Here is a 56087-nt window from a genome sequence, read left to right as displayed (position 1 = left end):
CGCGTTCGCACCTGGGCCGCTCACTACGGCTGCCCCGACGCCGATTACGTCGAGGCCCTCGCAGCCATGGCCGAAGAACGCGGCAAGGGGTGGTGGGAGGACTACCGTGGCGAACTTTCCGCCGGCGCACTCGACCTATCCGAGCTTGAACACCACGCAACCGCACTACGGGCCGTGCAGATCATGCACATGCCCGGCCTGCTCCAGACCGAGGATTACGCCCGCGCCGTGTTCACCGAGGCGGTGCCGCCTTTGAGTGACATAGATCTGCGCCGTCGACTCTCCCACCGGTTGAAGCGTCGCGACGTCCTCGACCGGCCGAACGCCCCAACGTGCACGTTCTTGATCCACGAGGCCGCTCTGCGCATGGAATTTGGCGGTCGGAAGATCGCCCGTGCACAGCTCGACTACCTCTTGAAGGAGTCCGACCGGGACAACGTGACCGTGCGCGTCGTCCCGTTCGCCGTCGGCGGTTTCCCCAACGCCGGAAGTTCGACACTCTACGTATACGGGCCGGTTCCGCAGCTCGACACGGTCCAGACGGATACCCCACATGGCCCCGCGTTCCTTGACGCAGAGACGCGCCTCGCCAACTACCGGGCCGTTCTGGACCGAACCGAAGAGAGGTCGCTCGACGCCGTGCAGTCGCGCGAGTTTATTTACGAAATAGCACAACAAGTCTGAAGGCGTGGGAATAGTGGAAATTCAGTGGCAAAAGTCCTCGTTCTCGACGGACTCGGAGGGCAACTGCCTTGAGCTCGCAACCCAAGCTGGCGAGATTCTCGTACGCGAGAGTGACAGCCCCGATGTGATCGTCAAAACAACACAAGCAAAGCTCGCGGCGTTCCTGGCCGGCGCCAAGGCGGGAGAGTTCGACCACCTCATCTAGATCGCCCACGCTACAGAGTGACCCCTCGCCGCAGGCGGGGGGTCACTTGCGTTCGCGTATCAATGATTGACATATGCCGTATCACCTCTTATACGTCAAACCGTTGATACGGATCCGTATCTCGCGCTACCTTCCCCATGTGTCGCCGCACTGGGCCGATGCACGGCAAGACGGTGCCCAGGACGGCGGCAACTCTCCCTGTCTCTGCGCTTGTTGGGGAGAGCCCCCGAGGGGTGCCCCCTCCCGGCTTGAACGCCTTCACCGGGAGGGGAGCACCGGTGACACCGCGGCAGGAGGGCACAAATGCGCGCGCCATCCGACTCGGTCGAGCAGCACGAGGCGGAAACGCCACACGTGCCTGCCCCCACAATCCTGGTCAGACGCGCGTTCTGGTGCGAGCACAGGGTGTCCGAAGCAGACCTCAAGATCAAAGGCCACCCCGAGCGCGAGAGCGTCAGCACACCGGGCGAGGCCATTCGCAAGATCCGGATGAGCGTCCGCAGACTGGCGCCCACCCTCCCGTCATTCGAGCAAGAGCGCGCCCTCAACTGGACCGACAGTGGCGGGTGTTTGCAGGCAACCGGCGCTCTCCACCGTGGCGAACCCTGCGGATCCTCGATCAGCAGCCACGGCACTTGGTACGAGTGGACGGTTCGGCCTTTCGATCAATTCCTCGTGCCCGCCGAGCTGTTGCTGCCACTCGTTCCGGTCCACTCGGCGCCGCGCCCCCGCTACGCCTCGCACTGAGTTGCTGGAGACCGGATGCCTGACTTGATCGTCACCCCCTTCCTGGACGACTACTTGATACTCCGACCGGGAAGCGCCGCCGGGTTGAAGATCCCGGCGCACAGGTACCTCGAACTGCGCACCGCGGCATCGGACATGACGATGCCCTCGTGGCTGGCCAGCCGCGTTCAGCGCACATGGGGACTCGACATCAGCCATCGCCGGCCCGACGAGGCTCTGCTGATTCGTGACCCGTCCCCGTACGGCCACGGTCGTGCGTCGTACGAGGTCAACAACGGGTGCAACTGGAACTGTGACCACTGCGTTTACGGCGACAAGGTGCACGAGGGTCTCGCATGGGAACCCCGCGAGCGTCTCCTGCACATCCTGCGCGACGCCGGAGTCGTGTGGCTCGAACTCGGCGGCGGCGAGTGCACAATCGACCGGCATTTCCCGGAGACGTACGCACTCGCGTACAACCTCGGAATGATGGTCGAGATCCTGACGAACGGGTCCACCCTGCACCGCCCGAGCATGCTCGAACTGCTCACCACGCGCCGCCCGTACCGGGTAACGCTCAGCGTGTACGGCGCCACAGCAGAGACGTTCGACGGATTCACGCAACGTCGCGGCGCGTTCGACCACTTCCTGCGTGGCCTCGCCGCCGCCAGCGAGGCCGGACTGCCTCTGTCCTTAAGCGTGATCATCACGCGTAAGAATGTCCACGAGATCAATGCCATGCGGACGCTCGCCCACCGCTACGCCTCACGGGTCCGTGAGTACGGCAACATGTCGCCCACTTTCGACGGCGGCGCCGACCCCCTCGACGAGCAGGCCCCCGACTACATCCGCAACGAAACCCCCTTCACCGGATGCGACGCCGGCCACACGTCCTTGAACGTGAATCCCTTCGGCCTGGCGACCGTCTGCAAAGTCTCCCGTGACCACCCGATACCACTGCTCACAGCGGGTGTCGCGGGATTGGCGCGGCTCGGTGGCATCGCCGACCGTGTACTTCAGCGTCAGGGCGCATGCACCGGTTGCGCGCTTCAGAAGAAGTGCACCAAGTGCATGCCGCTCGTGAAGATGTACCGCCGCGCCGACGCACCTCTGAACCGCTACTGCCAGCACGCTTGAGAGAGGAAGTACGCGCATGACCGCAACCGCTGTAGAGATCACCGTACGGCCGGACGTCGAGGTCGAGGTCGAGGTCGTCGACCTCGACGCCGTCGCCGGCGGCGACGTCATGAGGGGCTGCGGAGACGACAACCCGTACAACTGATCCCCTCCACCACGAGGCCGCCCGCCCCGCGCGGGCGGCCTCGTCCGCCCTGACCGAGCCCCTACACTCCCCGCCGTGGTGACCATGAGACTGCAATGGGAAGACCTACCCACCGCCACCCGTGAGGCCGTCGAGACCCGCACCGGCCCTATCTACGCAGCAGTGACCGCCGACAAGGGATTGAACAGCGAGATCGCCACCACCCTCGACACGCGCGCCGGCCGCATCTTCGTCAAGGGGATGAACACCGACCACCCTCGCGTATGGACGCAGAACCGCGAGGCCACGATCAACCCGCACGTGGCCCCTCTCGCACCCCGCCTACTCTGGCGGATCAACGACGGAACCTGGGACCTGCTCGGGTTCGAGTACCTCAACGGTCGCTCCGCGGACTACCGCCCGCACTCCGACGACCTGCCGCTCGTCGCCGAGGCGATCATCACGCTTTCTGGTGTCCGGGCCCCGGGCGACCTGGAACTCAAGCACATCGAGCAGCGTCTGGCCGACTACATCGACAAGCCCGACGACGCCGAGCTGCTGCGCGGCGAGACCCTGCTGCACACCGATTGGCACCCAGACAACGTCCTGATCGTCGACAACGCCGCCCGCGTCGTCGACTGGGCATGGCCGACGCGCGGCGCGGCATGGATCGACGCCGCTTGCTGGGTCGTCTGGCTCACCTCCGCCGGCCACACCCCGGCAGAGGCCGAGCAGTGGGCCGCCAAGACCCCCGCCTGGTCAACCGCCCCCCGGCGTGCCCTCGACATCTTCGCGACCGCCCAAAAGCGACTCTGGGCCGGTATCGCCACCGACGCCCCCGCCGTCGCATGGATTCAAGACCTCGCCGCCGCAGCCGCCCAATGGGCCGCCTACCGCCGAGCTTGACGAGGGGCACCCATGACGGACCCGCTCATTCACACACACGAGACACTCACCGCCCGCGACGGAGCGCCGGTCGAGATCGACACGGAGATGGTTCCGGTCGTCCGTGAACTCTGGCGCCTCAACTACACAACGCTCGCTTGCTGCCAAGACGTGGGCGAGGCGACGGCCGGCGTTCGAGAGCAGGCAGCGAAGCCTCTCGGCTACGGGGCCGACGGGTTCATCGCGTATCACCGAGGTTGGGCCCTGCTCAAGCTCCCGTTCCTCGACGCCATGCGCCTTGTCGCCGTGCTCTCCCGAGAACCAGCCTTCGCCGATCGAGTCCGGCACCGATGGCGCCCCGGCTCATGGCGTATGAACGTCCCGCTCGTTCCGGAAGGACTCGACGAGGCGGCCCTGCTGCACTTCCCCCGCGAACAGCTCCTCGAACTTGTCGAGGTTCTCGAACAGCAATAGCGCGACAGCTCAGGTACCCGCTCGCTTCCTCGGATAGGGCGGGGCACACCGCAGATGCCGCAAGTGCGGCTATATAAAATGCGGTATGAAACTTGGACGTTTGCGTGCCGATTGAACACTTATTTGCACCTCAGCGAGAGGGTCCTCTACCGTTCATCTCATAACTCCATAGCTAACACCCAACGGGCATCCTTCCCCTGCGCCGTCTCCGGCTATGAGGCCGGGGGCAAACCCCAAAAGTCCAGCTCAGCTGGCACCGGAAGGATGGACGATGGGTATGGATTGCAATCGTTGTGAGTGCCCGCGATGCCAAAGGCGACGACGCCTAGGACGGGCAGCCGCAGCCGTACGGCTGGCTCTTTTGATTGCACAGGTCGTGTGGTGGCTCCTCAGCCTCTGACGACAAACCTGGCGTTCGCCTGTTAGCGGCAAACGTTTTTTCATTTTTTTGTTGACTATTTTGTCATGAACCTGCCATTATCCGCCCGAGCCAACCAGGCCGGCTGGCCAGCCGTCCAGTGGGGCAGCGGCAGCCTCGTACGGCTCATGGTCCGCCCCGCCCGCCGCCATAATGGCGACATGGCAGACCGTGCCCACTCCCCCGCCTTCAGGGCCGATCCTGCGGGAGCGTACGCAGAAGACCTTTCGCTGTACCGGCAGAAGTTCCAGCAGCGCCTGCCTGCATCTTTGGACGAGTTGCAGGGCCCGGTACAGGGAGTCGTGGAGCTTCCGCTGCATGTGGCGTGGTCCGGGTTGACCGCCTACGACCTGGACCAGCCCCGTCAGCGCATGGGGCTGTACCGGACCGTGCTGCACGAAGGCCTGCGCGAGGACCTGACCTCCCTTCTGAATCACGATGTTCTGCTGGAGCTGTGGCCCACGCTGCGTCGTCTGGTCGGCCGTACGGTGCGCACCGTGTGGGAAGAAGCCTTCCCTCAGCTGGCCGCCCGCGGCCGGGCGGCTGCGTGAGCCAGGACATGCCGGAGCTGCACGCGCGGCTTCTGGCAGACGTGATCACCCTGGGCTCTCCCTACCCGCTCGTGTTGACCGGCGGCTACGCGGTGCGCGCACACCGCCTGGTCAGCCGTCCCAGTCAGGACCTCGACGTCGCCACCGAGAATCCCGCTCCCATGGCGGACATCGCTGCCGCCCTCCGCAGCGGCCTTCAGGAGCGCGGCTGGCAGGTGCAGTCCCTGGAAACAGCCCCGCTGTCCGCTCGCTTCACCGTGCGCGACCCGGATACCGACCAGGAGGTGGAGGTCGACATCCTCAAGGAGATCTTCTGGCGTCCCGTCGTCGACAGCCCGTACGGGCCCGTACTCGCAGAAGAAGACGTGATCGGCACGAAGGTGCGCGCTCTGGGGGACAGGGGCGCGCCCCGGGACCTGATCGACGTGTTCGCGGCCTCCCGGCGCTGGAGCACAGCCGACCTCGAGGAATTCGGGCGGCGCCACGCCCGGGGGCGTTTCGAACGAGAAGATCTCCAGGCCAACCTCGCAGGCGCCGAGTGGACCGATGACGAGGCCTTCGCCGCCTACGGCCTCGACGCATCCGCTATCACCGCCCTGCGCGCCTGGGCGGTGCAATGGGCCGACGACCTCGCCGGTCGGCTTTTCGAAGAAGACCAGTCCCACCACGACCAGGAATGACTGAACGGCCGCCTGATCCTTTCGAGTAGGTGGGTTGTGGCGTAGGTGCAGGTGGTGCTAGCGGCCGTCGCTGTCGGGGGTGAGGCCCGGCCGGGACGACGCGCTGCGGCCCCGGCCTGGCCGAGCCCGGCTGCGCAACCTGACTGCGCACCATCGCGCAGACTCGATGCGCAACGCGGGCTGCGCACCCGTGAAGGGTGCGCAACGGCGCGGCCGTGTCGTTGCGCAGCGCCGGACGGCCTCGTTGGAAGGGCCGCGTGCGCAAGACCGCGCAGCCTGGTGCGCATGCCTCTGTCGAACCTCCGACTGCGGACACCGACGTCGGTGCCGTTTCGCGCTTGCGCAGCGTTCGTTGCGCAAGCGTGCAACCGTGACCGCTCATGCGTCGCGCAGCCGCCCGTGGTCGGGGTGACCAGCGGGTGACCAAGCCGTTTGTGTCCTCATCGTGACCGTGGTCGGCCTGACCTGGTCGATGGTCTGGTCAGGGCCGGTGGCAGGGCGCATAGCGGCGATGCAGTGCCTGGTGTGCTTGGCGCGCCTCGCACGGCCGGGTGAGTGCTGCGCAGGGCTGCGACCACGGGCCTTCGGTGAAGCCGCGTTCCCTAGGGGTTCAGGGGATTGAGTGGGGTGACGCCAGTGCCGGCGTACAGGTCGGAATCCAGGGACAGCAGTGTCGTGTCGTCGCCGCTTTGCTGGGCCACGAGCACGGCGGCGGCTGGGTGCAGGATCCGCCAGTCCGCCTGCCGCCATGTCCCGGCCACCAAGGCGTGGGCGTGGGTGAAGTCGGCCACGGTGGTGAAGCGGCGGCTGAGGATGTGCTGGCCTGCGCCGGGCTTCTCGCGCTCGGCGACCGTGGCGGACAGGGCCGGGATGACGATCTCGGCGTAGCCGTAACTGGCCTCGACGTACAGGCCGTTGAGGAATTCGTCGCCCTCCGCCAAGGCCCTGATGCAGGTGTGGTCGAGCAGGACCCGGATCACGCGGCGCGGTGCTCCCGTCCGAGGCGCTGCAGGAAGGCGCGAGCCCGGGTCCGTGCCTCGTCGGAGACGATGACGCCCGTTGTCTGCCGGATCTCCTCAAGCGCCTGTTGCGCGCGCTGTTCCTTTTCTTCCTCGGTGAGCTCTCGCTTGACGAGCGTCTCCAGGAGATCGTTCATGGTGGTACCGCGCTCATCGGCCAGCGTCCGCAGGCGGTCGCGTACGGCCTTTGTGGTTTTGATGCTGGTGTCCTGATCACCCATGACGGCATTCTACTCTTGGTAGAACGCGGCGCCCTCCTCGGTGGCGTGACCGGCGGGACCGTCTGACACACCGAGCTGGGCGAAGGCGCCGTCCATCCGACGGCCCGTTCGTCATGCGCCAGGGCCAAGCTGATGGGGCTCATTGAGCTTCTTCCTACACGTCGACGGCAGGCCCCTTGGCAAAGGCGAGGCCCTGGCTCGGAGGTGGTGGTTGCTCCGGGCCAGGGCTCTCGTCGGCGGAGGGTCCGCCGGGTGTGCAGGTGGGTCAGGAGACTCGCTCGGGCTTCTTGTGCTGCGGCTGTGGGGTCTTCTGGAGGCGTGTGCCTTCTACGTCGAGGTCGGGCAGGGTGCGGTCGAGCCAGGTGGGGAGCCACCAGGCGTGGCGGTCGGCGAGGGCGAGGACTGCGGGGACGAGGGTCAGGCGGACGGCGAAGGCGTCGATGACGACGCCGACCGCGAGGGCGAAGGCGATGGGCTTGATCAGGGCGTCGTCGAGGGGGAAGAACCCGGCGAAGACGGTGAACATGATCAGGGCGGCAGCGGTGACGACTCGGACGCTGTGCCGTGCGCCGTCGGTCACCGACCTGCGGGCCATGCCGGTGTGGACCCACTCCTCGCGCATTCCGGAGACGAGGAACACCTCGTAGTCCATGGCGAGTCCGAAGAGTACGCCGATCAGGATGATCGGCAGGAAGCTGACGACGGGGCCGGTGTGGGCGAGGCCGAGGGTGTCCGCCAGCCAGCCCCACTGGAACAGGGCGACGACCATGCCGAGCGAGGCTGCCACCGAGAGGAGGAATCCGACGGCTGCTTTGAGCGGGACGATCAGTGAGCGGAAGACCATGGTCAGCAGGATCAGGCTCAGGCCGACGACGATGGCGATGAACGGCAGCAGGGAGTCGCTGAGGCGGTTGGAGACGTCGATGTTGACGGCGGTGGTGCCGGTGACGGCGATCGTCGCTCCGGTTGTCTCGTGGATGTCCGGGGCGGCGGCGCGGATGTCGCGGACGAGTTGGCCGGTGCGGGTGCTGTCGGGGCCGGTCTTCGGGATGACCTGGATGACGGTCTGGGTGGGGTCGTGGGTGGGGGTGGGGGGCAGGACTGTCTTGATCCCCTTGAGGTTTCGGAGCTTCTGCGCGGCTTGAGCTGCTGCGCGCGTGCCCGAGCCCTTGTCGGTTTCGGTCAGGACGAGGAGTGGGCCGTTGAAGCCGGGGCCGAACTTGTCGTTGACGGTGTCGTACGCCTTGCGTTCGGTGGAGGTGACCGGGGCCGAGCCGTTGTCCGGCAGGGCGAGGCGCAGGTCCGTCGCGGGGAGCGCCAGGGCGACGAGGATGCCGGCGACGGCCAGGACGGTGAGCAGGGGCTTGGCGACGACGGTCCTGATCCAGCGGGCGCCCAGGGTCGCCCGGCCGGCGGATCCGTCGGGGTCGGTGGCCCGCTCGGCCTCCTTGCTGCCGGGCTTCGGGGTCAGCCGGGTGCCGGCGAATCCGGCGAGGGCCGGGAGCAGGGTGATCGCGGCCAAGACCGCGACGAGGACGGCTCCGGCGGCGCCGAGGCCCATTACCGTCAGGAACGGGATGCCGATGACGGTGAGTGCGGCCAGGGCGATGATCACGGTGCTGCCGGCGAAGACGACCGCGCTGCCGGCGGTGCCGTTGGCCAGGGCGATGGACTCCTGAGGGTCGGTTCCGCAGGCGAGTTGCTGGCGGTGGCGGGTCAGGATGAACAGGCTGTAGTCGATGCCCACGGCCAGCCCCAGCATCAGCGCGAGTGTGATGGCGGTGGAGGAAATGCTGAACGCCGGGGTGAGGGCGAGCAGTCCGGCGAGTCCCACGGCCACGCCGAGCAGGGCGGGCAGCAGTGACATGCCTGCGGCGAGCAGGGAGCCGAAGGTGACGACGAGGACGAGTACGGCTACGGCGACGCCGATGATCTCGGACGGGCCTATGTGCACGCCGTTGCTGCCGTAGGCACTGCCGCCGACCGCAGTCTTGAGCCCGCTCTTCTCGGCTCCCTCGGCCGCCTTCTCGATCGCGTCCAGGGATGAGGGGTGTACTTCGGCTCGCTGGACTGAGTACTGCACCTGCACGATCGCCGTGCTCCGGTCGGCGGAGACAGCTCCGGACTGGCTCGGGCCCATGACGGCTTTGACCTGGGGTGCTTTCGCGGCTGCCTTCTCGGTTCCGGCGATGGCCGCGGTGTAGGGGGCCTCGGTGATGTGGTGGCCCTCGGGTGCGGTGAAGACGATCTGGGCGCCCGCTCCGGAGGCTTCGGGCAGCGTCTTGCCGAGTGTGTCCAGGGCGCGCTGCGACTCGGTACCGGGCACGGTGAAGCGGTCGTCGAGCTTGCCGCCGAAGACGCCGGCGCACGTGATGAGCGCGGCCAGGACCACGAGCCAGATACCGAGGACCAGCTTGCGATGGCGGTAGGCGCTGCGGCCCAGCCGATGGAGCAGGACTGCCATGGCGAACTCCCAAGGTCGGTAAGGGATTTGCCGACGTCGTGTTGCGGACGCGGGACGAACGGCGGAGTGGGGCGGCCCGTGCCGTCGGGCGGTTGCGGGCATGAGGCGTGCCGGTGCCCTTGACGGCATCCGGGCTGCTTCGAGGGTCGACTTTATCACTCGCTCAAGTCGAGCGATCAAATCTTGCGACTAAATCAGTTAACTTGAACTAACGACATTGTCGACCGACCATGTCGTCTGTATGGTGATGGCCACCGGAGCTCACCGCTCCGGGAAGAGCCAGGTCATGGGTGGCCTGTGCCCCAGGACAAGGAGTGATCATGAGCAGCACGCAGAACAGGGACATCGCCGCGGCGCGCCACGCCCACAGGGCGGATGTGGTGGTGATCGGTGCGGGGCTGGCCGGTCTGACCGCGGCACGGGAGCTCGTCGCGGCGGGCAAGTCCGTGGCCGTACTGGAAGCCCGTGACCGGGTCGGCGGCCGGCTGCTCAACCACGACCTCGGCGACGGTCAAGTGACCGAGATCGGCGGGCAGTTCGTGGGCCCCACCCAGGACCACATCCTGGCGCTGGCCAAGGAGGTCGGCGTGGCCACCTACCAGGCCGCCGTCCCCGGCGAGACCGTCTACGTGCACGACGGCAAGGCCAAGCGGTTCACGGGGGACACCCCTCCGGACCTGTTCGCGCTGCCGGACATGGGGATCGCCCTGGCCCGCGTCGGCCACGCTGCGGCCAAGGTGGACCCGGCCGCCCCCTGGAAGGCCCCGAACGCCCGTGAACTGGACGGCATGACCTACGAGACGTGGCTGCGCAAGGCCGAGATCACCGGCGACGCCGTCGACATGATCAGCCTGTTCCTGAACTCCGCCTACGGCGGCGAGGCCCGCGACGCCTCCGCCCTGTTCAGCCTCTGGTACGTCTCGACGTTCGGCAACGAGACCAACCCCGGCACCATGGAGCGCGGCACCGGCACCACCGGAGGCGCCCAGGACAGCCGCTTCGTCGGCGGCTCACAGCTCGTCGCCCAGCGCCTCGCCGAAGAACTCGACGGCCGCGTCCACCTGTCGGCGCCGGTGCGACGCATCAGCCAGGACTCCACCGGTGTCACCGTGGTCTCCGACGCCGGTGACTGGCGGGCCGACCGCGTGATCGTCGCCGTACCGCCGCTGGTGGCCTCGCGGATCATGTGGGACCCGCTGCTGCCCGCCCAGCAGGACCAGCTCTTCCAGCGGCTGCCGTTCGGCACCCTCATGAAGTGTGTCGCCGTCTACGACAAGCCGTTCTGGCGGCAGGACGGGCTCTCCGGCATGGGGCTGCTGCGCGGCGGCTCCCCCATCCGCGAGATGTTCGACAACACCCCGCCCGACGGCGGACCGGGCGTCCTGATGGGCTTCCTCGGCGGCAAGGAATGGCGCAAGTGGGCCCACCGCCCGGCCGCCGAGCGCCGGGGCGCCGTCCTGCGCTGCTTCGCCCAGGTCGTCGGGGACCGCGCCTTCGACACCGTCGACTACGTCGAGCAGGACTGGACCGCCGAGCAGTGGACACAGGGCGGCCCCACCTCCGTCGCCGCCCCCGGCGTGCTCACCGACTTCGGCCAGTGGATGGGCCGCCCCCACGGCCGCGTGCACTGGGCGGGCGCCGAGTTCTCCCCGTACTGGAACGGCTATATGGACGGCGCGGTCCGCTCCGGCAGGCACACCGCCACCGAACTCCTCCACCAGAACTGAGCGCGAGAAGCACCGACCAGCAAGGGAACCCTGCCATGAACCGTTTCGTCGTCGCCGAGACCGCCGTCATCGACGCCCCCCTCGGGCGGGTCTGGGACGTCATCTCCCGCACCGACCGGTACGCCGAGTGGGTCGCCGGAGCCATCGAGGTCACCGACCACCACGGAATCGCCGAGGTCGGCAAGACGTACGCCGAGCGCAACCGCACCCTCGGTCCGCTGCGGGCCCGCTCTGTGTGGACCGTCAAGGAGATCGAGCCCTTCAAGCGCCGCGTCGACACCGGCACCGGATTCACCCCGCTCCAGGACGTCACCAACATCTTCGAGTTCCGCCCGGTCCAGAGCGCCGACGGCCGGGAGGCGACGGAGATGCTCTACCAGGTCGAGTACACCATCGGCCTCGGCCCGCTGGGCCTGCTCCTCGACTCCATACAGCAGCCCGCGATGCGCGCCGGCATGCGCACCTCCATGGCCAACCTCAACACCCTGCTCCGTTCCGAGGCGTCGAGGACCGCTCTCTGACGGGCGGCGCATGCTCCTGGGCCGACGGCCGGTCCACCCGTGGGACGGCTGTCCGGACGGCTGCCGGCCCAGGAGCGGCCGTCATCATGTACCGGTGATTTGTCGAGCGACCTGTTCGACAGACTGAGTCGCATAGGATCGCGTCATGGCTCACGTATCCGCGGCAGAGCGCCGCCCTCAACTGATCAAGGCGGCCATCGGCCTCATGGCCAGGGAGGGCGTCGCCGCCGGCAGCACCCGTGCCATCGCCGCCGAGCTCGGCGTGGCACAGGCGACCGTGCACTACACCTTCGGCACGAAGGAGGAGCTGTACCGGGCCGTCATGGAACAACTCACGCACGACCTCATCGACCAGGTGTCACAGGCCGCACCCACGGACGCGAGCTTCGAGGACACCATCACCACGCTCGCCGAGGCACTCTGGCACACCGTGCTCGAACAGCCCGCCTCGCACCAGCTGCTCACCGAGCTGAGCATGTTCGCCCTGCGCACGCCGCACCTGAAGGAAGCTCTTCAGAACCACTACAGCGAAGTCCTGGCGGTAACGACGAAGCTGGTCGAACAGGCCGCCGAACGCACCGGTCACCGGCTCGGGCAGCCCGCCGAGACGATCGCGAGGTTCTTCCTGGCCGGTTTCGACGGGCTGACGATGCAGCATCTCTCCCTGCCGGACGAGGAAGCCGAGAGCGCCTGCCTGCGATCCTTGGTCTCGGCCGTCCTGGCCATGGCCTGAGGTCGCTTCAGGATCGGTCATGGTTTCGCCGAGGTGGCGGGCGAAGCCGGGGCCTGAGACGTGGGCGGGCTCACGGCGGGAGGGGCCGGGCCGTCCGAGGCGCCGGTCGTGAGGACGAGCAACAGCAGTGCGCAGGCAGCGGCGACGGCCAGGCCGGACCATACGAGGACGGTCCGGCGAGAGGCACTGAAGAGCCTCCGGGGCCTGATGGGAGGGGCCGCGGGCCGCAGGTGTTCCCAGTCGGCGCTGTTTGCCCGGGCTTGAAGGGCGTCACGCAGTCGTTGTTCGATCGCCTCGCGGTGGGTCCGGCCGCTGCTCATCGGGGGATCTCCGCGAGCCGCCGGCAGAGCGAAGGACGGGAGTGCGACTGAGAGGGGTGCTCGGTCATCGAGGTATCTCCAGTTGTCTGCCGAGAGCGTCCAGGGCGCGGCTGGCGGTTGATTTGACCGTCCCGCGGGAGATTCCGAGAGTGTCGGCGATCTGGGCTTCGGTGAGGTCCGACCAGTAGCGCAGGACCAACACCTCACGCTGCCGGCGGGTGAGACGCTGCAGTGCGTCGATCACCTCTTGATGGGTCTCGGCGAGGAGCACGCTCTTGTCGGCGGACGGGACGTGGCGTGCACGCTCAGGAATGTAGGCACGTGCCGTACGGCGTCGGCGCAGAACCGAGCGGGCCGTGTTGACCACACAGGTGCGCAGGTACGCCTCGGGGTCGTCCAGGTCCGCAAGCCGACGGCCATGGCGGCGCAGGAGCGCTGCGAACGCGTCCTGCACGACGTCCTCCGCGGTGGGAAGGTCGTCCACCAGAAGCAGGGCCAGCCGCACCAGTTCCAGCCGGCGATGGTGGTAGAGCTCGCTGAAGCCGTGGTCGTCCCCGGTTGTCGCCGTGCCGATGGGCACGGCTTTGAGCAGCTTCCTGCCGCCTTCCTGACGACTCGTCGGTGAACGCAGAGCGCGTCCGTCCTGCTGTCGGCGTCTCAGATCCAGTCGGCTGGACATGCTCCGCCACCAGGTCACCGGCGTTGCGGCGGTGGGGATCGTCGCTGTACTCACAGGTCTCCTGGACGTTGCGGGACCGGTCCGTCCGCCCGGAGATCCGGGCGGACGGACCGTGCTGCCTGGCCTGAGCAATGCAGCGTGCCTTCAGGTGGGATCACCGAACGACCTGGCGTCGATCAGCGGGCCACGATGTTGAAGAGCGTCAGCGGGCCGGAGCCGTGACAGGCACGGCGTCCGCGTCGCAGACGTCGAGTCCTCCGGGGCAGGGCGGGGCGGTCTGCGCGGGCTTCGCGTCCGCGGGGACGTCCGTCTCGGAGCTCTCGTCGAGCGTCTGCGCCCCGGACGTGTGCGTCACGTGCGCCTTCTGCGGCTCGGCGGGGGCACTCGCCGTGGCCTGGGCCGAGGCGGCCGCGCCGAGGGCGAGCGTGGCGCCCACGACCGAGAGGCCCAGCGCGACACGAACCCGGCCCGAACGGAGGCCGCGGACAGCGGCTTAACGTACTGACATCTTCGATCCTCGAATCATCGTCTTCGATGTGTTGGCTGACCGTCCGCCATGGGTGGCTTCCCGTGCGGCGGCCCTCTACTGGAGGCGCATCCACCCCGACAGACGTCCCAACTCCCTCGGGGTTGTCGGTCGGACGAGACGGATACGGGGAAGATCCGGTGACCCGCGTCACTGAGACCGGAGGCGGTTTCTGAGCTACGCCCCTTTTCCTGTCCGGCAAGTCCCTTACAAGGGTTCTGCAATTGGGCTCAGGACACTGGGCGGCATGACCTCCAGCAACACATCCGAATCCACCGTGCACCCCTACACCCGCGAGATGGCGATGGTCCATCGGGTGTTTCGTCGTGAGTCGCGGCTGCTGGCCGAGCTCGTTCAAGGGGTGCGCCGGGGCGACAGTGCTCGTGCTCTGGTTCTTGCGGAGCACTGGCGGCTCTACTCCGAGGGCCTGCACACCCACCACACCGGTGAGGACGAGCTGCTGTGGCCGGTGTTGTTGCCTCAGCTGCATCTGGCCGCCGAGCAGGTTCTGGCGATGGAGGCGCAGCATCGCGAGCTCGACGAGGGGATCGCGGTGGTCCAGGGGCTCATGGACCGGTGGCAGCCGGAGGTACGGCCCGATGTGCGTGACGAGCTGGTGGAGGCGCTGCGCAAGCATCACCAGCAGCTGTGCTCGCATCTCGATGAGGAGGAGCGGGAGGTCATGCCGCTGGTCGCCCTTCACGTGACCGAGCAGCAATGGCGTGCGGTGGGAGAGCGGGGCCTTGCCGAGACGCCGCGGAACCGGTTGATGATCGCGCTGGGCGCCATTCTGGAGGACAGCCCGGCTGACGAGCGTCGGGAGTTCCTTGCCCGGTTGCCCTTTCCCGCCCGGCTGTTGTGGAGGGTGGTGGGGCAACGGCAGTACCGCCGTGAGATCCGGCGCGTCCGCGGCGAGGACGCGGCCGGTCGAGCGGTCTGACGGTCCCGACGCCCGCCCTGTCCCGTACCGATCGAGGAACTCCCACCGATGCGCATCGGATTCGCCGTCCCCCAGTTCGGCCCGTTCGCCGACCCTGACCACACCGCCACGATGTGCGCGGCCCTGGAGACGCTGGGCTGCCACAGTCTCTGGGCGGCTGATCGGCTTCTGGCTCCGATCATCCCTCCCGACGGGTACGCCGGTGGCAAGCCCATGCCGCTGCGGTACGGCACTCACCTCGACCCGCTGCTCGCGCTGACGGTGGCGGCCACGGTCACCGAACGGGTGCGGCTCGGGAGCAGCACGCTCAACGCCCTGTGGCAGCCTCCGCTGGTGCTCGCCCGCTCGCTGACGACGCTCGATCTGATCAGTCACGGGCGTTTGGACGTGGGGCTCGGGCTGGGCTGGATGCGTGAGGAGTACGCGGCCGCCGGGGTGCCCTGGCAGGGCCGTGGCGCGCGGCTGGAGGAGACGCTCGACGTGCTGGACGCCGTATGGCAGTGCGATCCCGTCGTTCACGCGGGCGCGTTGTGGCGGATTCCCGAGTCGACGATCCTGCCGAAGCCTCAACAGCGTCCGAGGCCGCCGGTGCTGCTGGGTGGCTTCACCCCGCCCGCGCTGGAGCGTGTCGGCCGGCGCGCGGACGGCTGGTTGGGGGCCTCGATGCCGTTGCCGTACTTCCGGGGTCTTTGGGCCGTCGCGGCCGAGGCGGCCGAGCGGGCGGGGCGTGATCCGGCGGGTCTGCGCCGGGTGTTCCGGGTCAACGCGGAGATCACCGCGTCCGGGGCCGATGCCGCGGAGTCGTTCCAGCGGGGGACCGTTCGCCAGCTCTGTGACCATCTCCGGCTGATGTGCACGGAGGACAACGACGAGGTGCTCGTGGACCTCCAGCTGACGGCCGATTCACCTCAGCGGTTCCTCGAACTCGCGGCGGCGTTTGTGGCCGAGCTCGTCGAACGGGTGCCTGCGGGATGAGGGGCTGCTACGCGGACATCTGCGGCAGTCCTGCCAGGGCGGTTCGAGCGTCGTCCGCCCAGTGCGCGGAGTTCCAGGCGGTGGCCACCCGCTGCGCCTCAAGGTAGTGGTGGCGTGCCTGGTCGGGGCGGTCCAGGTACTGGGCGAGTTCGCCGAGGGTCTGCGCGACGGGCCGGAAGGCCATGGAGAGGTTGCTCACGCCTCCTGCCAGGGTGTGCAGGGGGAGCAGGTCCTGGTAGACCTCCGCGGCGAGTGTGCGGTCGTCGAAGGCGACCGCGGCCATGCCGCGCAGTTGGGTGAGGACGACGTAGGCGAAGTCGCGTTGGATGGGGAGGCGTTGGTCCAGGACGGCGCGGGCTTCTTCGAGGCGGCCGGCGGCGGCCAGGGAGAGCGCGGTGAGGGCTTCGTTGACCGGCTGGTACTGCTCCCACACCGCGAGCAGCATGGGCAGCATCTCGGCGAGACGTCCTTGCTGGACCCGGATGCAGCCCATGCTCAGGGCGGCCAGGCCGCTGAGATCGACGGCTCCTCGTGCCCGGAGTTCGTCCACCGCCTCCGCCAGAGTGCGCTCGGCGTCGTCGAACCGGCCCTGTGCCATGGCGAGCATGCAGTGCCGTAGCCGGGCCACCGCGAACAGGCCCTGGAGCTCGTAGGTGCGGGCGATGTCGTCCGCGCGGGTGAGGCAACGCTCCATCTGTGCCGGGTCGTTGCGGCCGGCGGCGATCCGGGCGGCGATGTAGTGGCTCATCCAGGAGTACTCGGGGCTGTCCTCGGCGGCGGCCACCTCGGTGAGTTCGCGGTGGAGCCGCTCGTAGGTCTCGGGGTGGAGGTCGCAGTCGATGCGGCGCAGCAGTGAGGTGAGAGTCAGTCCTCGCAGCCGGGGTTCGCCCGCGGCGCGGGCCAACCGCACCGCCTGGTGTGCTACGTCCACGGCGCGCGGGTCGGAGTCGTCGAGGGCGTCGGCCAGCTGGTCGAGGAGCAGGCATCGTTGCCGGTCGGTGAGGTCCGGGCGCGCCAGCAGCATGTCCAGTTCCTCGACGGCCTCGGGGTCGGACACCGCGTAGGCGCGCACCCGCCAGGGGGTCGGTTCGGTCCAGGTCGTGTAGGCGGCGATCAGCAGGTCGGTGCGCGAGGCGGCGGGTTCGGTCTCGGGGGTCTCGGTGGGGCGGCCGGCCTGCCGTTCCGCCCGGGCCACGCGTACGGCTTTCTGTTGGGCCTCGCGCGCCGGGACGATCGCTCCCATGCGGATCCGGCAGTCCACCAGTTGGCCCAGGGCCGACACGCGCAGCCGGGCGGCGTCCTGGTCGGCGAAGGCTTCGGGGTGGCCGGTGAGGAGGTCGAGCGCTGCGCTCAGTATGGCTTCGGCGTTCTGCGGGGCGTAGCGGCGTACTGCCTGCTCGCCCGCGAGCAGGGCGTGGCGGACCGCGGGCCCGGCGTCGGCGGTGAGGACCGCAGCCGCCTGGAGGAGGTGGTGGGCGGTGGTGGCGACGTCGTCGGAGCCGAGGGACATCAGGGCCCTGCCCAGGCGGGAGTGCAGCCTGGCCAGCCTCAGGTGGGTGAGGTCGGCGGCGAGGGCGTCGCGTACCAGGGCGTGCGTGAAGCGGACGGTGCCGGGGCGGGGTTCGGTGAGCAGTCCTGCGGTGACGCCCGCTTCCAGGGCGTCGAGCAGCTGCTCGGGGTCCTTGTCGGTGGCGCGGAGAAGGAGGGTGAGCGGGCTTTCGCGTCCGGCGACGGCGGCGAGACGCAGTCCGGCCGTGACGGCGGGTGGCAGGAGGGCCAGTCGGCGCTTGAGGACGTCCTGGACGCCTTGGGGGACGGCTTCCAGCGCCTGCTGTTCGCCCTCGCCGGCCAGCAGGAGCGAGCTCTCCCGAAGGTAGAAGGGGTTGCCTCCGGTGCGTTCGGCCAGGGCCGCCGCGACGTGATCGCTCATGTCGGATGCACCGCGCCGCAGCAGTTCCGTCGCGTGGGCCTGCGACAGTCCGCCGAGGGCCACCCGTGCGGGCGCGAGGACGGCCAGGCGGGCCAGTGCACCGGTCAGGTCGCCTTCTCCGGGGCGGTAGGAGCCCACCAGCAGCACCGGTACGTCGCGCAGCTGCTCGGCGCAGAGCAGGAACAGCTCGACGCTTTCCTGGTCGCCTCGGTGCAGGTCGTCCAGCACGATCGCCAGCGGGCGGCGCAGGGCGGTCTCCCGGAGCCAGCCGACGAGTGCTTTGTGCAGGCGGAACCGTTGGGCGGGGCTGCCGTCGGACTGGCCGAAACCGGCTGCGTCGTCGGGAGTGAGCAGCGGCGCCAGCGCCGCGGTGTACGGGCCGGGCGGGGCGACCCGCGCGAGGCCGGGCAGCATGTCGTGCCAGGCCCAGCCGGGTGGGGCGCCGTCTGTCTCGGGGCATTGCCCGAACCCCGTCAGCCAGCCCTGCCGGGGCAGTTGGCTGATGCCCGTCTCCAGCAGGCTCGACTTGCCGATACCGGCCTCGCCGGAGACCAGGACCACCTGGGCGTGGCCTTGCCGTGCCCGATCCGCCGCGGCTGCCAGGACCCCCAACTCGGCCTCGCGGCCCAGGAGACGGTCGGCCGCGAGCGTGGTCGGCGCTTCGGGCGCGGCGCCCGTCCCCGTCGCGCGTTGCAGCACGTCCCGGCGCTGGTGCAGCAGAGCCTGCTCCAATTCCACCAGGGAGGCGCCGGGTTCGACTCCCAGTTCCTCGTCGAGCGCGCGCCGGGCCCGTCGCAGCGCGCCCAGGGCTTCGCCTTGGCGTTCCTTGGCCCACAGGGCCAGCGCCAGCAGCCGCCAGGCTTCCTCGTGGAGCGGCTGTTCCTGCGTCAGGGCGTCCGCGTCGGCCAGTGCCTGGTCCACGAGTCCGGTGCCGAGGCGGGCCGCGGCGAGCCGCTCGCGGGCGGTTCGGTGCATCTCCTCCAGGCGGGCGCGCTCGCCGACGGTCCACGGCTCGTCCGTGAACTCCGCGTACGGCTGCCCGCCCCACAGGGCGAGCGTGTCGGCCAGCTCCGCGACGGCCTGGGGCGTCCGCTCCCCCGCCGGACGGTCCATCACCCGCCGCTCGAACACCCAGGCGTCCACCGCGTCCTGTTCCAGGACCAGGGCGTAGCCGTACGGCGCGCTGATCAGCAGTCGTGCGGGGGCCCGTGGGGGCCGTTGCGGTTCCAGGGCGCGCCGCAGACGGGCGACGTACGCGTGCAACGTCGGCTGGGCGCTGGGCGGGGTCTTCGCCGGCCACAGCCGCTCGATGAGCTGCTCCGTGGGCACCACGGTCCCGCGGGCGATCAGCAGTTGTGCCAGGAGCAGCCGGGGAAGGCGCCCGCTCACGTCCACCGCGTGGCCGTCGGCCTCGATCCGGAACGATCCGAGCACTTTTACTTTGATCATGACAAGCCCAGCCTAGTCTGCGGGCGCGGCACGCCTTCGGTCATGGCATGCGGATCTGGGCGACCCAGGGGCGGGCGCCGAGGCGCTCAAAGGCGGCCAGGGCGCGGCCGAGTTGTTCTCGTGCCTCCTGGGTGCGGTTCGCGTGGCGGAGCCAGTGGCCGTAGTCGGTGCGCACGCAGGCGCGTTCGAAGGGCCACTGTTCGCCGAGCGGGTCGGCCAGGGCGTACTTGTAGTGGGTCTCCGCGTCCTGGGTGGGGTGGGCGAGCAGGGCCTGGGCGTGGTGCAGGAGCTGGGTCAGGCGTGCTGAGGATGCATCGGCGAGCTGCTGTACGGCCTGGTCCACGGCGGTGCGGGCGTGGGCGATGCGGGCGGCGTCGCCGGTGTGCCGGGCGGCTGCGGCGAGGGCGGCCAGGCAGTAGTACGACTGGTAGTAGTGCTGGGGGCGTCCGTCGTCGGTGAAGGCGCTTGCCAGGTGGCGGTAGGCCTCTTCGTGGTCCTGGTCGGCCCAGGCGGCGAGGCCCAGGGCCCAGCGTGCGTGGATGTTGACTCTTCCGGTGGGGTGGGCGTCGACGCTGAGGGCGTCGTGCAGGGCCCGGCGGGCCTCCTGGGTCTGGCCGCGCAGCGCGAGCACGGCTCCGGCCAGGGAGTGGACCTGTGCGTCGGCGAGGCCGGGTTCTTCGCCGGGGGGTGTGTCGGCGGTGCGGGTGACGGCGGTCTGCGCCGCCCGGATGCGGCCCTGGTGGAAGGCGAGCCAGCCCAGTGAGCTGACCCGCAGCCGGTTGCCGGCGTTCTCGGTGTCCGGGTGGTCGGGGTCGGCCAGGACGGGGGGCACGGGGTGGAACGGGTCGGGCAGATCGTGGATGGCGGCCACACCGCTGAGCAGCCAGGTGATGCGCATGTCCGGTTTCGTCGTGGTCAGCAATCGCTGCAGCTCCTCGTGCTGGCGATGGGGCTCGTGGTGCGGCCGGCACATGGCCTGTGCGTAGAGACGTGTGACGGCGTCGTCGGGATGACCGGTGTCGAACTCGGCCGTGGCCGCCAGGACTTGGTCACGGTGGGCCGGTACCCCGGAGAAGAGGGCCGCGGTGACTGCCGTGACGAGGGCGGAGCGGGCGGTGTCAGGGTCCAGCGGCGCCAGCGCCCGGGCGGCCGGCAGCAGGATCCGGATGGCCTCCGTCGGCCTGTTGCGGGCGAAAGCGGCCCACCCGCGCAGCAGGGTGAGCTGGAAGGTGATGTCCGGGTCGTCGGTGAGGGCCGCGATGCGGGTGGCCAGGTCGCTGACGTAGGCGGCCCGTTCCTGGTAGGTGGCGAGATAGGCGGTGCGCATCAGCCGCTGTGCCCGCGTGCGGGGGGTGGCGCTGAGTTGGGCGGCGCGTTCCATCGCGGTGAGGGCTTCAGTGCTCGCGCTGCGCCGCAGAGCGCGGTCGGCGGTGGCTTCCAGTGCTGTGGCCGCCTGTTCGTCGGTTCCGGAGGCGGCCGCGGCGAGGTGCCAGGCCTGCCGGTCGGGTGTCAGCTGCGGGCGGGCGGCGAGGTCTCGGTGCGCTGCGCGGCGCCGCTCGGCAGGGGCGCTGTGATAGACGGCGGAGCGCATCAGAGGGTGCCGGAACTGGACGTGGTCGCCGGTGAGCTGGACGAGGCCTCTGTCCGCGGCCGGCTGCCACACGTCCGGGTCGGTGTAGGGGGCGGGCAGGAGGCCGAGTTCACCGGTGTCGCAGACCGCGGCCAGCAGCAGGGCCTGCTGGGTCGGGGCGGGCAGCTGGGTGAGGTGCGTGGCGAACATGCTGGTCAGGCGGGTGGTGAGGGCGAGGCCGGGGGTCTGCCAGGGGGCAGGGGTCGTCGGCAGGACGCCGGTGCGGTCGGCGGCGGCCCGGGCGAGTTCGATGAGGGCCAGCGGGTTGCCCGCGGCGAGGTCGAGGATCTGCTGTCGTGTCGCGCCTTGCGGGGGGTCGGGCTGGCGGTCGAGGAGTTCGGCTGCCCTGGCTGCGGACAGCGGCGCGAGTGTGCGGGTGGTGACGTCGCGGGTGAAGCCCGGCGGCGGCAGGGCGCCTCGGGCGGTGAGGAGCAGGCTGATGGGTTCACCGTCCACACGCCGGGCCAGGAAGCTGAGGACTTCCAAGGAGGCGGGGTCGACCCACTGCCCGTCGTCGACCAGGAGGGCAAGAGGGTTTTCGGCAGCGGCCTGGCAGAGCAGGGTCTGCGCGGCCAGCGACACGTACAGGCGTGCGGTGGGCTCGCCGCCGTGGTCCGGTTCGGCAAGTCCGAAGGCCTGCCGCAAGGCCGTTCCGTGGCGGGCGGGGAGATCCGCGGCCCGGGACAGCAAGGGGCGCAGCAGCTGGTGCAGGCCCGCGAACGCCAGGTCGTGCTCGCTTTCCGCGCTCCGCAGCCGCAGGACCCTGATTCCCCGGTCGGCCGCCAGCTGGGCGGCGGCCGCGAGCAGGGCGCTCTTGCCGACGCCCGGTTCACCGAGGAAGACCGCCACCTGTGCCGCATCGCGGTGGGGGGTGAGCAGTTCCTCGATGCTCAGGAGGTCCTCCTCCCGGCCCACCAGGGCTTCGGGCACGGACGGCCGCCGCTCAGCTGAGGCGACCGGGCGGCCCGGCAGCCGCACGGATCCGGCGTCTGCCGGAGCGGGGGCCACAGCGGCGTGCAGGACCTCGGCGTCCTGTACGAGGAGGGCCTGCTCCAAGTCGCCCAGTGCCTGCCCCGGGTCGAGGCCCAGTTCCTCGCGGAGGACGCGACGGCAGCGGCGCAGCGTGGAGAGCGCCTCGCCGCGGCTGCCCGACCCCCACAGGGCCAGCGTCAGCAGCCGCCACCCCTCCTCCCGCAGGGGGTGATCCTTCACCAGCGCGGCCGCTGACGGCACCGCCTGGCCCGCTCCGCCGGTCCGCAGGATCGCCGCCACCAGCAGTTCCTGTGCGGCCGCCCGCAGTTCATCGAGCCGGTGCGCCTCGGCCGCGGCCCACGCCCCGTCGGTGAACTCCCCGTAGGCGGCCCCGCGCCACCAGCTCAGCGCCTCGTGCAGGGTCTGCCGTGCCGTGTGCGCCGGCTGCGTGCGGGAGCGGTGCACGGCGTCCTCGAAACGCCAGGCGTCGACGGCGTCGTCGGGCAGCCGAAGACAGTAGCCCTGAGCCGAGCTGAGCAGGACCGAGGCGGGCGCGCGCGGGGGCCGGTGCGGTTCCAGCACCCTTCGCAGGTGGGACACGTAGGCGTGTACGGAGATCAGGGGGCGCTGGGGCGGGTTGCCGTGCCACACGTCCTCGATCAGCCGGTCCGAGGAGACCGCGCGGCCTCGGTGCGAGGTCAGGACCGCCAGTACCGCACGCTGCCTGCGGCTGCCCAGATCGGCTGGGCCTCCGCCGACTTCAGCCTCGGCCGGGCCCAGTACACGAATACGAATCATGATGGCTCTCGTCGTCGGGCCAGCGGACCTGGCGCCATGGGTGTCAGTCTCAGACCGCGCCCGCTTGCCGGACGTGGCCGCTCTGCCGGACGTGGTCGTCTGGCCCGTGGGGTCAGAGGAGGAGGTTGCGGCGTTGGCCGTGCTGGTCGGCGAGTTTCGCGAGGGCTCGGTGGGCGGCTTCGGCGCAGTGCGGTGAGTTCCAGGTGCGGGCGGTGCGTTCGGCCGCGGCGTAGTGCCGGGCGGCTTTCTGCTGCTCGCCCAGGAGCAGGTACAGGTCGGCCAGGGCGTGGTCCAGGGGGCGGGTGGCGTAGACGGCGGCCGCGGCGGCGAACTGGCCGCGCAGCGGCAGCAGGTGCTCGACGAGCCCGGCGGCGCTTTCCAGGTCTCCTTGGAGAACGGCCAGTTGGGAGCGGAAGTCGAGTTCGATGCCGTAGAGGTGGTCGGTGACCGGCTTTTCGGGGAGGCGTACGGCCCGCGCGTCGTCGTGGCGGCCGAGGAGGGCGAGGATGAGGGCGTAGAGGACCCCTACCGGGGCGCCCACCGCGTCGTAGACGTCACGCATCATCGGCTCGATGTCGGCCGGGCGTCCCTGGGCGAGCCGGATGGTGGACACGCCGAGCGTGCGCATGCCCTGCGCCTGGTGGGTGCCGACGCGCTGCAGCAGGACGTCGGCCTCGGCGTACTGGGCCTCCGCCTCGTCGAACCGGCCGTGGACGGCGGCGAGCATCGCCTTCGTGGCGGTGTTGATGCCTTGGGCCCACACCATCCGGTAGCGCTTGGCCAGTGTCAGGGCGTGCGCCGTGTACCGGTTGACCGCGGCCGGATCGTTGCCGGCGATCGCGGTGAGGGAGTCGAGGTGCTCGCAGATCCAGCGGTAGGCGGGCAGGTCGTGGGTGCGGGCGAGGTCGCGCAGTTCCGCGACCAGGGGGGTCCGCTCGGCGCCGTGCAGTTCGTGCGGGAAGAGTTTCGCCGAGGTCATCAACGCGGCGGCCAGCAGGCGCGGGTCACCGCCGGCCCGCGCCAACTGCAGCTGGGCGCGGGCGGCTTCGGCCGCTCGGGGCGGGTCCTTGACCGCCACCGCGTCGACGAGGGCGTGGAGGACGCCCGCGCGCGAGCGGTCGTCCAGGTCCGGGTCACAGGCGAGTTCGTCGATCCGTTTCAGTACGGCCGGGTCGTCGGGCACCGCCAGCCTGCTGTGCCAGGAGGAGGGTTCGGCCCAGGCTCCGTAGACCGCGGCCACGAGATCACCCCGGCCCGCCTGTTCAGCCAGCTCGATCGCGCGCTTGCGGGTGTGCCGTGCCGCGTCGGTCGAGCCGGCGCTCACCTGGGCGCCGAGCAGTCGCACCAGCAGGCCCACCATGTGTTCCGGTTGTTCCTCAGCCGCTCCAGGCGCCGCAGCCGTGGTATGGGTGTCGATGGCCTGCTCGATCAGTTCCACGGCCACCTCGTGCGCATAGCGGCGGGCAGCCGCCTCCGCGGCACGCAGGGCGTAGTCGACGGCCAGCGGTGCGTCGGCGATGTCGCCCGACCGGGCGAAGTGGTGGGCGAGGGCGGCCAGGTCGTCGGGACGGTGCCGGCGCAACACCTCAGCGGTGCGGGCGTGCAGCCGTGACCTGCGCACACCCGACAGGTCGGTGTACACCGTGTCGCGGACCAGGGCGTGAATGAAACGCACCCGGCCCGGGCGGGGTTCCACCAGCAGGTTCGCCACCAGCGCCGCGTCGAGTCCTTCGAGCAAGTCGGACTCGGGCACCTCGGCGGCTGCCGCGAGAACGGTGACTTCGGCCTCGATGCCGACCACCGCCGTCAGTTGTACGGCGGTCCGCGCACTGTCGGGGAGCAGGGCAAGGCGCCTGCGCAGCACGTCGCGCACGCCTTGCGGAACCTCCGAGACCGCGACGAGGGCGCCCTCGCTGGCCAGCAGTCGGGCGCTCTCCAGGACGTAGAAGGGGTTGCCGCCGGTGCGTTCGGCGAGTGCCGACAACGTGGCGTGGCCGACGCCCTCGCCGCAGACGGCCTCGACGACGGTGGCCACGTCGCGCGACGGCAGGCCGCCCAGCGTGATCCGGTGGGGAACGCCGGGGGCGAGTTGGGCCAGGGTCTTGACCAGGTGTTGCCCGGCTTCGGCGGGGCGGTAGGTGCCGACGGTGAGCAGCGGTACGCCGGTGACGGAGGCCGCCACCTCGACGAGGGCGAGTGTCTCGCTGTCGGCCCGGTGCAGGTCCTCCACCACGACGGCGAGCGGGGACGCGCCCGCCGCGGCCCGCATCCACTCGACGAAGGCACGGTGCATACGGAAGCGTCCGCTGGCGGCCTCGTCGGCCGTCGGGGCCGCCTCGTTGTCCGACTCGCCCAGCAGGGCCGCCAGTTCCTCGGGGCGGGCGGGGGGCGTGTCGCGGGCGAGTTCACCGAGCAGCTCCACCCAGGCCCAGGCCGGCGGAGCGCCCTCGTATTCGGGGCAGCGTCCGATGAGCACCCGCCAGCCCTCGGTGCGCAGGCGGTCGACGAGTTGGCCGATGAGGGCGGACTTGCCGGCTCCGGGTTCGCCTGTCACGAGGAGCGTGGCCCCACCGTGCCGGGCGGTGTTCGCCGCGCTGTGGGCGGTGCGGAGTTCGGCGCTTCTGCCGACGAAGAGGTCGTGCCAGCGCGGCCGGGTGGTGTCGGCGGTCGCGGGCGGACGGGGTCCGTCAGTGGTGGTAGCGGGCGGGCGGGCGCCATCGGGGACGGCGAGTGAGCGGGAACGGTCGGCTGCGGAGACGGGGTGGGGTCTTGAGGCTTCCTCGGCAGGCGAAGAGATGCTTCGCGTGTGCCCTGCGCGCAGGGCCGCCCGCTCGGGAGCGGACGTCGCCGTGCGCAGCACGTCCCGGCCCGCCCGCTCAGGGGCGGACGTCGCCGTGCGCAGCACGTCCAGGCGTTGCGTCAGCACCGCGTGTTCCAGCTTGACCAGCTCCGGGCTCGGCTCACAGCCGAGTTCCTCTCGCAGGGTCCGGGTCGCCCGGCGCAGGGTGGAAAGGGCGTACGCCTGCCGGCCGCAGGCCCACTGGGCCAGGGCCAGCAGCCGCCACCCCTCTTCCCGTAAGGGGTGCTCGCCGACCAGGGCTTCGGCCTCCAGCGCCGCCTTGGACACGCGTCCGGTGCGCAGGTCGGCGGCGACCGCCAGCTCGCCGGCCTCGGCGCGCAGTGCGGTCAGGCGGGCCACTTCGGGCCCGGCCCAGTCCGCGTCCGCGTGTTCCGCGAAGGCGGGGCCCTGCCAGCAGCGCAGGGCTTCGGCGAGCAGGGCGCCCGCTTCCTCCGGCTCGGCGTCGCGGGCTCGGGCGACGCCGGCTTCGAAGCGCCACGCGTCCACCGCGTCCGGCGGCAGCCGCAGCGCGTATCCCGGGGCAAGGGTGACCAGGATGCTCGCGGGGGTGCGCGGCGGGCGGTCCGGCTCCAGTGAGCTGCGCAGCCTCGAGACGTACACGTGCAGCGACGCCATGGCCTTTGCCGGGGGTACGTCTTGCCACAGACCGTCGATCAGGCGGTCCACCGAGACGACGCTGCCGCGAGCAGCGATCAGCAGGGACAGGACGGCTCGCTGTCGGGGGGCGCCCAGGTCGACGGGCTTGCCGTCGACCTCGGCGCTCAGCGAACCCAGAACTCTCATGCGCAACACGTCGACGAAATCTACCCAGGGGTTCGAACACTCTTATGAACAGGCGATAAACGTCGACGCCATGGACGCGTCAAGCCGGCTTGCAAGTGAACGGTAAGCCGATGGCAAGCGGGCGGCAGCAGGCTGGGCGGACGTGACCCGTTTCCACTGCGTCGCGTCCGAACCATTGGAGCAAGCAAGCGTGTTCGCCAGCCGTACGACCGAACAACTCCCGACCGCCGACCGGCCCTACACCCACGAAATGGTCGTGGTGCACCGGGTCTTCCGCCGCGAGTCGGCACTCCTTCCCCGTCTGGTGCGCGCCGTGGCCGACGGCGACCGCGCCCGTGTCCCCGTCGTCGCCGGTCACATCCGGGAGTACGTGGCGGGACTGCACAGCCATCACGAGCTGGAAGACGAACTCCTGTGGCCGCTGCTGCGCGCCCGCTGCGTGCAGGACGACGACCTCGTCACCCGGATGGAGCTCCAGCACCTGCGCATCGACGGAAGCCTGACGGGCGTGACGCAATGGCTGCCCGAGTGGGAACGGACCACGGACAGCATCGCCGGTGAGGAACTGGCGCTGGCCCTGGACGCGCACCGCATCGCACTCGTCGAACACCTCGACGAGGAGGAGCAGTCGGTGCTTCCGCTCGTCGCCGAGCACCTCACCGTCGCCGAGTGGGACCTCCTGGGCGCACGCGGGATGGAGTCCATCCCCGACAACCGTCGCCTCATCGCCCTCGGAGCCATCCTCGAGGACGCCACACCCGAGGAGCGGGACTTCTTCCTCGGCCGGGCCCCGCTTCTCGGGCGCCTGCTGTGGCGGACCGTCGGCCGGCGCCAGTACGCGGCCCTCTGCCGTACCCTGCGCGGCCCGCTGGACGGGGAGTGACGGACATGACGATCCTCGAAGCGGCCCCGCTCGACGTGCTGGACGCCTACCGCACCTGTGAGTTCGTCACCCTGGGCCGCAACGGCGCTCCCCTCGTCTGGCCGACCGCGACGCTCCGGCACAAGGACGGCACGTTCCTGGTGACCACGTCCCTGGCCTTCGCGCAGAAGGCGTTGAACGTGCGCCGGGACGGCCGGGTCGCCCTGCTCTTCTCCGACCCCACCGGCAGCGGCCTCGCCCATCCCCAGCAGATCTTCGTCGGCGGTCACGCCGAGTGCGCCGACGACATCATGACGGGCACTCAGGGCACCGAGGACTACTGGCGGATGCTCTTCGAGAGGCAGCCGCACAGCCGGGCCTACGTCTCCCTTCCGATGCGTCGGCTGATGAGCTGGTACTACCTGCGACTGCTGATCACCGTGACACCTGAGCAGGTGATCGTACGGCCACCGCTGGATCCGCCCACGACCACACCGCCGGCCGCCTCCGGTACGCCCCTGGGGCACGCCCGCCTCGCCGAGTTCCCCTCCGCCGTGCTGGCCGCGCTCGACTCCGCCGGGGCTCCGGTGCTGGCGCGGACGGTCCCCGTGGCAACGGACGCCGGGTACCTCGTCGACGTTCCCGCGGACTGCGCGGTGACACCCGGGCAGGCGTCCCTGCTGGTGCATCGGCACGACGAGCTGCTGAACAACATGACCAACACCCTGGTCCGCGGGGAACTGCGCAAGGCCGGGGAGAGCTGGGAACTCATCCCGGCCAAGGTGGTGGAGCCGATGGGCTCGGGGCGCCTGAAGGACGCCGTACGGGTGTTGCGGCAGACCAAGCGCGCCAGCGACCGGTACCTGGAACGCCGCGGGCTGGCGCGGCCGGACGTGCGGTGGGACGAGTTCAAGGCGCTTGCCGCAGCGGCTCGCAAGAGCGACTCCGCCTGATCGGTCGCCGTAGACCCGGTGCGGGAGACCAATGGGGTTGGTCTCCCGCACCGCCTTTTGCACCATCCCCGCCGGTTACCCACGCTTCAACCGCATGGCCCACCGCTGGGAACCGGGAAGGCTGTCCCCTCTCGCGGGCAGTGGCTGCGCAGCGGAGGCCGGCTGCTGGTTCCGAGGGCTCGGCGCGCGCCCCGTGCCGGCACCTGGAGGTGCGACAAGCGCTGCTCGGTGGACGGAGCTCGCGTCGCCGTCGAGGCCGGAGTGCGGGGCGGTCCCGGGGGACTGTGTCATGGGCTGACCCGCGAAGTTCCCCTGTCCGAGAGGGGCGTGTCCTGCGGGAATGGCGGCGGCCGCAGCCACCGTCGGCGGCCGTGTCGGCACCGGCGGAGCGGAAACGCGCTGAGCGGCAAGGTACTGCGCGTAAGCGGCGGCGTCCCGCTCGATGATCCCACGCACTGCGGATTGAACGGGGTCCGCGGTCTGAGAGCGGGCCGTCTGCGTCCCGCCGCGCTGCTGTCCGGGCAGCCCACCGGCAGGAGGGGGTACAGGGGTCTCAGCGGTTTTGGATCCGCGTGGACCATTCGGGCGGGCCCGCGCCGCAGCAACCCTCGTGCCACGGGCCCGCTGATCGTCGGGCCGTCTCTTGGAGGCCCCGGCGCGCGCTGCGGACCTGTGCGCCGGGGCTGCCACTCGTCCCGGGAGATTGGCTGCGTACTGACGCAGCCTCTCGCTGTTGAGCCGAAAGCCCTGTCCCCTCAGCAGATTGGCCCGATCCTCGGGGGTGGGCGCGTAGAGCGTCAGGTTCAGGCGGAACGTGCCTTGTTGCCCGTCCGTGCCCCTGGGCACGAGGACACCCTGCTGGATGAGGTCGACGATTCCCTCGTAGGAACTGCGCTCGTCGAGCCGTTGGGCATGTGCCAGGAGAGCCTCACCGGTGATGTTCGCCTTGCTGGTATCAGGGCTCCCGTCAGGCAACCGTGGAGCGTCCATCAGCAGGATCTGCAAGGACGCGACCAAGGCTTCTCCTGGCAGCCAGTCGCTCGCGCTGTTCGGTGGGGTGGACATCTCGGCATCCTCTCGTGGTCGGCACGCACGCCTCTCGGTGGTGGAGCCGGTGCGGTGACCGGAACCTCCGGGGTGCGACAGGGTCAGGTGTCCCTGAGGCCGGGGCCGTCGGGCATGGTGCGTGGGGGTGGGCCGATGCCCTCCATGGAGGCGAACCAGGTCCGCACGCCTACGACATAGCTCTGCGCCTCCTCGGTGGCGGGGAGGCCGTGTTCCTCGCGTACGGCGTCCATGCCGACGTCGTAGGCCGCGAGGGTCAGGTCGAGGACGCTTCCGGTGGCCTCGCCGGCGTCGACCAGGCTCTGCGCCTGTGCGGCGAGTTCGCACAGGTAGGCGCCCTGAGCCTTGATGGACTGCTGGGCGTCGAGGGGATCTCCGTCCTTGTGGAGGCGCTCGAAGACGTCGGTCGGTACCTGGGAGATGCCTCGGGCACCGTTGGGTCCCACGAAGTCGGCGTCGAAGCCCGTCTCGTACTGGATCTGTGCGGCGATGGTGACGGGACCGATCACGTCGCAGACCGACCCGGCGTCCACGATCGCCTCGTAGAGGTCTGCCGGGACGGTGCAGGGCTGCGAGGGGCTGCTGGAGCTGGACGGCGTGATCTCCAGTGTGCCGAGGCCGTCGCCGAGCGCGATCTGCTGTGTTCGTGCGGCGAGTTGGTCCGCCGGCGTGTTCTGTGCGGCTTCGAGGTCCTCGCAGATGCGTTCCACCGGGGTCAGATCGGTGTTGAGACCACCGCCGAAGTCATGGGGCAGCAGCCCCTTGAAGAACATGATCAAAATGACCAGCGGCATGAGGAGGACTCCGAAGCCTCCCATGACAAAGATCGACGCGACGGCGAAGACACCTCCGACCGGAATCGCCAGACAGCCGCAGCCTCCGGCGGCGACCGCCGCCTGGACGACCACGTTGGAGCTCTCGCTCTCCTGGCCGCTGCCACCCGACGCCGTCATGTGCGGGTCACTTCTTCGCCGCCGGCGCCTGCGCCTGTGCCTGCGGATCGGGGCGTACGACGCCCAGGATCCGCATCGACGCGGCGGGCGCCACGGTGATCGTCCGCCCTGGCCGTGGCGCGTGGATGATGCGTCCCGCCCCGACGTAGAGGGCGACATGGCTGGCGTCGTCGAAGTAGATGATCAGGTCCCCGGGCCGCATGTCCTCGATGGCGACGCGCTTGAGCTGTTTCCACTGTTCCTGCGAGGTGCGCGGGATGGTCACGCCGGCCGCGAGCCAGGCCTGGGAGGTCAGGCCGGAGCAGTCGAAGGAGTCCGGTCCCTCGGCACCCCACACATACGGCTTGCCGAGCTGATCCGTGGCATAGGCGACGGCCTTCTTGCCGCCCACGCTCGCCGTCGTGCCCACCCCGTCGAGGACACCCGTCTTCAGCCACGCGGCCTGCGCCTTCGCCGCGTCCTGCTTCTCCAGGTCGGCCAGGCGTTTGAGTTCGTCGGCCTCGAGGCGGGCTTCGAGTTTGCGGGCCGCGGCGATCTGCCGGGTGACCTTGTCCCGAGCCGTGTCGCGGGTCTGCTGGATCTCCCGGAGCCCGTCGAGCTCCTCGGCCGCCTGCTCCGCCTTCGTCTTCAGCCGGCTCTCGGTCTCGACCAGCGCCACCAGCTGCCGGTCGGTGCCGAGTTGGGCCTGCCGGGCCAGACCCGCGGCGTCGAGGGCGTGCTCGGGATCGGAGCTGAGGGCGAACTGCACTTCGGCCGGCATGCCGCCGCCGCGGTACTGGGCGCGTGCGGCCGCCCCGACCAGGGCACGCAGCCGTACGAGCCTGGCGTCGGCCCGTGCCACCTGGGCGCCGAGCACGTCCAGCTTCTTCTCCTGGGCCGCGACGTCCTCACCTGCCGCGTTGTACTCCTCGGTGGCGACTTCGGCGTCGTGGTAGAGCGACTCCAGTTCGGCACGCACCTCCGCGAGGGTCTGCGGCCGGTCGGGGCGGGGCACCGCCTGGGCGAAGGGCTGGGTCGTACCTGCCAGAAGGCAGAGCAGACCGCCCAGCACCACGGTCCGTGGCCTGTGCCTCGTCATCGGTTTGCGTCTCATAGGGGGAAGGGCTCCTGGGGCGGTGCGGAGAGCCCGGTCTGCGCCGCGGGCTGCACAACACCGCACACAACGGCCAGGCCGGCGGCCCGGTTCACCCGGAGACGAATCCATCGGGCAACACCCTCGATATGAACCGCAGTGACCCGTCCCCCGTTGTGTCCGCGATGGCGGACACCGGGGCCCACCTGCGCTCCCGGCATCGCGAAAGGGGGCGACGCCTCTCATGCCGGACGAGTGGACGGTGAGCGTGTGGTGCGCGGCGGCGGGGGCCGTGTGCCTGGCCTTGGGCGTACGGGAGTCGGGGCGGCGGGTGCCGGCCCGGGCCATGGCCTGGTTCGCGGCGGCGACGATCGCTTTCGGGACGGCCGCGTTGCGGGGTGGAGGGTGACCGGCCCGCAGACGCAGTCGGTGGTGCGTGTCGCGGAAGCCGATGTGCTGCGCGGATTCGCCCTGTCGGGAGTGCTGTGCGTCAACGCGCTGCTGATGGCCGGTCCTTACACCGTGTACGGCGACGGCCCGGCCGCGGGGATGCTCGACGACGTCGCTGCCTGGCTGGTGAGCGCCTTCGTGGCGGGGAAGTTCTATCCGCTGTTCGCGTTCCTGTTCGGCTACGCCTTCGTCCAGCAGATGCGCGCCTGCCGGGCGGAGGGCATGGCGTTCGGGCCGCGTCATCTACGTCGTACGGCAACGCTGTTCGCCCTGGGCCTGCTCCACGCCGTGCTGCTGTACGCGGGCGACATCCTCACCACGTACGCGGCACTCGCGCTGCCGCTGTACGCACTGCGCGAGGCCTCGGCACGGCTGGCGATACGTGCGGCGGCGGCGCTCGTCGTGGTGCTGTCGCTGGTGCTCCTGTCGTACGGACTGCTGACCGTGCTGACCACCGGCCCCTCCCCCGCCCCGCTGCACGGTCCCGCGGTGGCCGACACGGTCGCGGCCTACCGGGGCGACGCTGTGTCGGTGATCGAAGCGCACCTGCACGCGCTGCCCACCGCCCTCAGCACAGATCTCCTGTACGCCCCGCAGGTGTTCGCCGCGTTCCTCACCGGCCTGGCGGCGGCCAGACTCCGGCTGCTGGAACGGTACGGACGCGACCGGCGCCGACTGCGCGCGACGGTACGGCGGTGTCTGCCCCTCGGGGTCGCGGGCGGCGCCACGACCGCGGTCTGTACGAACGGGCCGCTGGACGAACGGTGGTTCTACGTCGGTCAGGCGGTGGGTGTGACGACGGGGCCGGTGCTGACAGCCGCGTATGCCTGCGGGCTGTTGCTGTGGCTGTCGCGCCCGGGCGGTGGCGGGGGCCGGGGCGCCGCGGTGCTCGCCGCGACGGGGCGGCTGTCGCTGACCCACTATCTGACCCAGTCGCTCGTGCTGTGCGGGGTGTTCACCGGCGTCGGCCTGGGGTGGTACGACCGCGTGGGCGCGGCGGGGGTGGTCGCGGGGTGTGCGGTGCTGTACGGGGTGCAGGTGGCCGTGAGTGAGCCGCTGATCGGGCGATTCCGCCGGGGTCCGGCCGAGGCCGTCGTGCGACGGGCTACCCGGGGAGGCCGTGCGGCTCGGGGCCAGTCGACTGCCGTGGGCGAGCGGACACGCTGAAGAGCCGTGGGGCGTCCGTGACCGGCACCCCACGGCTGTCGGCCGCCTCAGACAAAGTCCGAGACAGGGAAGGCTTTCTCCCGGTGGTTTCCCGGCTTGCAGCCGGCGAACGTGCCGGAGGGGTCGCGGAGTTGAGCCATCGTGTGGGCGAGGTGGTCGCGGTGCCAGATCGCGGGGCCGGTGAGACCGGCCGAGGGCTGAGACAGCTCGAACCATGCCATCCACAAGGCGTAGAGCAGCGCGACCGCGTCCTTGTGCCGCCACCATTCGGGGCACCAGGGGGCCTGGGAGGTGACCTCCCTGCCGTACACGGGCAGGAGAAAGTGACCGACCCATACCGCCAATTGACTCAGGGCCTGGTCGTACTCCACACCGTCCAGGTAGAGGATGAAACGGACGCCATCTTCACTGGTCCCCTGGTCCGTCGGCGCTGTCGGCACCTCGGCGGGTTCCTGATCTGCGGGCCTCACCTACGCGGCTTCTGGCTCGAGGTCCCGGCACCTGGGGCCGCGGGGGCCGGTTGAAAGATCTCCGCCTCCTTTCTCGGCCTGTGCCGGAGGTTCGTCTGGCCCGCCTCGGCCGCGCCGGCAACAGTGAAGGTGTTCGGCTGTTGACCCTGGTTCAGTGACGCCATGGAGCCCTCTACGGGCGAGTCGTTCACGTACGGCACAGGCAGCACGGTCCGGAAAGTGGGGATGTTCGCGTTGGATGCTTCACCGATCCCGACGAGGAGCGTGCCGACCCCGGCCGCGATGGTCGCGCTGCCCTTGAGGGCTGCCGCGGTCGTCGCCGGCAGCGTGGCCGCATGCGACTCCGCCTGAGCGTTCGCTCCGGCCGCCGCGCCCTGGAGTACTGCACCGAGGGTCATCAGGCCCGTGTTGACGTAAAGCTGCCTGTTCGTGGCGTTGATCACCTTGGTCTGCTCGGGTGTGTCACCGGTTCTGCCGTCGCGCAGCGTCACGAAGTGTGTCACCGCATTGGTGAGGGTGACGCCGGCACCGATAACGGGCATCACGGCGGCGGCAGTGGCAAGCGCCGGCTTCGGCGCCCAGGCCGCCGCAGCGGAAAGGCCCGTCCCGGCGAGGTTCGCCGCATGATTGACGGTGCTCAGAATGTGGGCCGAGTGCCCGGCGACCCACTGGCCGGTGTCCGACCACGTCCAGGTGCGGGCGGTGGAAGCGGCGGTCAGATCGGGAAGGCCGCCGCCTTGCTCGTTGAGGTGGAGGTCGGCGAGATTGTCGTCCGCGGACGGATTGGCGGGCTGCGGTGTCTGATCGATCTCCACCGCGGAGTATTTGCCCTCCGGAGAGCGGAACATCGTCGCGTTCTCGGTGGGCGGGGCCAGCGGCTGCGGCAGATCACCTGCCTGCTGCGTCTCCACATCCACCGGGGCGAAGCTGATTTCGTCGCCGTTCTGGCTGGCCTGCATGTAGACCGATCCGGCACTGCCTGTACTGCGTTGGCTCGCCGGAGAGTCCGCCCGTGTGGGACCGGGTCCTTCGCTTGGCGTGTCGTAGACGCTCACGGCCTCGGCGTCAGGAGGAGTCGGTGTTGACATGTGTGTTCCCCTTGCAAGGTGTCCGGCACCGGTGGTGCCGTGGATGCCACGTGACAACGGCTGCTGTCGCGGGTGGGTTCAGAGCTCTGGTGTCGAGACCGGGGGCATCGTCAGCCCGTCTGTTGCCCTGCCACGTCACTCCTTGTCGACGCTCATGGCCTCGACGGCCGTGACCGCGCCGCCCAGCTTCGCTACCGCCCGCCGTGTGATGGCCGCCTCCTCCGCCTTCGCCGCCGTCGAGATGACCCCGGCGTCGGCCTCCTTGAACCACGGGCGGAGTCTGATCAGGGCCGGGCGGACGCCGGTGGCCAGGAGGAGGGCTGTGCCCTTGGGGAGGGCGCGGATCCTGTCGGGGGGCAGGACGGCTTCCTGGCGGTAGGAGTAGGAGCGTGACGTGCCGTCGCGGCTGCGGGAGATGCTCGGGGTGCGGACGTCGTGCTGGCCGACGAGGGTGGAGATCTTCTGGACGAAGTCGGCGTCGTCGAGTCCGGCGCCGAGGAGTTTGACGGTGGCCGCGCTCCACAGGGCGTCCATGCCGGCCTCGCCCCACACGCGGGCGCCTTGGCGGTAACTCTGCAGCAGGGTCACGACGTTGATGCCGCGGGAACCGAAGTGTGAGTACAGGTCGGGGAGATCGGAGATGCGGCAGACGTTGGCGGCCTCGTCGAGGACCGCGGTCAGCGGCGGGTCCAGGCGGCCGCCCATGCGTTCGGCGGCGACGACTCCGGCGCGCAGGGTGGCATCGGCGAGGCCCGCGATGACGCCCGCCGCGGAGCCGCCGCCGTCCTTGGAGAGCAGGTAGAGGGTGTCGCGTCCGGCGACGTGCCGGTCGGGGCGGAACTCGGGCAGGTCGGGGTCGGGCGCGACCCAGGCGAGGATCTCGGGGTCGAGGAGGCAGGAGACGGTCTGGCGGGCGGTCTCGTAGATGCCGTCGCGGGTCTCCACGGCGCCGCGCACCGTGCCCTGCAACTGCTCGGCCATGGCGTCCAGTCCGGTGTCGCGCAGCAGGTCGACGGGGGTGCGGTCGGCCGGGTCGGCGAGCCAGGCCAGAAGGTCCTGGACCCTGGCACCGCCGCGTGCGGCGGCCAGGAACAGGGCGGTGAGGGTGTTCTGGGCGGCGGAGATCCAGAAGTCCTTCTTGGAGGCGTCGTCGTTGACGGATGCCACGAAGTGGCCGGCGAGCCGGCGGGCGCCCTCGATGGTGTGGCACTCCCCCAGCATGTTCCACCACATGCCGCGCGGGGTGTGGGCGATGCCCTGGGGGTCGAAGGTCCACACGGTGCCGGCCTTCTCCCGCTGGGCGCGGGTGACGGCGTAGACGTCGGACTTGTTGGAGGTCAGGACGACGGCGCCCTGGGCGCGCAGGACGCGTGGGATGGCGATGCCGGTGGACTTTCCGGCGCGGGGTGCCATGAGGTCGAGTTCGACGTCCTCGAAGCTGCTCCGCAGTTCGGGGCCGTTCGGCATGAGGTCGCCGAGCAGGTTGCCGGTCTCGTCGGCGTCGAGGCGGTCGCGGCCCTTGAGGGTGGGGCGCAGGGAGCGGGCCCGGTCGGTGATGCCGTCGGGGCACATGCCGGCGAGTTCGCGGCGGCCCGCCAGTCCCGGCGTGGTGTCGCGGCGGCGGCGCAGGGCCGCGGCGGCGACGCCCACGAGTGCGGTCAGGAGCAGCAGCGGCGCGGTCATGCCGGTGTAGACGGCCCAGGCGGGGGTGGCCGGCCAGTACGCGGCCGGGTCCGAGGTGGTCAGCCCGACGAGGGTGGACAGGGCGTAGGGAGGGTGGGTGAAGCCGTGGCCGGTGAACAGGGAGGCGAGTGAGCCGCCGAGCATGGCCAGGCTGAACAGGGCGAGGGCTCCGACGACGACGCCGGCCACCGCCCAGGTCAGTTCGTCGTGCGGGCCGCGTGCGCCGCCGCGGCCGGCGCTCACACCGTCTCCCCGGTCAGGCGGGGGTCGAGCGGCAGCGGGCCTTCCTGGGCGGCGCGGGCGACCTGCCGTGCGAGGTTCCTGGTGACGGGGTCGGCCGTCTCGTTGGGGGTCCAGCGGGTGTTGGTGTTGTGCAGTTCGCGTTCGGCCTGGGTGATGGCGACCTTGATGGGGATGCCGGGGCGGCCGCCGACCTTGATGAGGAACCGGCCGCGCCCTGGGGGTTCCTCGTGCTCGGTGGTGACGCCCCAGCCGGGCGGGGAGGACCAGGAGGAGACCAGTTCGATCTCGCGCCGGGACAGTCCCACGACCCGGCCGAGGTCCTCCATCTCGGTTCTGGGCAGTCCGGCGCACACCACCATGCCGGCGCGTTCGACGAAGCCGCGGGCCTTGGCCCGGTCCGCGTCGGTGCCGAGCGCCTCGGCGTCCTTGAGGGTGTGGGTGATCTTGGCGTCGCCCAGGCCGAGGGAGCGGTTGAGCCGGGTCAGGGCGTCGATGCGGTCGACGATGCCGGAGGCGGCGCGCAGCGGGCGCCACAGTTCGTCGAGGACGGTGAAGAACCAGCGGCGCGGGGCGAGTCCGGCGTCGGCCAGGGCGTGCGAGGCGGCAACGGTGCCCAGGCCGTCGGACCAGGCGGCAAGCATGGCCGCGGCGGTCAGCTGGGTGTCGGCCTCGCCGATGCCGGAGATGTCGATGCACACCGCCGGGGAGTTCGGGTCGATGCGGGTGGAGGTCTCGGAGGCGAAGGTGTCGCCGAGGGGGCCGTCGAGGATGCCGAGCAGGGAGCGGTGCAGGGGGTCGACGGCGTCGCGGTAGCGGGCGTCGTTGCCCCGGTCGAGGGTGACCGCGCGGACCCGGTCCGGTCCCTCGGTCAGCACCCGGAGGAGGTCGGGAAGGAGGGCGGTGCGGCCGGGTGCGGTGCGTTCGCGCAGGTGGTGCAGGACGGCGGAGAGCACGGACTGTTCGTGGTCGTCCATGGGCCGGCCGCGCACGATGGTGATCAGGGCGGCGACCATGTTGAGGACGCGGCCATGGGTCTCGGCCCGCAGGATCTCCCCGGCTTCGCCGCCGATGCGGTCGGCGGCCTGGCCCATGGCGCCGGGGTCCAGCACGTTGATGCCGCCCCGGCCGCGGCCGATGGAGATGACCTGGCCGCCCAGCGCGCGGACGGTGTCGGCGTAGTCGGGTTTGAGGTCGCCGAGGACCAGTGGGACCACACCGGTGGCGGCCAGTCCGATGAGCATGCGGTTGACCAGGGTGGACTTGCCCAGGCCCGGCATGCCGAGCATGAACAGGGAGGGGTTGGAGATGTAGCGGGCGCGGGTGAACCAGGACAGCGGGTCGCCGCAGACGGTGGCTCCGGTGAACAGGTGCTGTCCCAGCGGGACCCCGATCATCGGGGCGCCGGAACCGGCGGCGAACGGCCACATCCCGCAGGCCTGCACCGTGGTGGCCCGCCACATGGTGGGCGGGTCGAGGTGACCGACGCGGCCACCGCCCGGCCCGTACCAGCCGCGCGGCGGGATGAAGAGTTCCTTGGGCTGTGCGGGCGCTGGTTTGGCCTTCTTCTGGTTCTTCCGGTCCTTCTCGCCTTTCCGGCTCTCCCGGCTCACAGCGCCTCCTGCAGCTCGTGCGGGATGAAGGTCTGCTCCCACGGGAGGATGCCGACGGGCAGGGTGCAGGTGAACGCGGCGGCCTGCATCCGGTCGGCGGGACGCATCTGGACCCGGGAGGCGGCGGTGAGGTTGCGGACGGCGACGCCGGCGTCGGCCAGCTGTTCGGCGCTGTCGACGGTGACGGTGAGCATCAGCGAGAACTCCACGAGGCCGGCACCGGATGCCTCCTCGGCGGCGGTCTGTTCGGCGGCGCGTACCTCGGAGGCGGCGCGGGCCTGCACCATGCCGCGCCCGGAGGTGGCCATGAACTGGGCGGCGCGCCGGTCGGCCTCGACGATGCGTGCGGCGGTGGCCGGGTCGACGGGGCGGTAGACGAGCGCGACCCGCTTTCGGCGGGTGCCGGGCACGGCTTCGAGCATGCCGCGCAGCACCGAGGAGCGGACGGTGCCGCGGGGGGCGAGGGTCATCAGCCAGGTCCGTGAGACTCCGGAGTCGTGCTGGTAGCTGCCGACCGTCTCGACTGCGCCGGCGGGTCCGGCGTCGTCCCATTCCAGGCGCGTGCCCCCGTGTTGGGCGCGGGCTTCGAGGACGTCGGCGGCGACCGCAGGGTCGTAGGCGACGCGTACGACTTCGGCGATGCGTTCGGCCGACAGCGGGTAGGCGGCGCCGCCTCCGGCTCCGACCAGGCCGCTGAGCAGTCCGGGGATGCGGATGGCGAGGTCGGTGACGATGTCCTCCTTCTTGCGCTTGTTCCCGCCGGGGACCGCGTAGGTGAGGGTGACGTAGGTGTGCATCTCGGAGGAGGCCGTCGGGTAGCGCTCGACGACCTCGTGCATCACGGCGCGGGCCGCCGGCGGGGCGTCGGGGTGGATGCGTGGCAACACCTCGTTGGCGAGCCGGGTGCCGGGGTCGGGGGCGGTTTCCACGATGACGCCCGCCCCGCGCAGGCCGGGCTCGTGGGAGAGCCGGGCGAGCCATTCGCCCCACTGGGCCACCCACACGTCCACCTGCTCGGGGTCGACGAGCGAGCCGCCGTCCGGGTCACAGCCGAGAACGATGGTGTAGAGGTTGCGGGCGGGGTGGTGGAGCACGCCGAAGGGACGGTCGTAGGCGTCGTGTCCCTCGCTGACGGTGACCTTGTTCAGCAGGCCCGGCGGGCGGAAGCGGCCGCCGGGGCGCGGGGACAGCGGGCCGGAGACGTACAGGTGCGCGCCTTTGGACTTGCGCCGCAGCCATCCGATGCGCAGGGCCGTCAACTGGTAGACGTTGCGGCCGTCCTGGGTGCGGATCGCGAGGGGGATGAGGAACAGCACGACGGGGACGAGGACGACCAGGGCGGCGACGAGGGAGATCAGGGAGGCGAGGAGGGTCAGGACCAGCCCGCCGAAGACGACGACGGTGCCGACCAGTCCCAGGGGGCCGAGGCCCGGGCGCCTCGGGCGGCGCCAGTTGCCGTATGTGGGGTGTGTCGTGAGGTCCGCTGTCATGGTGAGCCGGTGTCCTTGTCCTGATGGTCCGGGTGGATGGTCTTCGCACGGGGGTGAGGGGCGCCGCCGGACTCCCTGGGGGGACAAGGAGCCCGGCGGCTGTCGAGGGGAACTGGCGGACGTGGCCGCTCAGTTGTTGTTGCCGTTGCCGCCGCCCGCGGCGCCGGCGGCGGCGCGTCCCACGGCCTGCGCGGCTCCGACGGCGGCGCCGACCGCGGCACCGACCGGCCCGGCCGCCGCACCCGCGGCACCCGCGGCACCGGCTCCGCCCGCGGCCCCGGCTCCGCCCGCGGCCCCGGCTCCGCCCGCGGCTCCGGCACCGCCGACTGCTCCGGCCCCGCCGGCGGCACCACCGGCACCGGCCGCTCCGGCACCTCCGGGAGCGCCGGCCGGGCCGGGCGCACCGCCGGCGCCGCCCGCGGGCTGGGCACCACTGGGGCTGCTGAGCTGGCTGCCGACCGAGCGGGCACCGGAGGCCAGGGCGTTCTGGCCCTGGGAGACGGCGTAGGAGGTGACCGGATCCCCGCCGAGGGCCGCCGTGGCCGGCACGACCAGTTTCAGCAGCGCGGGCAGGGCGATCGCGGACAGCAGCATCACGCCGATGCCGGCGATGCGTTCATGGATGGCCTCCGGGTCGCCGGTCTCCCGGCCCGCGGTGGTCATCGCGGAGCCCGCGTAGATGATGAGCGCGACGGCCATTTTGTACGCCAACCACGCGGTCAGCCAGCCGATGTGCTTGCGCCACCAGCTGGCGCCCCACTCGGTCATGGAGGCCGCGGCGGCGAGCGGAAGCGTACCCAGCAGCACGATCATGACGCCCAGCCGGATGTAGAGCATGATCGTCTGCAGGATGCCGGCGATGAGCAGGAGGAATGCGAGGATCAGCAGCAGGAACGGCTCGATGTCTCCGCCGTCCCGGCAGCCGATGCCGTTGAGCTGGGCCTCGGCTCCCAACTGGAAGAGATGGTCGGCGTACCGGTCGGAAAGCGATGCGCAGGCGGTGGCGAGGGTGGTGGCGGCACCGGCGACGAGGATGACCCGCAGGATGCCCTTCAGTGCTGTGACTCCCGCGTCGCCGCGTTGCTGAAGTGCCATGCGGGCGGCGGCGACCAGCAGCGATCCGACGGCGAGATAGACGACCAGCCACTGTGTCTGATCGCTGACCTGCGCGGCCGTGGTGGTCGAGGAGAGCGTGGGGACGTTGGTGACGAGCGAGTCGAAGATCTCGATGGCGCCCGCGAGTACCGTGTTGGCGATCTCTCTGACGATGGTTTTGACAGGGTTGCCGAGGAACTCGAAGAAGCCCACGACGGCCTCGGCGAGCGGATTGCCGTTCGGGCACGCCATGTCAGGCCTCCCACAGGGTGTATCCGGCGGGAACCACGCTGGTGGTCAGCCGGGAGTACAGGGAGCCGTCGTCGTCGGCGAGGACCTTCCAGTCGTCGTCCGTCCAGCGCAACTGCACGGATGTCGCCGCGTATCCCTGGGCCGTCTTGATCAGCAGCCCCACGGTGGCGGAGCGCCCTTCGTACGAAAGGGTCCGGTAGCCCGCCCAGGTGACGGTGGCCGGGGCGGCCGACTCCGCGGCGTCCTGCACGAACTCACGCTTCGCGGCGAACCGATCCCGTCCCTGCCCGGGCACCACCTGCTCCTGGGTGGCCAAGCGCCAGGCGGGTCCGCTCATCTGGGAGCAGATGATCTGCGCGGCGAGTGCGGCGCCGGCCCGGGTGCGGGCGAAGCACCGCCACAGGGGGCTCTCCCGGCGGGCGGGGCCTTGGGAGGCGGAGACGGGCACCCGGGTGCCGTGCACCGTGCCCCAGCGCAGATCCGCCGGCGCCTTGTCGCCGCCCTGAGCCTGGGGCTGCGCCTGGGTCTGGGTCTGGGTCTGGGTCTGGGTCTGGCAAGGGTTCACTCGTACCTCGGACGTTGCCGAAGTGCGCGGCAACGCCTGTGCGGAGCCGCCGTGTTCGGCGCCGGAGGTGAAGAACACCACCGCGGACGCGAGAGCCACCACGGCAAGGAAGGCGGCGGACGCCTGCCAGCTGCGGTGTGTCCAGTAAGGGGTGTCCGGCTTGGACGGACGTCGTGTACGTGGCATCGGTGGGTCCGGCTCACGCGAAAACGAAGGTGACCAGAGGACCGGCCGTGGCGACGAGCACGCATCCGCCCAGCACCATGGCCAGTCGGCTCATGTGCTCCGAGCTCTCGCCCCGCTTCACGGAGATCGCCATCATCGCCCCGGTGACGAGCACACCGGCCACCCCGGCGGCGGTGCCCGCCCAGGCCGCGATGCCCAGCACGGTGTTCACCTTGTCGGCGAGCGCGGGCGGGGCGTTGCGTACGGGGTCGGGAACGCCGGCCGCCAGAACGGACAGGTCGAGCAGAGTCATGAGGATCTCCGGGTGAGGATGCCGCCGGTCCGTCGAGCAGGGCGTACTCGTGCCCGGAGCGGCGCGGCAGGGCAGGGCGGAAGTGGTGTGGTGGGTCAGAGGGACAGGTCGCCCAGGGCGGCGACGAGGGGTCCCGCGGTGGCGGCCAGAAGACAGCCGAGGGTGATGTAGAAGACGCCCCGGAAGTGTTCGCCGCCTTCACCTGGGTCGCCGCGGCGCAGTTGCAGCGACATCCTGATGCCTACGACGATGAGCCCGCCGACGCCGGCGGCGGACGCGCACCAGGCCAGGAGGCCCAGCACCTGCCCGCCCTCGGGGTTGGGGTCGAAGCCGGCGAGCATCGAGGGAAGGCCGCTCATCTACGCCTCCGCGAGGGGATGTCCGTGCCGCTCACCACGGCGGCCAGGTGCGTGAGTTGTCTCGGTGGTTCGGTGGGCGGTTCGCCGACGCGCCAGGAGGGGATCCAGGGGACGCGGTGGACGGTGACGGCCGACTTGATGACGCGCACCCGCCGTACGAGCGTCAGTGGCAGCCTGCCGGGAACGTCCGCCACCAGCACCACACCGAGCAGGTCCAGCCCCTGGGGAGCCTTGCCCTGCCGTAGCTCGTCCAGCTGCCGGGAGACCGCTTGCAGACCGGCGAGGCTGGTGCGTCCGACGAGCAGGACACGCGAGGGTTCGCCGCGCAGGGGCTGGGGCCAGCGTGCGCCCACATCCACCCCGCCCAGGCAGCGGGCGAGGGAGGTGACGCCGGCGCCGCCGTGCGCCTGCACCCAGCTGATGGCCGTGGCAGGAGTGCCGTTCGGGCCGGCCGACGTTCCGCCCGTGCGCTGCACCGGTCCCTGGCCGCGGCGTGGGGGCGGGGCGACAGGGCTGGTGCCGGGCTCCTGGCGAACGGCGGGGGCCCGGGGCCGAGGAGGGGCGTTGCCGGCCGCGGCCGGCGGCGGCTGGGCGGACGTCGGCCCGCGCACCCACGCATGGGATCCCGGTGGCATCGCTGAAGGAGTTCCCACCGGGTTCCCTCTCCGAGGTCGTAGCAGTGTCGACTTTCATGCTTCTTCTGTGTTTTTAGGCCGGTTTTGAACCGGATCGGATGCCGGCCCGTTGGACCGGGGGAGCCTGATGACACTCCACAACGGCCCTTTGCGCGGGGCGGTTCACCTCGCCCGCGACTTTCTCCTGCGCCGGCCAGCCGGCCACGAACTTCCGAGGACACGCCCATGACACTCCCGGCCCCGGACTCCGAGGTCTTCTCCTGCGACGTGTACATCTCCGAGGAGGAACGCGCCGTCGTGAACGGTGACCTCGTGCCGCAGGCGGAGGACGACGTCCCGGTGCACGAGGCGGTCCTGAACCTCCTGCACGACTACGCCCGCGAGCGCGACACCGTCGTCCGGGCAGCCGTCAACGACCGGTCGAGCGGCGAGAGTTTCCTGCTCGACGTCCTGCCCGACGGTTCCAGCCGACTGTCCGCACCGTCCGACGACCCGCTCACGCCGGCAGCCGCCCCGGCTGCGCACGACGCCGCACTCCCCCCGGCGCTGGCCGACCGTGTCACCACCATCCAACGGCACGCGCACACCGACCAGTTGGACCAGGCCCTGCTGCTGGCCACCGCGCTACGCGAACACCTCACCGGCAGATACGAGGCCGCACATCCCTACGCCCTGGAGGCCAGAGCCCTGGAGGCCTACCTCGCCCACCTCTGCGGCATTCCCCGCCAGGCCACGCTGCTGGCACTGGCCGTGGCCCGCGTACGCTGCCAGCACGCCGACCCGCGGGCAGCCGACGACGTGGCGCGGGCGACGGCGGCCTGGAGCCTGCTGGAGGATGAGCAGCCGGTCCGCTCACACGGCACGGAACTGCTGAACATGTGGCAGCGGCTGGGCGACCAGGGCCTGGTCCCCGATTCCCATGCCCCTCTGGTGCGGTACGTCGGAGAGCGGATGCACACGCCGCCCCGTGCCTACGCCGCGCAGACCCTGTAGAGCCCGTAGTCCGTCACGGCATCGATCCCCCGTCACCGCATCCGTCTCACCGCAGCGTCGTCACCACGCCCATCGTCCCCCGTCCATCGGACGACCATCGGCCTGCCATCGCCAGGCAACACCTTCAGGTGCTCCACCACTTGACTCAGGAGCACCCACCATGCAGCAGCACGTCATCGGATCGACCGGGTCCGCGTCAGCAGAGGAAAGGGCGCTGCTCGACCTCTACCAGGCCCACACCAGAGACCTCTACGCCTACGTCCTGCGCTTGGTCGGCGGCGACGCCTACCGAGCGGAGGACGTCGTCCAGGAGGCTCTCCTGCGCTGCTGGGCCAAGCGCAATCTCGCCGACACCCAGACCATGCAGGTGAGACCGTGGCTGTTTCGCGTGGCACGCAACCTGGTCATCGACGAGTACCGCGCCCGCTCGTTGCGCCCTCTCGAGATCAGCAGTACGGCGACCTGGCTCAAGGACGTCGACAGCGACTGCCGTGAGATCGAACGCATGTTGGCCGCCCTGGATCTCCACGAGGCCCTGGCGGATCTCGCCCCGCTCCATCAGGAGGCGCTGCGCGCCACCTACCTGGACGAACTCAGTGTGCAGCAGGCCGCTACCGCGCTGGGCATACCCCCGGGGACGGTCAAGTCACGGGTCCACTACGCCTTGCGTCATCTGCAGACCACGATGCGCACACGTGACGAGGCGAGCGCTGCATGAGGGTCGGTGCGAGCCGCCTGCAAGGGCCCGGCAAGTGACTTCCAAGACGCCGTCAAGTACGCCTCCCAAGCTGTGGGACAGCCCGGGAAATCCGCCGCACGTGTTCTTCCGGGTGTGTTTTCTGCCCGCGATGGAGGATTTCTTCGATGAACCACCTGCGTTTCTCAGTACTGGGCCCAGTGCGCGCCTGGAACAGAGCTGGGGAGATCAAGCTGGGCCCGCCCCAGCAGCAGGCGGTGCTGGCCGCACTGATCCTTGCCGAGGGGACCCCGGTGTCCGTCGGCGCCCTGGCCGACGCCATCTGGGCCGGCTCCGCCCCCGCCACGGCCGTCGGCACGATACGCACGCATGTCTACCGGCTGCGCCGGGCACTGGAGCCGGGCTGCACCTCGGCGTCGTCCGCCATCCGCTCGCGGGGTGACAACTACTCCCTGGCCACTACGGCGCACAACTGCGATCTCCTGGCGTTCAGATCGCTGACGTCGAAGGCGGAGAAGGCTCGGTGGGAAGGCTGCCTCCAGGATGTCACCCGCCATCTGCGCCACGCGCTGGCTCTGTGGCAGGGCGAAGCGCTGCAGGGGCTCGGAGGGCCACGGGCCGACGCGCACCGGCACGTCCTGGAACATCTCCGCCTCCAGGCCCAGACCGACCGGCTCGCCGCGGAACTGGAACTCGGAAGCGCCACGGCGGCAGCGCTCGACCTGCAACAACTCGTCGCGCGACACCCCTTCGACGAACACCTGCGGAAACTCCTCATGCTCGCCCTCTACCGATCGGGGCGGCAGGCGGCAGCGCTGGCGGTCTACGGTGAAGCGCAACGGATCCTGGCCCGAGAACTCGGCATCGACCCAGGCCCCGAACTCCAGGAAACGCACCACCGTGTCCTACGGGCCGACCCCACCCTGCTGCACACGGCAGAAACGCCGGCTGCCTCCCCCACCGCGCCGGTGCAGACGTGCGCGGGGATCCCGCCCACAGCGCCGCGGGACAGACCTGCTCTGCCGGTACCTCGCCGCAAACGCGTGCGGTGCGCGGGACTCACCACCTGATCAGCCGGGGGAAGCCGCGTTCCCTTCGGAATGTCAGGAACCTGTTGGGTTCCTGTTGTCCTCTGGTGCCCGCTTGCCCGGTTCCCCGGCAGCGGTCAGATATGGGCCCTCGCGGTTCCTACGATGACCGCATGTGCGCGTATGTGGTGCTCGCCGACGACGATCCCAAGCAGGCCGATCTCATCCGGCGCTATCTGGAGCGGGAAGGTCATGCCGTCGGGGTCGTCCACGACGGGCGGGCCTCCCTGGAGGAGATCCGGCGGCGGATGCCGGATCTCGTGGTGCTGGACTGGATGATGCCCCGCGTGGACGGGCTCGACGTGTGCCGGGTGCTGCGCGCGGAGTCCGATGTGCCGGTCCTGATGCTCACCGCGCGCGCCGAGGAGGACGACCTGCTGCTCGCTCTCGATCTGGGCGCGGATGACTACATGACCAAGCCTTTCAGCCCGCGCGAGTTGGTCGCCCGTGTGCGGACCCTGTTGCGGCGGGCCGGCCGCGCGGGCGCTTCGCGTGCCGGGCAGGACAAGTCGGTGTTCGTCGTGGGACCGCTCGTGGTCGATCCCGGGCGGTTCGAGGTGCGGGTGGACGGACGGCTGACCGAGTGCACTCCCGGCGAGTTCCGGGTGCTGGAGGTGCTGGCGGCGGCTCCGGGGCGGGTGTTCACCAGGAAGCAGATACTCGAGCACCTGCACGGCATCGACCGGTACGTGACGACCCGCACGGTCGACGGGCATGTCATGAATCTGCGGCGCAAGATCGAGCCTGATCCGGCCCGTCCGGCCTTGCTGCTCACGGTGTACGGAGTCGGCTACAAGGTCGCCGATGTCCGCTCCCCCGCTGACGAGGACGGCCTTCGTGCCCCGTGACCTGCCGCTGCGCAGCAGTCTGCGGTCGCGGCTGCTGGGGCTGTCCGCGCTGGTCTCGCTGTGCTCGATCGTCGCGACGGCCTGGCTGGTCGTCAGCCTCACCGCGGTGGCCATCGGACGCGAACAGGGGCAGGTCCTCGCCGACGACGCCCGGATCTACGACACACTCGTGGGGTACGCGGCCACCCATCCCGACTGGAATGGCGTCGGGCCGACGGTGCACGCCCTGTCCCGACAGACCGGTCGGCGCATCACGTTGACTGACGAGGCCCGGCACCCGCTGGCAGACTCCGGGGCGGCGGGGACGCTGCCGTCGAAGGCGTCGGCGACGGTCGACGCGCTTGCCGTGGACAGCGCGCTCGCCCGGCCTGCCGCCGGTTCCTCCCCCGACCGTATCGACCCCCGCGCGGTCGGCCCCTTCCGGCTGACCGGCCGGGAGCAAAGCGACCTTGCGGCGCGGGCGTCCCGCATAGCCGCGTGCATGCGGGAGGGCGGGCCCGTGCAGGCGGTCGAGGTGACGCGGACACCGAACGGGCGGTCGCAGGTCGAGGTCGACGGCGCCGTCTTCGACACGGGGGACCGTTGCGAGGTCGATGGGCTGCAACGTCGTACGCGTACGGAGGTCCGCGCTCTCACCCAGCTGGGCGGGCTCGTCAACGACTGCCTCAGCGGGCGGCATGCCGTGCCGGTACGGCTGGCCGACGATCTGACCTGGACCCCCGCCGATGTGCGCGGCGCCCCCGACACCCGTGCCGTGACGGCCTGTCTGGCCACCGCCCGGCGCGCGCAGCTCGACCCCTATGTGGCGCCGCCCGCGCTGCTCTTCGCCACCGCGCCCGACCGGAAGATCGCCACGTTCTTCGACCTGTCCGGCGCCAACCGCATGCGGATCGTCGGCGTGACCGTCGCGGTGCTCCTGACCACCGTCACGGTCACCTTCGTCGCCGGCACCCGTATGGTGCGGCCGCTGCGGGCGCTGACCGGGGCCGCGCAGCGGATGGCGGACGGCGACCAGAGCGCGCGGGTCGAGGTGGCCGGTGACGACGAGTTCGGCAGGCTCGCCGCGGCGTTCAACCTGATGGCGAGCAGACGGCAGGAACTGGAGCAGCTGCGGCGGGCGTTGGTCAGCGACGTCGCCCACGAGCTGCGGGCGCCGGTCAGCAACGTCAGAGGCTGGCTGGAGGCCGTCGAGGACGGTGTCGTACCCGCCGACGAGGGCCTCGTCTCCTCGCTGCTGGAGGAGGCGATGCTGTTGCAGCACATCATCGATGACCTGCGTGACCTGTCGGCGGCGGATGCCGGCGCGCTCGAACTGCACCCGGAGGACGTCGACGCGGCCGCGGTGCTCGGCCAGGTCGCCCGGGCCCACCAGGGCAACGCCGGGTCGGCGGGGGTGGAGCTGCGGGTACGGGCCGAGGCGGGGCTCGTGCTGTGTGCCGATCCGATGCGGCTGCGGCAGGCGGTCGGGAACCTCGTGTCCAATGCCGTACGGCACACACCGGCGGGTGGCACGGTCGCCCTCTCCGCGGAGCGGGAGGGCGACCGTGTGGTGTTCCGTGTCGCGGACACCGGGTCCGGCATCAGGGGTGAGGATCTGCCGAAGGTCTTCGACCGGTTCTGGCGGGCGGAGAAGTCCCGGAGCCGGCAGAGCGGCGGCAGCGGACTGGGGTTGTCCATCGTCCGCAAACTGGCCGAGGCACACGGCGGCAGCGCGCAGGCGTCGAGCGTGGTCGGGGAAGGGTCGGTGTTCTCGCTGCGGTTGCCTGGGTGAGGGCTGCGGGGCTGGTCAGTCGGCGTGCTGGGCGGCCTCGTAGAGCGGGCGGGTGATCGTGGAGGTGAACTGCGGTCCGACCAGGTGGCGTTGGCAGGTCGGGGTGTCCGTGTCGGCGCAGACCTCGCCGGCGGCGGTGAGGAAGGCGCTGTGGGTGTTGACGCCGACGGCCGTGCCGAGGCCGCTCACCGGGTCGAAGCCGCTCATGCGGGGCCCGCCGCTGGCGCCGCCGCCCATCACACAGGCGGTGCCCCATTCGCCCCTGGGCTCGGGGAAGTCGGGCGTGCCGGGGTCCTCGCGGGCCGGTCCCGTGCAGTGGGCGAGGCGGGCGCCGGTGTACTCGGGCAGGCCCCCTCGCGCCGGGTCGGACGCGGAGCGGGGATAGCCGAACTCGTGCACCGTCCGGTCGCCGGGCCGGTCGAAGGCGATGCGCTGGGCGGCACCGACCAGGTCCTGGACGGCGCGGCCGCGGGCGTCGGTGCCGAGGACGACGAACGCCTGGTCGTGACCGTCGTACGTACGCGAGTCGATCGCGTCGTAGTGCAGCCAGGTCGTGTCGGCCACGCCCAGCCTGCCGACGAACTTCCCGTACGGTGCGCGGCCGTCGCGGTAGCCGGGGACGAACATCACGTTCGTCGTCCACCGGTTGTCCTCGCCGAGCAGGTTCGGGCTGTTCACGCAGTGCCCGCCCGTCACGACGGTGCTGCGGTTGGCGCTCGTGACGACGGTCGCGGTGCAACTGGCGTCCTCGCCGTGGTCGGTGAAGAAGAGCCTGCCCACGGTCCGGGCAAGGGTGTCGGAGCCGGTCCAGGGCGCCCCGTCCGGGCCGCTCTTCGGCGGCTGGTCGGGGGATGACGGTTCGGTGAGGGCGGCGATGCGGTCCGGGGTCCAGTAGTTCAGTACGGCTTGTTGCTGGGCGGCGGTGACCGCCTGGGGGTGGCGGGCGACGCCGTCGGTGGGCGGGGTGCTCGCGGAGGCCGGGGCGGACAGGGCAAGACCCATGGCGAGCGTCGCCGTGGCGAGGGCGAGCCCGCGACGCGGGGCGTTCTGGCGGCAGTCCGTGCGGTGGGAAGTCTCTGGCATGGGGCGGGAGCGTAGGAAGGCGGCGTCGTGATGCTGTCGGCAACTGGTCGGGGACCTGTGCGTTCACGACAGCCGGCACGTGGGGTGGGCAGTCCCAACAGACCGGCAAGGGATCCTGACGGCTTCCCGACACAGGGCGCGGACCATGACGGCCATGACCCACCCCAACCTTCCTCTCCTCCGCCGCCGCGTGCTCGGCGCGGCCGTCCTGCTGTCCGGCGCTCTCGTGCTCACCGGCTGCGGCGGTTCGGACGACGGCAGCTCCACGCGGCAGGACGTGGCGTCCCTGCACAGCGATGGCCCGACCGGCAAGGCAAGCGCCGGCGCGAGTACCGCGCCGGACCCGGACGCCGGCCGCCCCCAACTGCGCCTGGACAGTTCGGACGCGGAACGGGACCACTACTGGCACCTCTACGCCACCTGCCTGAAGGACCACGGGCACAAGATGCTCCCGCAGCGCGGCCCGGACTCCATCGACCAGACCGACCAGAGCCCCGAGGCCAAGGCCGCCACCAAGGCCTGCGCCGACAGACTGCCCCTGCAGCCGCCCGAGTTGGAGCGGTCGACGAATCCGCACTACGACGACGACTACCGCGCCTACGTGAAGTGCCTGAACCGCAAGGGACTCAAGGTCACCGCGCTGCCCGACAACTCGGGCTGGACGTACGACGGTCAGACCACGATGAGCCAGGCCCGCCAGACCGAGGTCGACAAGAGCTGCACCATGGAGGCCTTCGGTGGCAAGACGCGCTAAGGCCGCCGCCGCGCTGAGCGCCCTGCTGGTCGTGGGTGTCTCGGGTGCGGGGGCAGTGGTGTGGAGCGGCGCGCACTCGGGCGGGGACACCGAGGCCGCCGTCCCGCTGCGGGTGCGGACGGCGACGGTGACCCGGACCGACCTCTCCGACAGCCGCACCCTGCCGGGCACCTTGGGCTTCGGCAGGGCACATGTGCTGAAGGGCACCGGACAGGGGGTGGTCACCGCGCTGCCGAAGCCGGGTGCCCGTGCGGTCAGGGGCCAGGCCCTGTACCGGGTCGACGACCGGCCTGTGCCGGTCTTCTTCGGCGCCACCCCGTTCTTCCGCACCCTGAGCAAGACGGGGGTGCGCGGCCATGACGTGAGTGTCCTCGGGGAGAACCTGCGGGCTCTCGGGTACGACACCGGCCCCGTCGGCGCTTCCCGGGACGACGGCGAGGAGTTCACCCCCGGGCTCGCCGCCGCGCTCAAGCGGTGGCAGCACGACACCGGGCAGGACGCCACCGGCACCCTCGTCCCGGGCCGTGCCGTCGTGCTGCCCGGTGCGGTGCGGATCGACGCCGTACAGGCGCAGGTCGGCGATCCTGCCGACGCCCCGCTGCTCACCTACACCTCGGCCGCGAAGTCCGTCACCGTGCCGGTGGAAGCCACCGACGTAGGGAGCATCAAGGCCGGCGCCAAGGCGCAGATCACGCTGCCCGACGGCAGGTCGGTCATGGGCACCGTCAGGGCGCTCGGGCGCACCGTGCAGGGCGGCGGCGCCCAGGAGGCGGCGGCGCAGACCGGGCCGGCCACCGTCGACGTGAGCGTCGTACCGGACCGGGCGGCGGACGTGGGCGCTCTGGACGCGGCGGCGGTGCAGGTCAGGTTCGACACGACCGCCCGCAAGGGGGTGCTCGCCGTCCCGGTGAGCGCGCTGCTCGCCCTGCGCGAGGGCGGGTACGCCCTGCAACGCCCGGACGGGACGCTGGTCGCCGTGCGGACGGGCATGTTCGCGGGCGGCCTCGTCGAGGTGAGCGGCAAAGGGCTGGCCGAGGGCAGCAAGGTGGTGACGGCCTCGTGACCGTTCCCGCCGCGCCTGTTCCTGCCGTTCCTGCTCCTGCCGTTCCTGCTCCTGCCGTTCCTGCTCCTGCCGCGGAGCCCGTCCTCGTCCTCGACGAGGTCACCAAACGCCATCCCGGCGGTGTCACCGCCCTGGACCGGGTGTCGCTGCGCGTCGACGCGGGTGAACTCCTCGCCATCGTGGGCCCGTCCGGGTCCGGCAAGTCGACGCTGCTGCACATCATGGGCACCTTGGACCGGCCGACGACCGGCACCGTCCGCGTGGGCGGGCACGACGTCCGCACACTGCGCGACCGTCAACTGTCCGCGCTGCGGGCACGGTCGCTGGGCTTCGTCTTCCAGCACTTCCACCTCAGCGACGGGCTGGACGCCATCGAGAACGTGGCCACCGGCCTGCTGTACGCCGGTGTCCCGCGCCGCGAGCGCCGGCCGCTGGCCCGGGAGGCACTGGACCGGGTGGGACTCGCGCACCGCCACGCCCACCTCCCCCAGCAGTTGTCCGGGGGCGAGCGCCAGCGGGTCGCCATCGCGCGGGCCCTGGTCAACCGTCCCGCGCTGGTGCTGGCGGACGAGCCGACCGGGGCACTGGACGCGGCCAACGGCAAGGCCGTACTCGATCTGCTCGTCGAGCTGAACGCGCAGGGCACGACCATCGCCGTCATCACCCACGACCGTGACATCGCGGCCCGGCTGCCGCGCAGGGTGGAGTTGCGTGACGGCCGTATCACCGACGACGTGTGCGAGGTGAGTGCCGTATGAGGCGTACGGCTGCTGTTTGTGAGGTGAGTGCCGTATGACGCGTACGGCTATGACGCGTACGGCTGCTGCGCACGGGCCGCGACCGGTCCGGTCGGCGTTCTCCGACATCCTGCGCCTCGGTCTGCTGGGCATCAGGACCCGTGGTCCGCGGGCCGCGTTGTCCGCCCTCGGCATCTCCATCGGCATCGCGACGCTCGTCGTCGTGACCGCCGTGCCCGCCTCCAGCCAGCGGGCGCTGATGGACCAGTTGTCCGCGCTCGGCACGAACATGCTGCGGGTGGCGCCGCAGGCGAACAGCGATCCACCGGTGGTGCTGCCCGCCGACGCGGACGCCATGGCCGCCCGCATCGGTCCGGTGACCGGGGCGAGCGCGGTCGCCAACACGCATACGACGGTGCTGCGTTCGGACCGCGCCGACCCGGCGGACGCCTCCGGCATCAGCGTGCTGGCCGCCCGCACGAACCTGCTCGGGGCGGTGCACGGCACAGTCCGTTCCGGGGCGTTCCTCACCTCGACGACGGCTCGTTTCCCGACCGTGGTGCTGGGCTTCCGGACCGCGTCCCGGCTCGGCTTCGACCGGGTGGGCACGGGGTCCGCCGAAAGGCCCGGCCAGGAGCCTGGTCAGGTCTACATCGGCGGGCGCTGGTTCACGGTCGTCGGCATCCTCGACCCGCTGCCGCTCGCCCCCGACCTCGACAGCTCCGTCCTGGTCGGCTGGAAGGCGGCCCAGGAGCGGCTCGGCTTCGACGGCCACCCGACGGTTGTCTACGTCACGGCCCGCGAGGCGCAGATCGAGGCGGTGCGTGCCGTGCTGCCGGCCACGGTCCACCCGCAACTGCCGGGCCTGGTCCAGGTCAGCCGGCCCTCGGACGCCCTGGCCGCCAAGCGCGCCACCGAACAGACGCTGTCGGTGCTGCTGCTCGGGCTCGCGGGGGTCGCCGTGCTCGTGGGGGGTGTGGGCGTGGCCAACACCATGGTCGTGTCCGTGCTGGAACGCAGGCGTGAGATCGGCCTGCGGCGGGCTTTGGGAGCCAGTCGCGGGCAGATTCGGGGGCAGTTCCTGGCGGAGTCGGTGGTGTTGTCCGCGCTGGGCGGCGGTGCCGGAACCGTGCTCGGGGCGGCGGGCGCGGCGGGGTATGCCGTGTCGCAGTCCTGGCCCGTGGTCATCCCCTCGCTCGCGTTGGTCGCGGGTGGGGCGGGGGCGGTGGTCGTCGGGATGGTGGCGGGGGTGTATCCCGCCGTCCGGGCGTCCCGGCTGTCGCCGACGGAGGCGTTGGCCGCGGTGTGAGGTGACTCGTCGCCCGCCTGGCCCGGACGAGTTGGCTGGTCACAGGCTCGGCACCGTCGGCCGACCGCTGCGAGTCGAAATGGACAGGACAACCTTATGGGCGGCTTGAGAGTCTTCTGGTCGATCACGTTGTGATCGGAACCACGAGGAGAACATCATCAACGCCATTCGTAAGACCCTGACCGCCACCGCCGTCGTCGGTGCCGTCCTCGCGGGTTCCGCTGCCTGCGGGACGGTGGAGCAGTTGTCCGCGGGCAGGAAGCTCGACCGGGCTTTTGAGGAGCTCGGCAAGGAGAAGACGCTCTCCTTCGAGGTCGACCTGGACACCGACGCCGCGTCGCTGAAGGCGCTGGACGCCTCGTCCGACCCTGAGCCCGGTGAGGAGATACCGGACGAGGTGGCCGAGCTGCTCAGCGAGGCGAAGATCACGGTGACCGTGCAGTCGAAGAAGCCGCTTGAGAAGTCCGGTGAGAAGGACCTCGTCGGCTCGGCCATGAAGGTCAGCACTCCGGACGGCGACATCATCGAATACCGGATGATCGGCGACTACACCTACATCCGTGCCGACATGGACGCCGTCGGCAAGACGATGGGTGCCCCTCTGCCGAACGCTGACGATCTGCCCCCGGAGGCCGGGGCGATGAAGGACGTCCTCAAGGGCAAGTGGGTCAAGTTCAACACCGAGGAGATGAACAAGGCCGCCGCCGAGGGCGAGGACGCCGGGGACGGTCCCGCGCCGTCCCTCGACGCCAAGGCGCAGAAGAAGCTCATGAAGGCCCTGCGTAAGGTCATCGCGCGCGAGGTGACGTTCAAGACCGCCGGTGGCGAGGACGGCACCGAGCACGTCATCGCCACGGCTCCCTTCCGCACGTTGCTCACCGAGCTTCTCGGTGAGGTCCGGCCGCTGGCGAAGGGGCTTCCGCTGCCCACGGCCAAGGAGCTGAAGGACGCTCCCAACGCCAAGGTGAAGGCGGACTTCACGCTCAAGAACGGCGAGCTGACCCAGGTGGACATCGACCTCGCCAAGCTGGCCGAGAACGCCAAGGTGAAGAAGCTCGGCCTCACGCTGCGGATGCGCGAGGGCACCCTGCCCGGTGCTCCGGCCGGTGCCACGACGCTCGACCTGCCCGAGCTCATGAACGGTTTCCTCGGCGGGGTGGCGATGAGTGATGCCGAGTTCGAGACGAGTGGTCTCGAGGACGTCCCGCAGGACTAGTTCTCCCTGGAGGACGGTGTGTGATCCGGTGCCGGTCACCTCGCCGGTGCCGGCGCCGGATCAACTTCCCCAGTGAGGGGAGCGCCAACGACCTGGGCAGTTAGGGTCGGCGGCATGCGTCTTGCTCTCTTCGACCTGGACGGCACCCTGGTCGACCGTCGTGCCGCGTTCGCGGATGCCATAGCCGAACTCGTTCACGACCATGCCTACGGGCCGGAGATCGAGAGCTGGCTGCGCACCGAGCTGGCCGACACCGCCGATCGCGGCGACTTCGAGCGGCTGCGGAACACGTTCCAGGTCAGGGAGTCGGCCGAGCATCTGTGGCGGGTGTACGTCGACCGCATGGCGTCCGCCGTGCACTGCCGGCCCGTCGTACTGGACAGTCTGGCGCGGCTGAAGGACGCCGGCTGGAGCATCGGCGTCGCGACCAACGGGGCCAGTGACATCCAGCGCGCCAAGGTCCGGGCCACCGGGCTCGCCGATCTGATCGACGGGATCGCCGCGTCCGGTGACATCGACGTGCGCAAGCCCGACGCACGGCTCTTCGAGCTCGCCGCCGCCCGCTGCGGCACGCAGTTGACGCCCGGGGACTGGATGACCGGGGACAATCCCGAGTCCGACATCGCCGGTGGCGCGGCGGCGGGGCTGCGCACGATCTGGGTGCGGGGCCGGGTCTGGCCCGAGGGGCTCACGGTTCCGCATCACACGGCTGACGATGTCGTCGATGCCGTGGACTATCTGCTGGCCAACTCCACGGCGTAACGCGGCTGCCGTCGGCGGTATCAACACCAAGGTCGGTCACCTGACAGCAGGGCGAACCTGCGCCGCGTGACCGTACGACGCCCAGCCGTGGGCGATAGCGGTATCGGGTGGCCTCCGGCCATTGACCAAGCACAGTCATCACCCTAACCTCCATCCTCATATGTAGATAGAGTCCATATGCATGGAGAGAGTTCATGGGACTGAACAAGAGGGCTCAAGACGCTGCTCGGCGGCTGCGGGACGGCATGGCACGCGGTGTGCTGTCCTTCCCGCTGACCAGCTTCGCTGCGGACGGAAGCCTCGATCTGGACGCCTACCGCACCTATCTGGCAGGGCAGCTGGCCACCGAGCCCGGCGCGGTGTTCCCCGCCTGCGGCACGGGTGAGTTCAGCGGGCTGGACGAGGACGAGTACCGCCAGGTCGTCGCGGCGGCCGTGGAGGTGGCCGGCGGGCGGATACCCGTCGTCGCCGGGATCGGGTACGGCTGGGCCCAGGCCCTGCGCTTCGCCCGCATCGCGGAGGAGGCGGGCGCGGACGCCGCCCTCGTACTCCCCCACTACCTGGTGAAGGCCCCGCAGGAGGGCCTGGTCGAGCAGGTGCGCCGGATCGCCGCGGGTTCCGGCATCCCGCTCATCGTCTACCAGCGCGACCATGTCGCCTTCAGCGTCGAGAGCCTGTGCCGCCTCGCCGAACTGCCCACGGTCATCGGCCTCAAGGACGGCCACAGCGACCTGGACCGGCTCCAGCGCCTCACCTTGGCCGCCCCCGACCACCTGCTCTTCTTCAACGGCGCCGCCACCGCGGAGATCCAGGCCCGCGCCTATGCCACCGTCGGCGTGCCCGCG

Annotated in this window: 51 protein-coding genes (2 of these 51 running past the window's edge); 30 read left to right on the top strand and 21 right to left on the bottom strand. The window is 70.7% G+C overall.

The features are described 5' to 3' along the window. The 9 genes from ACFUO4_RS38745 to ACFUO4_RS38705 all read left to right on the top strand — a co-directional run. Positions 1-684, top strand: partial view of a Scr1 family TA system antitoxin-like transcriptional regulator gene (locus tag ACFUO4_RS38745; protein WP_383493938.1) — the 3' portion only. Its footprint begins 168 nt before the window's first position; the window shows 684 of its 852 coding nt (coding positions 169-852); the start codon falls outside the window, past its left edge; the stop codon is at positions 682-684. 13 nt (positions 685-697) lie between these two features. Then, on the top strand, positions 698-889 hold the full coding sequence (locus ACFUO4_RS38740) for a DUF397 domain-containing protein (RefSeq protein ID WP_383493986.1): 192 nt from the start codon (positions 698-700) through the stop codon (positions 887-889). A 303-nt stretch (positions 890-1192) separates the two neighbouring features. Beyond that, positions 1193-1636 (top strand): hypothetical protein, encoded by a 444-nt coding sequence (locus ACFUO4_RS38735; RefSeq protein WP_383493935.1) that lies wholly within the window; start codon positions 1193-1195, stop codon positions 1634-1636. A gap of 15 nt (positions 1637-1651) precedes the next feature. After that, positions 1652-2752 (top strand): radical SAM protein, encoded by a 1101-nt coding sequence (locus ACFUO4_RS38730; protein ID WP_383493933.1) that lies wholly within the window; start codon positions 1652-1654, stop codon positions 2750-2752. Positions 2753-2768: 16 nt separating this feature from the next. Continuing rightward, positions 2769-2897: a hypothetical protein gene (locus tag ACFUO4_RS38725; protein WP_383493930.1), complete on the top strand. Its 129-nt coding sequence runs from the start codon at positions 2769-2771 to the stop codon at positions 2895-2897. Between the two features lie 84 nt (positions 2898-2981). After that, positions 2982-3782, top strand: a complete 801-nt coding sequence (locus tag ACFUO4_RS38720; RefSeq protein WP_383493983.1) for an aminoglycoside phosphotransferase — start codon at positions 2982-2984, stop codon at positions 3780-3782. Positions 3783-3794: 12 nt separating this feature from the next. Beyond that, the gene (locus tag ACFUO4_RS38715; protein ID WP_383493927.1) at positions 3795-4235 is read left to right on the top strand and encodes a hypothetical protein; all 441 of its coding nucleotides are present in this window, start codon (positions 3795-3797) and stop codon (positions 4233-4235) included. A 579-nt stretch (positions 4236-4814) separates the two neighbouring features. Next, a complete protein-coding gene (locus ACFUO4_RS38710) occupies positions 4815-5204 on the top strand; it encodes a hypothetical protein (protein ID WP_383493980.1) in 390 nt (129 codons plus the stop codon). 8 nt (positions 5205-5212) lie between these two features. Then, positions 5213-5884 carry a nucleotidyl transferase AbiEii/AbiGii toxin family protein gene (locus tag ACFUO4_RS38705; protein ID WP_383493977.1) on the top strand — a complete coding sequence of 224 codons (672 nt, stop codon included), beginning with the start codon at positions 5213-5215 and terminating at the stop codon, positions 5882-5884. Positions 5885-6486: 602 nt separating this feature from the next. Here the strand turns inward: ACFUO4_RS38705 and ACFUO4_RS38700 are convergent. The 3 genes from ACFUO4_RS38700 to ACFUO4_RS38690 form a co-directional block, all read right to left on the bottom strand. Then, the gene (locus ACFUO4_RS38700; protein ID WP_383493924.1) at positions 6487-6864 is read right to left on the bottom strand and encodes a PIN domain-containing protein; all 378 of its coding nucleotides are present in this window, start codon (positions 6862-6864) and stop codon (positions 6487-6489) included. Continuing rightward, positions 6861-7124, bottom strand: a complete 264-nt coding sequence (locus ACFUO4_RS38695) for a hypothetical protein (protein ID WP_383493921.1) — start codon at positions 7122-7124, stop codon at positions 6861-6863. The genes ACFUO4_RS38700 and ACFUO4_RS38695 overlap by 4 nt, the downstream gene beginning before the upstream one ends. Positions 7125-7389: 265 nt before the next feature. Beyond that, positions 7390-9588 carry an MMPL family transporter gene (locus tag ACFUO4_RS38690; protein WP_383493918.1) on the bottom strand — a complete coding sequence of 733 codons (2199 nt, stop codon included), beginning with the start codon at positions 9586-9588 and terminating at the stop codon, positions 7390-7392. Between the two features lie 320 nt (positions 9589-9908). On the opposite strand from ACFUO4_RS38690, the gene ACFUO4_RS38685 reads away from it, so the two are divergent. The 3 genes from ACFUO4_RS38685 (at position 9909) to ACFUO4_RS38675 (ending at position 12569) form a co-directional block, all read left to right on the top strand. Then, positions 9909-11315, top strand: coding sequence for a flavin monoamine oxidase family protein (locus ACFUO4_RS38685; RefSeq protein ID WP_383493915.1), 1407 nt, complete (start codon positions 9909-9911; stop codon positions 11313-11315). A 35-nt stretch (positions 11316-11350) separates the two neighbouring features. Next, on the top strand, positions 11351-11836 hold the full coding sequence (locus ACFUO4_RS38680; RefSeq protein WP_383493912.1) for an SRPBCC family protein: 486 nt from the start codon (positions 11351-11353) through the stop codon (positions 11834-11836). Between the two features lie 145 nt (positions 11837-11981). After that, complete coding sequence (locus tag ACFUO4_RS38675) at positions 11982-12569, top strand: TetR/AcrR family transcriptional regulator (protein WP_383493909.1); 588 nt, start codon at positions 11982-11984, stop codon at positions 12567-12569. Between the two features lie 384 nt (positions 12570-12953). Here the strand turns inward: ACFUO4_RS38675 and ACFUO4_RS38670 are convergent, their stop codons facing one another. Together ACFUO4_RS38670 and ACFUO4_RS38665 are read right to left on the bottom strand one after the other, a co-directional pair. Continuing rightward, complete coding sequence (locus ACFUO4_RS38670; protein ID WP_383493907.1) at positions 12954-13568, bottom strand: SigE family RNA polymerase sigma factor; 615 nt, start codon at positions 13566-13568, stop codon at positions 12954-12956. A 202-nt stretch (positions 13569-13770) separates the two neighbouring features. After that, positions 13771-14004: a hypothetical protein gene (locus tag ACFUO4_RS38665; RefSeq protein WP_383493904.1), complete on the bottom strand. Its 234-nt coding sequence runs from the start codon at positions 14002-14004 to the stop codon at positions 13771-13773. Positions 14005-14341: 337 nt separating this feature from the next. On the opposite strand from ACFUO4_RS38665, the gene ACFUO4_RS38660 reads away from it, so the two are divergent. Then, on the top strand, positions 14342-15034 hold the full coding sequence (locus tag ACFUO4_RS38660; protein WP_383493901.1) for a hemerythrin domain-containing protein: 693 nt from the start codon (positions 14342-14344) through the stop codon (positions 15032-15034). 48 nt (positions 15035-15082) lie between these two features. Next, positions 15083-16009 carry a TIGR03619 family F420-dependent LLM class oxidoreductase gene (locus tag ACFUO4_RS38655; RefSeq protein WP_383493898.1) on the top strand — a complete coding sequence of 309 codons (927 nt, stop codon included), beginning with the start codon at positions 15083-15085 and terminating at the stop codon, positions 16007-16009. A gap of 7 nt (positions 16010-16016) precedes the next feature. On the opposite strand, the gene ACFUO4_RS38650 is transcribed toward ACFUO4_RS38655, so the two are convergent. The 3 genes from ACFUO4_RS38650 to ACFUO4_RS38640 all read right to left on the bottom strand — a co-directional run bounded on the left by ACFUO4_RS38650 (position 16017) and on the right by ACFUO4_RS38640 (position 26431). Then, entirely contained in the window at positions 16017-19388 is a 3372-nt protein-coding gene (locus ACFUO4_RS38650; protein ID WP_383493895.1) for a BTAD domain-containing putative transcriptional regulator, read from the bottom strand. A 40-nt stretch (positions 19389-19428) separates the two neighbouring features. After that, positions 19429-22788, bottom strand: a complete 3360-nt coding sequence (locus ACFUO4_RS38645; protein WP_383493892.1) for a BTAD domain-containing putative transcriptional regulator — start codon at positions 22786-22788, stop codon at positions 19429-19431. A 112-nt stretch (positions 22789-22900) separates the two neighbouring features. After that, a complete protein-coding gene (locus ACFUO4_RS38640) occupies positions 22901-26431 on the bottom strand; it encodes a BTAD domain-containing putative transcriptional regulator (protein WP_383493889.1) in 3531 nt (1176 codons plus the stop codon). A 190-nt stretch (positions 26432-26621) separates the two neighbouring features. Between ACFUO4_RS38640 and ACFUO4_RS38635 the strand changes: the two genes are divergently transcribed. Both ACFUO4_RS38635 and ACFUO4_RS38630 read left to right on the top strand, forming a co-directional pair. Continuing rightward, positions 26622-27314: a hemerythrin domain-containing protein gene (locus ACFUO4_RS38635; protein WP_383493886.1), complete on the top strand. Its 693-nt coding sequence runs from the start codon at positions 26622-26624 to the stop codon at positions 27312-27314. A 5-nt stretch (positions 27315-27319) separates the two neighbouring features. Then, positions 27320-28246, top strand: coding sequence for a pyridoxamine 5'-phosphate oxidase family protein (locus ACFUO4_RS38630; RefSeq protein ID WP_079311453.1), 927 nt, complete (start codon positions 27320-27322; stop codon positions 28244-28246). 1148 nt (positions 28247-29394) lie between these two features. On the opposite strand, the gene ACFUO4_RS38625 is transcribed toward ACFUO4_RS38630, so the two are convergent. Together ACFUO4_RS38625 and ACFUO4_RS38620 are read right to left on the bottom strand one after the other, a co-directional pair. Continuing rightward, complete coding sequence (locus ACFUO4_RS38625; RefSeq protein WP_079311438.1) at positions 29395-30264, bottom strand: lytic transglycosylase domain-containing protein; 870 nt, start codon at positions 30262-30264, stop codon at positions 29395-29397. 7 nt (positions 30265-30271) lie between these two features. Next, complete coding sequence (locus ACFUO4_RS38620; RefSeq protein ID WP_383493882.1) at positions 30272-31357, bottom strand: NlpC/P60 family protein; 1086 nt, start codon at positions 31355-31357, stop codon at positions 30272-30274. Between the two features lie 223 nt (positions 31358-31580). Here ACFUO4_RS38620 and ACFUO4_RS38615 point away from each other — a divergent pair, with 223 nt between their 5' ends. Both ACFUO4_RS38615 and ACFUO4_RS38610 read left to right on the top strand, forming a co-directional pair. Continuing rightward, a complete protein-coding gene (locus ACFUO4_RS38615) occupies positions 31581-31745 on the top strand; it encodes a hypothetical protein (RefSeq protein WP_179143535.1) in 165 nt (54 codons plus the stop codon). After that, a complete protein-coding gene (locus tag ACFUO4_RS38610) occupies positions 31742-32953 on the top strand; it encodes a DUF418 domain-containing protein (protein ID WP_383493879.1) in 1212 nt (403 codons plus the stop codon). The genes ACFUO4_RS38615 and ACFUO4_RS38610 overlap by 4 nt, the downstream gene beginning before the upstream one ends. A gap of 47 nt (positions 32954-33000) precedes the next feature. On the opposite strand, the gene ACFUO4_RS38605 is transcribed toward ACFUO4_RS38610, so the two are convergent. The 10 genes from ACFUO4_RS38605 to ACFUO4_RS38560 all read right to left on the bottom strand — a co-directional run bounded on the left by ACFUO4_RS38605 (position 33001) and on the right by ACFUO4_RS38560 (position 42762). Then, on the bottom strand, positions 33001-33423 hold the full coding sequence (locus ACFUO4_RS38605) for a DUF4913 domain-containing protein (protein ID WP_383493876.1): 423 nt from the start codon (positions 33421-33423) through the stop codon (positions 33001-33003). Next, complete coding sequence (locus tag ACFUO4_RS38600; RefSeq protein ID WP_079311435.1) at positions 33420-34382, bottom strand: hypothetical protein; 963 nt, start codon at positions 34380-34382, stop codon at positions 33420-33422. Before ACFUO4_RS38600 ends, ACFUO4_RS38605 begins: the two co-directional genes overlap by 4 nt. Before the next feature lie 264 nt (positions 34383-34646). Then, on the bottom strand, positions 34647-36437 hold the full coding sequence (locus tag ACFUO4_RS38595; RefSeq protein WP_383493873.1) for a type IV secretory system conjugative DNA transfer family protein: 1791 nt from the start codon (positions 36435-36437) through the stop codon (positions 34647-34649). Beyond that, on the bottom strand, positions 36434-38047 hold the full coding sequence (locus tag ACFUO4_RS38590; protein ID WP_079311433.1) for an ATP/GTP-binding protein: 1614 nt from the start codon (positions 38045-38047) through the stop codon (positions 36434-36436). The genes ACFUO4_RS38595 and ACFUO4_RS38590 overlap by 4 nt, the downstream gene beginning before the upstream one ends. Continuing rightward, positions 38044-39537 carry an SCO6880 family protein gene (locus ACFUO4_RS38585; protein ID WP_383493869.1) on the bottom strand — a complete coding sequence of 498 codons (1494 nt, stop codon included), beginning with the start codon at positions 39535-39537 and terminating at the stop codon, positions 38044-38046. The genes ACFUO4_RS38590 and ACFUO4_RS38585 overlap by 4 nt, the downstream gene beginning before the upstream one ends. 129 nt (positions 39538-39666) lie before the next feature. Continuing rightward, the gene (locus tag ACFUO4_RS38580; protein WP_383493866.1) at positions 39667-40884 is read right to left on the bottom strand and encodes a hypothetical protein; all 1218 of its coding nucleotides are present in this window, start codon (positions 40882-40884) and stop codon (positions 39667-39669) included. 1 nt (position 40885) lies between these two features. Continuing rightward, positions 40886-41635, bottom strand: coding sequence for a hypothetical protein (locus ACFUO4_RS38575; RefSeq protein ID WP_383493863.1), 750 nt, complete (start codon positions 41633-41635; stop codon positions 40886-40888). Positions 41636-41648: 13 nt separating this feature from the next. Next, positions 41649-41927, bottom strand: a complete 279-nt coding sequence (locus tag ACFUO4_RS38570; RefSeq protein WP_079313121.1) for a hypothetical protein — start codon at positions 41925-41927, stop codon at positions 41649-41651. A gap of 95 nt (positions 41928-42022) precedes the next feature. After that, complete coding sequence (locus ACFUO4_RS38565; protein ID WP_079313123.1) at positions 42023-42286, bottom strand: hypothetical protein; 264 nt, start codon at positions 42284-42286, stop codon at positions 42023-42025. Continuing rightward, entirely contained in the window at positions 42283-42762 is a 480-nt protein-coding gene (locus ACFUO4_RS38560) for a DUF6668 family protein (protein ID WP_128112414.1), read from the bottom strand. Before ACFUO4_RS38560 ends, ACFUO4_RS38565 begins: the two co-directional genes overlap by 4 nt. A 384-nt stretch (positions 42763-43146) precedes the next feature. On the opposite strand from ACFUO4_RS38560, the gene ACFUO4_RS38555 reads away from it, so the two are divergent. The 5 genes from ACFUO4_RS38555 to ACFUO4_RS38535 all read left to right on the top strand — a co-directional run bounded on the left by ACFUO4_RS38555 (position 43147) and on the right by ACFUO4_RS38535 (position 48318). Beyond that, a complete protein-coding gene (locus ACFUO4_RS38555) occupies positions 43147-43914 on the top strand; it encodes a hypothetical protein (RefSeq protein ID WP_383493858.1) in 768 nt (255 codons plus the stop codon). A gap of 160 nt (positions 43915-44074) precedes the next feature. Then, positions 44075-44632 carry a sigma-70 family RNA polymerase sigma factor gene (locus ACFUO4_RS38550; RefSeq protein WP_079307034.1) on the top strand — a complete coding sequence of 186 codons (558 nt, stop codon included), beginning with the start codon at positions 44075-44077 and terminating at the stop codon, positions 44630-44632. A gap of 146 nt (positions 44633-44778) precedes the next feature. Beyond that, positions 44779-45681 carry a BTAD domain-containing putative transcriptional regulator gene (locus ACFUO4_RS38545; RefSeq protein WP_383493855.1) on the top strand — a complete coding sequence of 301 codons (903 nt, stop codon included), beginning with the start codon at positions 44779-44781 and terminating at the stop codon, positions 45679-45681. Positions 45682-45812: 131 nt separating this feature from the next. Next, complete coding sequence (locus ACFUO4_RS38540) at positions 45813-46547, top strand: response regulator transcription factor (RefSeq protein ID WP_383493852.1); 735 nt, start codon at positions 45813-45815, stop codon at positions 46545-46547. Further along, entirely contained in the window at positions 46504-48318 is a 1815-nt protein-coding gene (locus ACFUO4_RS38535) for a sensor histidine kinase (protein WP_383493850.1), read from the top strand. The genes ACFUO4_RS38540 and ACFUO4_RS38535 overlap by 44 nt, the downstream gene beginning before the upstream one ends. Positions 48319-48333: 15 nt before the next feature. On the opposite strand, the gene ACFUO4_RS38530 is transcribed toward ACFUO4_RS38535, so the two are convergent. After that, the gene (locus ACFUO4_RS38530; protein WP_383493847.1) at positions 48334-49401 is read right to left on the bottom strand and encodes a trypsin-like serine peptidase; all 1068 of its coding nucleotides are present in this window, start codon (positions 49399-49401) and stop codon (positions 48334-48336) included. Positions 49402-49555: 154 nt separating this feature from the next. Between ACFUO4_RS38530 and ACFUO4_RS38525 the strand changes: the two genes are divergently transcribed. The 7 genes from ACFUO4_RS38525 to ACFUO4_RS38495 form a co-directional block, all read left to right on the top strand. After that, positions 49556-50155 (top strand): hypothetical protein, encoded by a 600-nt coding sequence (locus tag ACFUO4_RS38525; protein WP_383493844.1) that lies wholly within the window; start codon positions 49556-49558, stop codon positions 50153-50155. Then, positions 50139-51218 carry a hypothetical protein gene (locus ACFUO4_RS38520; RefSeq protein ID WP_383493841.1) on the top strand — a complete coding sequence of 360 codons (1080 nt, stop codon included), beginning with the start codon at positions 50139-50141 and terminating at the stop codon, positions 51216-51218. The genes ACFUO4_RS38525 and ACFUO4_RS38520 overlap by 17 nt, the downstream gene beginning before the upstream one ends. Beyond that, on the top strand, positions 51215-51976 hold the full coding sequence (locus ACFUO4_RS38515; protein WP_383493838.1) for an ABC transporter ATP-binding protein: 762 nt from the start codon (positions 51215-51217) through the stop codon (positions 51974-51976). Before ACFUO4_RS38520 ends, ACFUO4_RS38515 begins: the two co-directional genes overlap by 4 nt. Positions 51977-52010: 34 nt before the next feature. Continuing rightward, positions 52011-53264 carry an ABC transporter permease gene (locus tag ACFUO4_RS38510; RefSeq protein ID WP_383493835.1) on the top strand — a complete coding sequence of 418 codons (1254 nt, stop codon included), beginning with the start codon at positions 52011-52013 and terminating at the stop codon, positions 53262-53264. A 235-nt stretch (positions 53265-53499) separates the two neighbouring features. Beyond that, the gene (locus ACFUO4_RS38505) at positions 53500-54480 is read left to right on the top strand and encodes a hypothetical protein (RefSeq protein WP_383493832.1); all 981 of its coding nucleotides are present in this window, start codon (positions 53500-53502) and stop codon (positions 54478-54480) included. Between the two features lie 114 nt (positions 54481-54594). After that, the gene (locus ACFUO4_RS38500) at positions 54595-55242 is read left to right on the top strand and encodes an HAD family hydrolase (RefSeq protein ID WP_383493829.1); all 648 of its coding nucleotides are present in this window, start codon (positions 54595-54597) and stop codon (positions 55240-55242) included. A 194-nt stretch (positions 55243-55436) separates the two neighbouring features. Continuing rightward, a protein-coding gene (locus ACFUO4_RS38495; RefSeq protein ID WP_383493826.1) for a 5-dehydro-4-deoxyglucarate dehydratase crosses the window boundary here: on the top strand, positions 55437-56087 show its 5' portion. 297 nt of this gene lie beyond the right edge of the window; the window shows 651 of its 948 coding nt (coding positions 1-651); the start codon lies at positions 55437-55439; the stop codon falls past the right edge of the window.

This window comes from Streptomyces sp. NPDC057280, assembly GCF_042668605.1.
GTDB lineage: Bacteria > Actinomycetota > Actinomycetes > Streptomycetales > Streptomycetaceae > Streptomyces.
This window is presented reverse-complemented; position numbering and strand designations above follow the sequence as displayed.

Excerpts from the sequence above, each read along its gene's own strand:
- ACFUO4_RS38710 (WP_383493980.1), top strand. The coding sequence starts at position 4,815 with ATGGCAGACCGTGCCCACTCCCCCGCCTTCAGGGCCGATCCTGCGGGA.
- ACFUO4_RS38650 (WP_383493895.1), bottom strand. The coding sequence starts at position 19,388 with ATGATCAAAGTAAAAGTGCTCGGATCGTTCCGGATCGAGGCCGACGGC.
- ACFUO4_RS38725 (WP_383493930.1), top strand. The coding sequence starts at position 2,769 with ATGACCGCAACCGCTGTAGAGATCACCGTACGGCCGGACGTCGAGGTC.
- ACFUO4_RS38695 (WP_383493921.1), bottom strand. The coding sequence starts at position 7,124 with ATGGGTGATCAGGACACCAGCATCAAAACCACAAAGGCCGTACGCGAC.
- ACFUO4_RS38525 (WP_383493844.1), top strand. The coding sequence starts at position 49,556 with ATGACCCACCCCAACCTTCCTCTCCTCCGCCGCCGCGTGCTCGGCGCG.
- ACFUO4_RS38680 (WP_383493912.1), top strand. The coding sequence starts at position 11,351 with ATGAACCGTTTCGTCGTCGCCGAGACCGCCGTCATCGACGCCCCCCTC.
- ACFUO4_RS38730 (WP_383493933.1), top strand. The coding sequence starts at position 1,652 with ATGCCTGACTTGATCGTCACCCCCTTCCTGGACGACTACTTGATACTC.
- ACFUO4_RS38630 (WP_079311453.1), top strand. The coding sequence starts at position 27,320 with ATGACGATCCTCGAAGCGGCCCCGCTCGACGTGCTGGACGCCTACCGC.
- ACFUO4_RS38675 (WP_383493909.1), top strand. The coding sequence starts at position 11,982 with ATGGCTCACGTATCCGCGGCAGAGCGCCGCCCTCAACTGATCAAGGCG.
- ACFUO4_RS38580 (WP_383493866.1), bottom strand. The coding sequence starts at position 40,884 with ATGGCGTGCCCGAACGGCAATCCGCTCGCCGAGGCCGTCGTGGGCTTC.
- ACFUO4_RS38570 (WP_079313121.1), bottom strand. The coding sequence starts at position 41,927 with ATGACTCTGCTCGACCTGTCCGTTCTGGCGGCCGGCGTTCCCGACCCC.
- ACFUO4_RS38655 (WP_383493898.1), top strand. The coding sequence starts at position 15,083 with ATGCGCATCGGATTCGCCGTCCCCCAGTTCGGCCCGTTCGCCGACCCT.
- ACFUO4_RS38510 (WP_383493835.1), top strand. The coding sequence starts at position 52,011 with ATGACGCGTACGGCTATGACGCGTACGGCTGCTGCGCACGGGCCGCGA.
- ACFUO4_RS38645 (WP_383493892.1), bottom strand. The coding sequence starts at position 22,788 with ATGATTCGTATTCGTGTACTGGGCCCGGCCGAGGCTGAAGTCGGCGGA.
- ACFUO4_RS38550 (WP_079307034.1), top strand. The coding sequence starts at position 44,075 with ATGCAGCAGCACGTCATCGGATCGACCGGGTCCGCGTCAGCAGAGGAA.
- ACFUO4_RS38620 (WP_383493882.1), bottom strand. The coding sequence starts at position 31,357 with ATGAGACGCAAACCGATGACGAGGCACAGGCCACGGACCGTGGTGCTG.
- ACFUO4_RS38575 (WP_383493863.1), bottom strand. The coding sequence starts at position 41,635 with ATGCCACGTACACGACGTCCGTCCAAGCCGGACACCCCTTACTGGACA.
- ACFUO4_RS38600 (WP_079311435.1), bottom strand. The coding sequence starts at position 34,382 with ATGCAGGCCAGCCAGAACGGCGACGAAATCAGCTTCGCCCCGGTGGAT.
- ACFUO4_RS38500 (WP_383493829.1), top strand. The coding sequence starts at position 54,595 with ATGCGTCTTGCTCTCTTCGACCTGGACGGCACCCTGGTCGACCGTCGT.
- ACFUO4_RS38555 (WP_383493858.1), top strand. The coding sequence starts at position 43,147 with ATGACACTCCCGGCCCCGGACTCCGAGGTCTTCTCCTGCGACGTGTAC.
- ACFUO4_RS38640 (WP_383493889.1), bottom strand. The coding sequence starts at position 26,431 with ATGAGAGTTCTGGGTTCGCTGAGCGCCGAGGTCGACGGCAAGCCCGTC.
- ACFUO4_RS38535 (WP_383493850.1), top strand. The coding sequence starts at position 46,504 with ATGTCCGCTCCCCCGCTGACGAGGACGGCCTTCGTGCCCCGTGACCTG.
- ACFUO4_RS38715 (WP_383493927.1), top strand. The coding sequence starts at position 3,795 with ATGACGGACCCGCTCATTCACACACACGAGACACTCACCGCCCGCGAC.
- ACFUO4_RS38565 (WP_079313123.1), bottom strand. The coding sequence starts at position 42,286 with ATGAGCGGCCTTCCCTCGATGCTCGCCGGCTTCGACCCCAACCCCGAG.
- ACFUO4_RS38615 (WP_179143535.1), top strand. The coding sequence starts at position 31,581 with ATGCCGGACGAGTGGACGGTGAGCGTGTGGTGCGCGGCGGCGGGGGCC.
- ACFUO4_RS38545 (WP_383493855.1), top strand. The coding sequence starts at position 44,779 with ATGAACCACCTGCGTTTCTCAGTACTGGGCCCAGTGCGCGCCTGGAAC.
- ACFUO4_RS38705 (WP_383493977.1), top strand. The coding sequence starts at position 5,213 with ATGCCGGAGCTGCACGCGCGGCTTCTGGCAGACGTGATCACCCTGGGC.
- ACFUO4_RS38660 (WP_383493901.1), top strand. The coding sequence starts at position 14,342 with ATGACCTCCAGCAACACATCCGAATCCACCGTGCACCCCTACACCCGC.
- ACFUO4_RS38530 (WP_383493847.1), bottom strand. The coding sequence starts at position 49,401 with ATGCCAGAGACTTCCCACCGCACGGACTGCCGCCAGAACGCCCCGCGT.
- ACFUO4_RS38685 (WP_383493915.1), top strand. The coding sequence starts at position 9,909 with ATGAGCAGCACGCAGAACAGGGACATCGCCGCGGCGCGCCACGCCCAC.
- ACFUO4_RS38670 (WP_383493907.1), bottom strand. The coding sequence starts at position 13,568 with ATGTCCAGCCGACTGGATCTGAGACGCCGACAGCAGGACGGACGCGCT.
- ACFUO4_RS38540 (WP_383493852.1), top strand. The coding sequence starts at position 45,813 with ATGTGCGCGTATGTGGTGCTCGCCGACGACGATCCCAAGCAGGCCGAT.
- ACFUO4_RS38690 (WP_383493918.1), bottom strand. The coding sequence starts at position 9,588 with ATGGCAGTCCTGCTCCATCGGCTGGGCCGCAGCGCCTACCGCCATCGC.
- ACFUO4_RS38585 (WP_383493869.1), bottom strand. The coding sequence starts at position 39,537 with ATGACAGCGGACCTCACGACACACCCCACATACGGCAACTGGCGCCGC.
- ACFUO4_RS38625 (WP_079311438.1), bottom strand. The coding sequence starts at position 30,264 with ATGACGGCGTCGGGTGGCAGCGGCCAGGAGAGCGAGAGCTCCAACGTG.
- ACFUO4_RS38720 (WP_383493983.1), top strand. The coding sequence starts at position 2,982 with ATGAGACTGCAATGGGAAGACCTACCCACCGCCACCCGTGAGGCCGTC.
- ACFUO4_RS38735 (WP_383493935.1), top strand. The coding sequence starts at position 1,193 with ATGCGCGCGCCATCCGACTCGGTCGAGCAGCACGAGGCGGAAACGCCA.